Raw genomic sequence first — 57,671 nt, forward strand, 5'->3', positions numbered from 1 at the left:
GGGGGTGGTCATCCCGGAAAAATTGTGGTTATACAGAATCAGGAAAAAGTCAATGGCCCGCAGCTTTACCCGCGAAAAACTGCTGTTTTCCTACCGTTATATCGCGGAAAAACATTCAGCGTTTTATTCTATCTTTGCCGCCGAATTAACCGGGCTGCTGAATGCCAATGGACCGGGATATAAAATTGATAATCCGACGTTTGCAACGGATGAGCATATTCCTTTTAACAAAAACAGAATCATCAAAAAGGTTATTAATTATATCAAAAAGAAACCGGTATTGAGAAAAAAAGCCTTGTATATTCTATCCAAATTAAAAAAGTAGAGAATGATCTTTTCAGTTCTTGGTGATTGGTTTTCCAGATCTAATAAATTTGAACGACTTTGGTTGCTTGCTAAAATTGAATTTAAGCTTCGTTATTATGAAAATAAACTGGGGCTTTTTTGGGCATTGTTAAAACCATTGATGGACATTGTAATTTATTATACGGTGTTCAACGTCATTCTTAACCAGCAAATCCCGGGCTTTGCCTCTTATTTGTTTATTGGTTTAATTCTGTGGAACTTCTTTGTTGAATCTACCACCGGCACCATACAGATCCTCAATACTAAAAAATATTTGTACGAGTATAGCAATATGAATAAACTCGAAATTTATATTGCTACCCTGTTCAGTACCACCATAGGCTTCTTCTTCAACTTCCTAATGTTCCTGTTGTTCTATAATTTCATGGAACCTGCCTCAAAAGGAACCGACATATATAGTTTGTGGATTGTTCCCATTTTCTTCAACATGTTCATCCTGTCGCTTGGGTTTTCTTTGATACTTTCTAACATTTATATCATAGCCAAAGACATTAACCAGGTTTGGCAGGTACTTGTACAGTTCCTGTTTTTCTTATCACCCATATTTTACAAGTTGGAAATTTTTACAAAGGCATTACCTTCTATGACTTATGCCAATCCAGTAGCGGGCATTATCATCAATGCGCGTATGGTGATGATCGAGGGGAAAACACCTCATTTGAAATTACTGGCTTTTGACTTAGCATATGCGTTTGCATTTCTAATATTAGGCTTGTACCTGTTAAACAAACTCGGATCAAAAGCTGCTGAAAAATTATAAACACCATGGAAAAAGTGCCGGCCATTGAGGCAAAAAATATTAGTAAAACATTCCACATTTCAGAAGACAGCCACAATACTGTAAAGCACAGACTGTTTAACTTATTTAATCCGCCCCGAGCTAAAAAAGTAGAAGCAATAAAAAACATGGATTTTGCTGTTTATAAAGGTGAGTGTATTGGCTTGCTGGGAAGAAACGGATGCGGTAAATCGACCCTGGTAAGGTTACTGGCTGGTGTTTATCCCACAGATACCGGACAAATTAATATCCACGGCACTACGCTTTTAATGAACCTTGGCGTAGGTATGAGCCACCAGCTTACTGCCCGCGAAAACATATATGTTTCTGCATCGGTACTTGGATTAAAGATCAAAGAAATAGATAACATCTTCGATAAAATTGTAGACTTTGCAGAGCTGCGCGAATTCATTGATACCAAAATCAAATACTTCTCATCGGGTATGGTGGCCCGTCTTGGATTTTCTATTGCAGTAAATGCAGGCGCCGACATTATGTTCCTTGATGAAATATTTGCCGTGGGTGATATGAAATTCCAGGAAAAAGCGGTTAAAGTATTTGAATCAAGCTGGATTGAAGGCAAAACAGTAATCCTTGTTAGCCATAGTATGGATGTAATAAAAAAATATTGTTCCCGCACAGCATTCATGAAAAATGGAAGCCTGGTATTTTTTGGCGAAACAGAAGAAGCCATTGACATGTACGTGAAAGATAATCATGAGTAACTTCACAGGTGTTTAACTTATACCACAAAACATATCTTAAATAAAAAGCAGGTACTGAATTACCTGCTTTTTTATTTTTATAAATTGGGAATAAACGAATAGGCATTGTTTCCCAGGGATTTAGCTGAGCGACTTTTTATTTATAGGAGGCCGGAAACTTACAATCAATGCAATAAAGAAGGCGAACATCATATTGCCCATACTGCGGTCGAAATAGGTTTCGGGAATGAATGACAGCACGAATGCTGCAATTACAAACACTCCGAACATGTCTTTCGTACGAAAGCACTGGCGCAACGGTTCAAATAAAAATCCCCATAGGAATATCAGTAAGCCCACTACTCCAAAAGCAACCAGCACATCCAGGTAATTGTTGTGCAGGTTGCGGCGGCTGTCATACGCAAAATCAAAATGTTTAACCGCATATATTTCCATCATTCTGTCCACTTTATCACCTAAATGCACCCCCAGTACCGGATGTTGCTTCACGAGGTCCCATCCACAATTCCATACAGCCAGCCTGATGTTGGCGCCATTCCATTGATCGTCGGTAACCTCCATATTAAAATGACTTTCTGCCCCTTTATTGGAAAATTCATAACTGGTATAACCCAATTCGCGGAACCGGTTCACCGTTTTTGGGAAGAAATTGATCAGTATAAATCCGACCGCTGCAATACCAACCACAACGAAGCCCAACTGCATCAATTTCTTTTTTTGAATAGCCTGCCAGATAGCAACACAAATAATACTACTGTATAAAATGGTAATGGCAATACGGCTGGCCAGTAAAAAATTCGCCACCAGTAAAATAAAAAAACTGGCATACACAATGCCTTTGGAGATTACCGTTGACTTAATACTTAGCAGGTAGCCAAAGCTAAAAACCGCCAGGTTACCGAATAAAGCCACGTATACCGATTGCTTCTCGATAAGATAGGTAAAGTTATCGTTATACAGCAGAGAGGTATCGTTATAAGAAATACTTCGGAATATTGCCACGCAAATACAAAGCAACAGCGTAATGGTTGCAGTTACCGCATAGGCGTACAGGATCCGTTCTTTAAGCGCCTGCTTAATGTAAATCAATCCAATGGTAACCGGGAACACCAGGAGCGGCATCCGCACAACCACCCAGGAAAAGCCTTCCGCCTGATTTTTTGATAAAAATGCGCTGATGATATGCAATAAGTAAAAAAGCACCATGGCAACGATCTCCTTACGCCGGCGCAACAGATCATATTTTTCGGAGAAAGAATTGTAAAATAAGCTGTAAAGGGAAACAAGGACCACTGCCACATTGTTTGTGACCTCCATATGGTCCGGGAAAAAGGTGATAAAAAATATGGCCACCAGCACATATAATATTTTATCCTTTATAGTCAACAAGCCAGCCTGATCATCCAACAAGAACAAGGATCGCATATAGGGTATCTCCTTTACGGCAAAAATACATTTACGGGGTTACTTACAGGAATATAATACCCCCTTTTAACGAATTCATGATACCTATGTTGCCTGCAGCTTTCGCAAAATAAACGGAACGGCAGGCAACTTTTCCGCCATTTGCTACGAATAATATTATAAGAAAGGCCATCATGAAAATTGCGTTCATTACCAGGTCGACATTATATTCGGTTAAAGGCGGAGATACCTTTCAGATCATCAATACAGCCCGGCAATTAAAGCAACTGGGGGTTGAAGTGGATATTAAATTAACCAATCAACCGGTTAATTATCAGCAATACGACCTGTTGCACTTTTTCAATATTGTACGGCCAGCCGATATCGTATGCCATATTAACAGATCAGGAAAGCCTTTTGTGATATCGCCTAACCTGGTGAATTATTACGAATACGATCAATTGCACCGGAAAGGCATGGCAGGATCGCTGTTCCGTTTTCTACCCAAAAACAGCATAGAATACGTAAAAACAATTGCCCGCTGGCTGCAGGGCAAAGATGTTTTAATGACGAATTCGTATGTATGGAAAGGACACAAACAGAGCATAAAAAAAATATTACGGCAGGCAGCCCAGATATTGCCCAATTCAATCCTTGAATACGAACAGTTGGCTGAATTTGGCACTCCCCTGCCCGGCTATACCCTTGTTCCAAATGGTATTGACCCGGCTTTGTTCACCTGGAACAGCAGCCTGCCCAAAGAACCTACCCTGGTATTATGTGTGGCAAGAATTGAAGGCATAAAGAACCAGTTGAACCTGATAAAAGCGCTGAACAATACCAAATTCCGGTTAGTGATCATTGGCAACCCCGCTCCCAACCAATTGGCTTATTACCATGAATGCCGCAAACAGGCAGCAGCCAATATTTCCTTTATTGAGCAGTTACCACAGGAAACGCTAACGGCGTGGTACCAAAAAGCTGGCATACATATACTACCAAGTTGGTTCGAAACCTGCGGCCTGTCTACCCTGGAAGCAGCTGCAATGGGTTGCCGGGTGGTGATCACCGCAAAGGGATATACCCGCGAGTACTTTGAAAATGAAGCGGCTTATTGCGACCCAGCCTCGCCTGAAAGCATTTTAGCGGCCGTAGAAAAAGCAGCTTCAACAACCGGAACAAATACCCTCAGACAAAAAATATTAGATCAATACACCTGGCAACACGCAGCATCACAAACAGCGGCCGCTTATAAACACGTATTACAACAATGACATTACGCATAGGCATATTAGGGACCAGGGGCATACCCAATCATTATGGCGGATTTGAACAGTTTGCTGAATACCTGTCAACCGGACTGGTAGCAAAAGGGCACGAAGTTTTTGTATACAATTCTCACAACCATGCCTACCAGGGCAATACCTGGAACAATGTTCAGTTGATCCATTGTTACGATCCAGAGTACCAGTTGGGCAGCTTTGGGCAATTCATATATGACCTCAACTGTATCCTCGATGCCCGGCGAAGGAATTTTGATGTGATCCTGATGCTGGGTTTTACCAGTAGTTCGGCCTGGGGCTGGTTCTACCCCGATCAAAGCACTTTGATCTTTAACATGGACGGGCTGGAATGGAAGCGGACCAAATATTCTAAACCGGTGCAGAAGTTTTTGTTGCTGGCCGAGAAACTGGCTGTCAGGTTCAGTCACTATTATATTGCCGACTCGGTAGTTATTCAATCGTACCTGAAAAGCAAGTATGCCATTGCCAGTGAACACATACCCTATGGCGCCGAAATACATTATAACGAGGAAGAAAGCCTGTTACAGGAATTTGGGGTAAAAAAGCATGAGTACTTTATACTCATGGCGCGAATGGCTGCCGAGAACAATATTGAAATGATCCTGGATGGCTTTCATGCCAGCAATAGCAATAAAAAATTCCTGGTTGTTGGTTCCGTTGACAATAAACTGGGTCAGCACCTGGTACACAAATTCAGGAAGGATGAACGCATTGTGTTTACCGGTGGGATCTATAACCATCCGCAAAAAATACACTCGCTTAAAATTTACTCGAGCCTCTATTTTCATGGCCATAGTGTAGGCGGCACCAACCCTTCGTTATTGGAAGCGATGGCCAGCCGGTCGCTGATAGCAGCGCACGACAATCCGTTTAACCGCGCCGTATTGCAACAGGATTCATTTTATTTTTCATCTCCGAACGAGGTAAGGGAAATTATTGAAAATACTTATCGCAATGGCCGGGAGATGGCTATGGTGAATAATAACCTGAAGAAAATACAGGAGCAATTTAACTGGGATAACGTGATAAAAAAATACGAGGACTTTATACAGCGTTGTGTAAGGGAGAAAATGTATCCCGCTTCCCGCTTTCAAACTCCCGAAAAACAGGCGTAAACGCCATTATCCAGATAACATATTCCGCAATATTGGTAATAAAGCTGCCGGTGAACTGGTAAACAAAAATAAAGATGAATAAAAGCAGGCGGTAATAATTACGCCAAACCCTGGTATAAACAAAAAAGAAGCATTCAGTCAGTATCCGCACAATAAACCCTACCCAACCGAAAAGAGCCAGGGTTTCAGCAGCCGCATTGGGAATAGCCACGCGGGTAGTTTCATATCCATAACCATAAAAATCCCGTATCAGTTCAAACCCCAGTACTTTAATTTGTCCGGGACCAATGCCCCACCAGTAACTTTTCTTTTCCAGCAATTGCTCGGCCAGCCAAAACGCCTCAAATGTTCTACCCTTTCCCGATGGGTCCTTACCGGTTATTACGTTGGCGATGCGTACAAAAAGAATGTTATCAGGAAAGAACACAATGGCTATTCCTATGGCCGTTATAACAATTATTCCAACGAACCCCAACAGGTTAATGACCCGCTTGTTTACAATGAAGGTTTTAATGTAAACAATAAATGTTACCGCAAGCGCCACTACAATAGCACTGATAACTCCTAAAGAAAAAGAAAGGGTCAAAGGCAGCACCAACATTACCAGCAGCAACCAACCATTGATTGTGTTACGGTAAAATATCAACTGCAGCAGGAAGAAGAAAAACAATGGCGTAAACAACAACGCATAATAAGAAGGCTCGTATGTGAGTAAACTCAATCGCCTGAAATCCTCTACCCCTGTTGTTAAAAACTGCTTCATCCAAAGCAGATTATCATAGGGCGTGAAGAACAGCGGAATGGCAACCAGGCAAAAGATGAAATTAATGATCAGCAGTGGCTTGAAGATGTTTTCAGGATGCTCGCATTTTATTAAAAAGGTATATACTGCCTGGCAAAAAACATATACCATGGTAATGTTCAGAATCGAAATAAAATAGCTTTTGGTGTCGACCCCTATACTGATATGAATAAGCACAAAGGGTGTTAAAGCCAGTAAAAAAGGCCATAGGACCTCCTGCCGGCGGGTAACCACTACCCATATGTACAAGAGCGGACTTAACAATGCGGTATAGGTTAATCCAAATGGCAACCCTAGTGAATTAATAAAAAAGTAGATAAACGCAACCGGAAAGTATTTATTAATTCGCATGCCCGTCAGTTGTGTATTTAAGGTACCTGGCACTAAGGAAACCAGCCAGTTTATTTTTAAAAAGTTCCCGGTTAAAGCCAACCGTTATAAACAGTTCGGTGAATAAAACAGTTATGGTAGTGCCAACCGGTCCCCATATCTGCACCAGCAACAAATTACAGATCACATTGATAATGGTTCCCTGGGCCAACACCCGCAGGTAACTCTTCTTCTGGTTAAAGGCCATTAATAACTGGCTGGCCGGAATATGCAAACAAACTATAAGCGGTCCCAGGCAAAATAACCGAAGCAGTAACACCGCATTACCCTGCTCGCTACCTAAAAAGAACGAAATTATAAAAGGGGAAAAACCAAACAGCAATACACTGGCCAATAACACCAACAGCAAAAACGGTATATACACCGATCTGAAAAAACCTTGTGTTGATGCGGCCCCCTTTTGCGCCAACTGGCAAAGGGGCGGATATATTACCTGCGAAAACATAACCGGTATTTGCCGGCTAGCCAGGAAGATCTTCTCGGCAACGCTGTAATAGCCTGCTACCAGGTCGTTAGTAAAAATCCGCAATATGAAGACGTTGATGCTCAAAAAGGTATTTATTGAGATGTTGGAGAGCATTACGGGCCAGCCTTCTTTCAGCTCATGCACTACATCGCCCCACAACGGGCGAACCACCGGCAACTTAAAAAACCGTACAGCCCTTACTATGCTTCCGATACCCGCCACCATGCTTCCTATGCCCATGAACAAAATAAAGAACCGGTAATCTGACCGCTGCCTGATAAAAACAAAAACCAGGGCAACAAACAGCAGGCGCGACAGCAGGGTATAAATGGTTATGTATTTCATTTTTTCCATTCCCTGGAAGAACCAGCTTACCAGCAACGATTGCCCGATAACCCAGGTAAAGCCAAAAAGGTAGAGTTGAAAGTGGGGTTTGAAAAAAGGGATCAGGGTAATTAGCAATAACAACACCCCGAATAATACGGTACAGATAACCATTTTAGCCGCCAGAACGGTAAAAAACAGCCGGGCGTTTTTGCCAATTGCATCCCGGTGCAAGGCCAGCGCACGGGTTGCGGTTAAATTAAACCCGTAATCGGTAATAGTACAAAAAATAAGCATTACCACCTGTGCCACAGCCACTACCCCATAGCCATCGGCCCCTATTCTCTTAATAACGAAAGGCATTACCAGTACCGGCAACAAAAAATTGGCTCCCTGCAAAATACCCAACGCCATAAAATTCGAAAATATCCGGTTGCGTCTACTGGTGCTTTCCATATTGTTTGATTCAGAAAATAGTAAATGTCAAATTATAACAATTAACGCAACCCTCTCCTATAATTTTCCGTAATCGCTATTAATGAAACAGGTTAAACTGGCACACCACGCCACAGATGAACTGGACGTAGCGGCACTTTTTAAAAATGCCCTTCTTTTTTTCAGCCATTACGGTAAACTATTGCTTATAGTTGCTTTGGCAGGAATGTTAGCCGGGGCGCTTCGGTTTTGGAGTACCCCTAACCTGTACTCATCATCCCTGGTATTGAAACCAACTTTGCTGAGCGACCCCGAACAACTGGAATTGATCAATAGCTGGTCGACGCTGCTAAAGAAAAGAGAATTGCCGGTATTGGCGCGGCAGTTTCAAATGGATGAGCCCCTGCTAAAAAAGGTGAAGTCAATTACTACGGAAGAATTACAAAAATCTTTCTCGCCCAATAATTTTACCGCTTATACGCTTACCGTGCTGGTAACCGATACCGCCGTTTTACAACCTTTGCAAAAAGGCATCGTGTACGCGCTCGACAATAGCGAATATATAAAAGACAAACTGGCTGCCCGTAAAAACATCCTGCGATCAATGATACAAACTGTACAGCAGGAAATTTCGCGCTTATATAACCTGCAAGCTGCCGTTGACACCAATCTGCAACAAAATAGCAATACCGGCGGGCGGTTTATGGTGAACATATCCGACATCAGCGCCCAGATTGCCAACTTACAGGAGAAGAAGCTTAACTATGAAGAAAACCTTTCCTTTACATCGGGCGTGTATGTGCTACAAAAGTTTTATACCCCTTCCAAACCTGCCCACCCGCAATTAATAAAACAATTACTGCTGGGCCTTGCCGGTGGATTATTATTGGGCTGCGTTATAGCGTTTTGTTTGTACGTACGGCGCAAAGCGAACCAAACATAACAGAGCCCATATTTTAAACCTGTATCGTTCGAATGAATAACAATAAAAACAACCTGGCCAACCTCTTCCTTTACCTGTTTTACCTGGGTTTTCTGGTAAGCGTGGCGGGTGGGTTCAGGGCCATCAGCAGCATAGCGATCGGGTTAATACTGGTTACTTCTTTCATCAAAAACAAAACAGAAACGGGCTCCTGGTTTAATCCGGGTTTACGAAACAAATATGTAATTGCCTGCAGCCTGTTCTTTCTACTGCAAATAATTCCCTTAGCATATACCAATGATTTTTTAAGCGCATGGCAACATGTACAGGTTAAAAGCGCTTTACTTTTTATTCCTCTCTGTTTTTATGGTTGCAGCTATATCAATAAAACCAGGTTCAATTCTTTAATGACAGCGTATGTTTATATGCTGGCCATTATGCTTACCTGGTGTTTGGGGGTCAGCTTTATTAAATATCACTTTCAACAGGCAGACATAACTGTATTTTTTTATCACGACCTGGCGAGAGATCTAGGGTATCACGCTGTACATTTTTCGATATTCGTTTTTGCGGGATTGATCTACCTGCTGCAAATAGCTACCGGGGGCCGGCATTTGGTTAACAGGACCATTCATTTTTTATTGATCGCTTATTTCATTGGCGGCATCCTGTTATTGTCATCCAAATTGGTAATCATCTTTATGCTGGCCTGCCTGGTTTTTTATTTTTTTATCCTGCTGCAAAAAAACCTCCATACGAAATGGGCAATTGCAATAGTTGCTATTACCGGTATTCTATTTTGCAGTAGTATACTGTTTACCAAAAATCCCATCAACCGCCGCTTTGCAGATCTCATGCACGGAAATATTGGCGTTATTCAACAAACATCATTTAGTCCGGCCAATTATTTCAACGGTGTTCAGTTCCGTTTGCTGCAATGGCGTTTTGTAAAAGAGATCATGCAGGAGAACAAAGCCTGGTTATTTGGTGTAACGCCAGCTAAAGCGCAATCTTTGCTGAACCAGAAATATTTGTCTACGCATATGTATACCGGCGAGCCCGGCAGTGCCAGGCATGGATATTTAGGCTATAACACCCATAACCAGTTTTTAGAGGCATTATTACAAACAGGCATTATTGGACTAATTTGTTTTATGGCGATCTGTTTTGAAATGATCAAAATAACGGTACAGCAAAAAAGCAGGATGCTAACAGCCCTGGTAACGCTGTTATTGGCTTACGCTCTCTTTGAATCGGTTTTGGAAACCCAGTATGGACTGGTCTTTTTTATATTTCTGCCATTATTTTTTGCCCGGCCAAACAGCAGGGAACCTACGGGTAAAACCGCACCCTCAACCGAATAAGGGCACCTGAGGGCAACAAAGCACCCTAACATGTTATTAAACAATAAATTACAACCATATATATTACGGTTTTGCGTGTAGCTTTTATTTGGTGGCTGAAGCGTTCTTCCATTGCACTTTTCCCGGTTTTATCTGCACTCTTTACTGAAGGTCAGGCTGTTTTGGTAGTTTTCTATAAATTGTAGGCTATTTCCTTACCCTACAAACATTCAAGCTACTTAACTGTTAATTGCAATTATGAAGATTTTACTTACGTATCTCAAACCATATAAATGGCTGGTATTATTAACGCTTTTTCTGGCTGCTATAAACCAGGGATTCTCCCTGATGGACCCGATCATCTTCGGTAGTCTTATTCGCCTTGCCGGAAACTATGTTCATAATCCTGAAAATTATAAATCATTTTCTGAATTCTTTACTGCAACACAACCTTATTACGGCGTGCTGTGGCTGTTATTAGCTTCCATTGGTGTGGCCATGGTAAGCAGGATCGCTAAAAATTTCCAGGACTATTTTTTAAACGTGATCGTACAGAAGTTTGGCGCCAGGGTTTTTACCGATGGGTTGAAACACGCCATGAAGTTGCCCTACTGGGAGTTTGAAGACCAGCGCAGCGGTGAAACGCTGAGCGTGCTTACGAAAGTGAGAACGGATACAGAAAAGTTCATGAATTATTTCATCAACATCTTATATGGGGTTTTGGTAGGCGTATTGTTTGTAATGATATATGCGTCGGTGTGGATCAGTTGGTATATTGCCGTTGCCTATATAATTGGCATCTTATTGCTCACCTGGATCACCAACCTGTTGAGCAAAAAAATAAAAACCATTCAAAAGAACATTGTATCACAAACAACTGCCCTGGCTGGCGCTACCACCGAATCGTTGCGCAATATTGAACTGGTAAAAAGCCTTGGGCTTACCGACCAGGAAGTAACCCGCTTGAACAGGAACACCTATAAGATCCTGGGTCTGGAACTAACCAAAGTAAAACGCGTTCGCAGCATTGCATTTGTACAGGGAACTTTTGTAAATACCCTGCGCCAGGTGATCCTTTTCATACTCATGTACCTGATCTTCCATAAACAAATGGATGCGGGGCAACTGGTAACCATGCAGTTCTTTTCATTCTTTGTATTTGGACCACTTCAGGAAATCGGAAACATCATTATTTCCTATCGCGAAGCTGAGGCATCTTTGAATAATTTCCATAACCTGATGCAGAAAGCGCCTGAACGGCAACCGGAACATCCCAAACATCTCGGCGATATTCAAACGCTCGAGTTCCAAACCGTTGGATTTAAACACCAGACTGCTCAGCAACGCGCTATTGACGATATCAGCTTTTCGGTTAAAACCGGCGAAACCATTGCATTTGTTGGCCCCTCCGGCTCTGGTAAATCAACGCTGATGAAATTGTTGGTAGGATTGTACCGCCCGCAGGAAGGTAAAATTTTATATAACGGCATCGACGAAAACGACATCAACTTTGAAGACCTGCGTAACCAGATCGGGTTTGTAACCCAGGACACCCAGTTGTTCTCAGGCACAATCAAAGAAAACCTGTTGTTTGTTAATACATCGGCTACCGATGATGACCTGATGGATGCGTTGAAAAAAGCCTCCTGCACCAATTTATTGGCACGTGCCGAAAAAGGATTGGATACAATGATCGGTGAAGGTGGTCTAAAATTATCAGGCGGAGAAAAACAACGGTTATCTATTGCCCGCGCCCTGTTACGCAAACCACGCTTATTAATATTTGATGAAGCCACCTCATCGCTTGATTCACTGACCGAAGAAGAAATTACCAATACAATAAAAGAGATCTCTTCACAACGTAACCAGGTCACGATCCTGATCGCACACCGGTTATCGACCATTATGCATGCCGACCGCATATATGTGCTTGAGAAAGGCGATGTGGTAGAAACAGGCAGCCACGAAAGCCTGCTGGAAGAAAAAGGTTTGTACTATGCGATGTGGCGTCAGCAGATCGGTGAACGGAAGAAGATGGTTGCAACAGCTTCGTAACTAAGTTTCTGGTTTATAGTTTATTGTTTATGGTTTCCTGAAATGACGGCAGGCTTGGTTTTTATCGGGGATCCCGAATTGAGAATGCAACTTCAAACTATAAACCATAAACCATAAACTATAAACTTTAACTACCTTTGCGCCTCATCAATTTAAGTGCGTCATGCCCGCTTCTACAAAACCCAATTTCCTCTGGAGCATTTTAACCAGTAAATGTCCCCGTTGCCGCAGGGGACGGATGTTCAATAATAACAATCCCTGGAACCTGAAAAAAGTGTTCGACATGCCCACGCATTGCGAAGAATGCGGTCAGAAATATGAAATGGAAGTAGGCTTTTGGTACGGTACCGGCTACGTCAGCTATGCATTATCTGTGGCTTTGTCGGTGGCTAGTTTTGTTGCCTGGTATGTGCTGATAGGCATGTCAACCAACGACAACCGTTTCTTCTGGTGGCTGGGCATTAACATTGGTTTGCTGATTGTTTTACAACCCTGGCTCATGCGCCTTAGCCGGGTGATCTACCTGTATTTCTTCGTACGCTACGATCCCAATTATAAAAGCACCCAGGCAAAGAAATTCGATTACGAGACCGGCTCCTACTATGAAGGCAACGAAACGCCGCAATAGATCATTCATCTATTGAAAAAACATACCATCGCTATAGACTTTGTCTATAGCTTTTTCTTTTTATAGCTGCTAATATTTTTTAGCATGCTTCTCGCCTAACTATATCCGTAATTACAGTGAATATTAGCATTAGATTTGTAATCGTCCGTTGCATCCTATTATAAAAAGTAAAATACGCACATGATGAAAAAATGGTCCCTCCTGTTATGGGTATCGCCTCTCTATGTATTTGCTCAACAAAATAATGTAGTACATTATGTCAATCCATTAATCGGTACACAACGCATGGGACATACTTTTCCCGGCGCTACCGTTCCTTTTGGCATGGTGCAGTTAAGCCCAGACACCGATACCATTCCCTATGAAATGAATGGAAAATACAATCCGGATGTTTATAAATATTGTGCAGGTTATCAATACGACGATAGAACCATTGTAGGCTTCAGCCATACCCATTTCAGCGGTACCGGCCATAGCGACCTCGGCGATTTTCTCATCATGCCAACCACCGGTGTACTGCAGCTGAACCCGGGAACTGCAACCGATACCAGGAGCGGTTTTCGGTCAGCGTTTTCACATGCCAGCGAAAAAGCCGAAGCAGGTTATTATAAAGTAGCATTGGCCGATGATAATATTACGGCTGAACTAACGGCCACTACAAGAGTAGGCTTTCATCAATATACCTTTCCGCAAACCAGCGATGCACATATCATCCTCGACCTGATGCATGGCATTTATAATTACGATGATAAAGATATATGGACTTTTATTCGGGTTGAAAACGACACGCTGGTAACCGGTTACCGACAAACCAATGGCTGGGCGCGCACCCGTACCGTTTATTTTGCCATGACCTTTTCAAAACCATTTAAAGAATATGGCTGTAAAGACTTCAGCAAAAAACAGGTATACCGCGGTTTCTGGCGCAAGTTCGATCAGTCAAAAAACTTCCCCGACCTGGCCGGCAAGCAACTGCGTATGTACTTCAACTTTAATACGGAGGCTAATGAAAAGGTGAAGATCAAATTTGCCTTATCATCCGTTAGCACGGAAGGCGCTTTGTTGAACCTGAGAACGGAAATACCCAGTTGGGATTTTGAGCAAACAAAAACCGCAGCGCAAAACACCTGGAATACAGAATTAAGCAAGATAACCATTGAGGCGCCGGAAGCAGAAAAGCAAAATTTCTACACTGCTTTATATCATGCATTCTTAGGACCCACCGTATTTATGGATGTAGACCGTAAATACAAAGGGTTAGATCAGAATATTCATACAGCCACCAACTTTACAAACTATACTACATTTTCACTGTGGGACACATACAGAAGCCTGCATCCGTTCTTCAACATTATACAACCCACCCGTAATGGCGATATGATCAACAGCATGCTGGCACATTACGATCAAAGCGTTTTAAAGATGTTGCCCATCTGGAGCCATTACAGCAACGACAACTGGTGCATGAGCGGTTATCACAGCGTATCGGTGATTGCCGATGCCATTATGAAAGGCAATACCTCATTCGATGCAGCCCATGCCCTGGAAGCTTGTATAACCACGGCAACCCATAAAAATTATGAAGGCACAGGCAGCTATATGGAAAAGGGATTCATTCCTGATGAAAAGCTGGGCACTTCTGCTTCCACCACTTTAGAATATGCCTATGATGACTGGACCATTGCCCAAATTGCTCAAAAACTGGGCCGGCAGGATATTTATGAAGCATTTCTAAAACGCTCGGGTAATTATAAAAACCTGTATGATGCATCGGTAGGTTTTATGCGCGCACGTAAAGAAGATGGCAGCTTTAAGCATGAGTTTGATCCCCTGAGCACACACGGCCAGGGATTCATAGAAGGCAATACCTGGAACTACAGCTTCTTTGTTCCACAGGATCCCGAAGCTCTTATAGCCCTAATGGGTGGTAAAAAGAAGTTCAGCGCCAAACTCGACACATTATTCACCATGTACCTGCCCGATAAATACTTCGCCGAAACAGAGGATATAACGCGGGATGGCATTATTGGTACCTATGTGCATGGCAACGAACCGGCTCACCACGTAGCATACCTGTACAATTTCGCGGGTCAACCCTGGAAAACGCAACAGCGGGTACGAATGATCCTGAAAAATCAATATAAACCAGCGCCTGATGGATTGGGAGGTAATGACGATTGCGGCCAGATGAGCGCCTGGTACCTCTTTTCTACCCTTGGCTTTTATCCTGTAGCACCAGGATCTGCAGTATACCAGTTAGGAAGCCCGGCAGTAAATAAAGCCGTTATACAATTGGAGAACGGAAAAACATTCACTGTTGAAGCCAATGACCAAAGCGATAAAAATGTGTATGTTCAAAAGGTGTTGCTGAATGGTAAACAACTGGAACAACCGGTTATAAGCCATGACGACATTATGAAGGGCGGCACACTGGTATTTTATATGTCAGACAAACCCAGGAAGTATTAATCAGCCAATGTGCTGCTGTGGTAATATTAGCACAGCCTGTTCCGATATGTTGGGATTGGTTAATTAGAGCATATTAGCACATTATTACTTTAATTCTTCCATATCACTCAGGGCCACTTCGAGGGCCCGGGTGCTAAGGAAGATCTCCAACAAAGACAGGATCAGGGAAATAATAAAGGCAATGATACTCAAAGCGAAAATAATATAGGCGGCCGCATTCCAGTTTTTGAAGATGCAGAACATACACACTACACAAAAGATAAAACTCACTACCCCAAATGCCTGCATAGATCGAATGAGGCGAATGCGATCGCGCAGGTTACGGATCTGCTCTATAATATGTTTCTGGTTAGGATCAGTCTGGTATTTATCGTATAAAGAGCGTATCAGCGATGCCATAGCCAGGAACCGGTTGGTATAGGCCAGCATCAGCAGGGAGATAGCAGGGAACAATAAAGCCGGTGTAGTTATAGACAACTCCATAATTCAGATTTAGTGATTTGGAGATTTTGGGATTTAGATTGAAAGCCGTTAGGATTCCAAAACAAAAGCCGGAGTCTTATTCCGGCTTTTATTAGTTTATGTTCATGGGTTAGTAAGTAACATTATAAAACGATAAAATTAAGATATTATTATATTGAATCAGCTAATAGTAAGTGGTAAATAGCTAGCAGGGGGTATTAATAATTCGCTATACCCGGTTATCCTTACCATTTTTTGCATTTCTACTTGCAACTAGCTACTCGCCTATTTCTTCAATGTTACCGTAAACACCGACCCTTTCCCCAATTCGCTCTCACACGATATACGACCATTTATCTCTTCCACTATCCTTTTAACGATAGAAAGGCCCAGCCCGGTAGACGCTTCCCCATCTGTAGGCCGCGAAGAGATCTTACTGTACTTCGAGAACAAATAGGGCAACTCTTCTTTATCAATGCCTACCCCTTCATCGCGGATCTTTATAGTGACCGTATCCTGTTCATCGTGAATGCTCATCCATACATCCTTACCGTGCGGGGTATATTTAATGGCATTCGACAGCAGGTTCTCACATATACGGCTAACCAGGTATCGATCGCTTAAAATAAACAACTTCTTTCCCGAAAAGTCTGCATGCAACCGGATATTCTTTTTTGCGGCCATCGGTTTAAAGTTGTCAATCACTTCTTCTGCGAAAGCCTTCAGATCAAATTTCTCAAGGTGCAATTTATGACTCCCGATATCTTCCCGCTCCACATCCAGTATCTGCCTTATCAATCGCTCACCATAAAGGCCGGCCTGCAAAATACGGCTCATCGCTTTCTGTTGTTCTTCGGTCAACCTGTCTGAACCGTTTTGTAATACCTGCCCCCAGATCTGTATCGTAGCAAACGGCGTGTTCAAATCATGCGATACAATACTGATGAGCGAATTCTTCTCGTAATTTAATTCTGACAACTTTTCATTTTGTTGTACGATCAGGTCATTGGTTTCCTGCAACCTGCGGTGGGCATTTCGTTTAATGACAAACCCTATTGCAATTAAAACCCCGATGATAGCCAATGCCACTGCTACCAGGGTAAGTTCCCTGGAACGCAGGGTTTCCTTTTCAACCTTTTCCTGCAACAACTTGTTTTCTGCTTCCCGTTCACCGGCATGAAAGCGTTCCTGCAGGGCGGCAATGGTCTTATATGTATCACTGTGCAGGATAGCCGTATCTAACGAGTACCACTTTTTTATATACTGGTAGGCTTTGTTATAGTCACCCCGGTGCTCGGCCAGTTTGGCGAGCAAGGAATAGCTATCTGCCTGCTTGCTTTTTGATTCCAACCGTTGCGCCAGCTTCATGGCGCTTTCCGCATACAGCGTAGCTGAATCAAACTGGCGCATCTCTATGAACACATCTGCCAGGTTCAACCTGGCCACCCACAACCCATTCAAATCGCTGCCTGCGGTATGTTTAGCATGATTCTGCCTGAAATAAATAAGTGCTTCATCGTATTTCTTTTCCTTGAAGTATAAATTGCCCAGGTTGTTGTAGGTGCTCGACAAATTTATTCGCCCTTGCCGTTCCAATGGCTTGCCCAGTCGAACAGCCTTTTCCAATAAATAATGAGAGCTGTCGTATAGCTTTAATTGCGTGTAAATAACCGCCAGGTTGTTGTATGTGTTTATCAGGGAGGGGATCTTTCCATCCAGCTCCGACAAGCGGGCGCATTGCAAATAGAACTCTTTTGCCTTCTCCGGTTCCCTGATGGCAAAATAGGCAATGGCCAGATCGCTTAATGCCACCATTTCATACTCGGGGGCACGGATCAAACGGGCAGCCTGTAATGACTGCAGATAATATTCAATAGCCTTTTCGTAGTTATTGCTCAGATCTTCATAAATGCCTTTTAACCGGAGAGATAATACACTGCCTTTATTGTATTGCAGATGATCGGCTTCTTTGGAAATGTAATCGGCGTAATATTTAATGGAATCTATCTTGTCTTCAGAAAAATCGAGGCAACGGTCGTACAGGCGTTTCAATTGTGCTGTATCAACCTGTGCAAATGAACATACGCAAGTAATCAAAGCCCCTAAAAGCAGATAGTATTTCAACGGTATTGTCGAATTGTACTACCAAATTAAGTGTTTTTACCTATTAACTCAAGTAATTGCCGTAATTAATGTAGATATATGCAGGTCAGTATGTTTAATAAGTGTGTGAAAGACAGAAATGTATTATTCGATCAGCTTATTCTTCAGGGCAAATTTCACCAGCCCTACCGTATTGTTTACACCCAGTTTGGCGATCAGGTTCTTACGGTGGGTTTCCACCGTGCTTACACTCAGGAATAGTTTCTTGGCTATTTCTGAATTGCTGTACTCCTTGCAGATAAGGGTAAGGACCTCTATTTCACGCTTCGATAAAATTTCATCTACCTTCTTATCTTCAATAGTAACGGTATTTCTGAAGTCCTGGTTGGTATCCAGGATATTGATCTCCTTACTAAAGTACTTATTACCTTCTGCTACTGTTTCCAATGCCCTGGTGAGCTCGGTAATATTTGTATTTTTCAGAAGGTACCCCTGTATTTCATATTTCAGGAGCTTATGAATATAACGGGTGCCGCGCATGATAGTAAGATAAAGGATCTTGAGCGAGGGTTGAATTTCGCGGATCTTTAATAGCAGCTCTTCTTCGCCAATATCTGGTAAATGCACATCCAATAGCAGGATATCAATTTCCTTATTAGGAAGTTGGTTCAACAAGCTTTCGCCGGTAAATGCAGAACCTATTACCTCAATGCCGGGTTGTTTGTTCAATAATAACACCAGGCCCTCAAGGTACAATTCATGGTCATCTGTTATAAAAACCTTCAACATAATCTAATTTAAGCATCGGCAAGTTTTCAGGATTAATGGTTATTTACCGATCCACGGCAAATTAAAACTATTTACAGTAGGATAACAAAAACGGTTCCAATCCATTTACAAATTATCCTGCCCAACATCCACTCATCAGAAATTTTTAGCAAGTTTTAGCAAAACCGGGCCCAGCCCGCTTTACCGGTAAAAGGCTCCCTGCAGGAAATATAAAAAGCTCCCCGACAGAAGTCAGGGAGCCCCTTTATACGGATTAAAATTTTCTACGTCATCGCGTTTTCAGCATAGGCCTTACCTGCTGGGTGGCGCCGTTTTGGAAACGGGCATAATAAACACCCAAAGGAAGCCCATACCCATCGAAGCTTACAGTGTAGGTACCAGATGTATATACTTTGTCGGTAAGTGTCTTAATTACCCTTCCCATGGTATCCATTACCTGAACCAATGTATGTCCACCTTTTGTGTTGAAAGTAATGGATGTCCTTTCAACAAACGGATTGGGATAGTTAACGATCAATTGTTCCCCGTCGCCTCTGATCACATCGTCAACGCCGGTAGCACCGCAGGCTGCATTTACACAAAGTGGAATATTCTGGAAATTTTTAAGCATAATGGTTTGCAGGTCATTATCGTTTACGCAGAACCATTGCTTCAGGATAGAAGCATAAATGCTTCGGAAGTCATATTGGTAAGGAACGTTATCATTTCCGCCCGCGCCTGTTGGAATGGTGGGATTGGTTCCAAAAATACCGGAGCGTACATTCTTTCCAAACACAAATACCGGAGCAGCGGCGCCATGGTCGGTACCCAAACTTGAGTTGGATTTTATGCGGCGACCGAATTCGGAGAAGGTCATACCAATTACGCGATCGTCAACACCCAGCCCTTTCAGGTCGTCCATAAAACTTTTAATAGCATCCGATACCCGGGCCATCAGCCTGGCGTGCGTACCTACTGTAGTGTCGGCTGCTTCTACCTGGCTTGAATGCGTATCGAAACCACCGGTGCTAACCATATAAACCCTGGTCTTCAAACCACCCTTTACCAACCGGGCCACAATTTTTAATTGTTGGGCCAGGTCATTGCCACTGGGGTAAGAACCCTGCGAAGTAACTTTGGCGGCTGCCGCTCTAATCACATTTGAATACTTCTCTGTTTGCCCCATGATCATCCTGATATACGTCAGCTCCTTACCCCAGGGTGTGTTAGCTGTGGGAGGATCGCCAATTTCATCGAGGAATAGGTAGTTACCGTTAACGTTACTGATGGTCATACCCATAGGAAATGCAGGCCCCTGCATAGCCAGGTTGGCTACTGAACCGATCTGGATAGCCAGTGGATCGGGCATTTGCGCTGTTGGGTATCCGTTGGGAAAGTTAGGATATTCAATATTCAGGTACCGGCCTATCCAGCCGGTAGAAATTACCTGCTCTGAATCAGAAGCGCTCATCCAGATATCCGTGGCCCTGAAGTGAGAGAAGTTCGGATGTTCATATCCTACAGCCTGTATAATGGCCAATTTCTTTTCGTTATATAAGGTTTGCAAACCCGTCATGCTGGGATGCAACCCGGTTTTTGATGTGCCATTCAGTGCCAATATCTTATTTTGGGCGATCGCAATATTTGCACGGGCATTGTAATAGTTTGAATACGTTTCAATGGGTATTACCATGTTCAATCCATCGTTACCGCCATTGAGCTGGATCATCACCAATACCTTATCGGTATCGGTGGCAGTACCCATCAGGGCCTGTACCAAGGGTGATGCGCCGGTAAAGGCTTTTACGGAAAAACCGTTCAATAAGGCGGGCAGCGTAACAGATGCTGGTAGTGTTTGTTTAAAAAAGTCTCTGCGCTTCATAAGATCGGTTTGATTGTTAAGCTAATTGGTACTCGGCGAGGTTCATTAAATATTTGTAGAATGGTTGCAGGCGGTTAAATACTGCACTATATCCGGCCATATTGGTTTTATCACCTATATACGTAAACCAGGCATTGGTCCAGTAATGATCATCGTATTGTCCGAGGAGTAATATTTGTGTTTTGATATTTGTTTTCACCGTAGCGGAAAGCGGTACACGGTACAGGATATCCAACACGGCATCGATAAACGTATTCGGATCGAGGATCACTGCAGTGGGGAAACTATTTTCAGTAAACGCCACCGGATCAATAATAAGCTTTACGTTATTACGTGTATACCCGTTAACAATTAGCAGATCAATAAACATTTCGCGCTTGGGCATGGTATCGTGATTGATCCACATTTCATAGAACTGGGGTACCTGGTAATAAGCAGGCCATCCCGATACACTGGGCGGATCAAAAAGGTTTTGCTGCATCGTTGTCGCCTGGCTGCGCAAATAATCCCACATGTAATATTGATTTTCATAATCAGCAGGGAACGCCACATCAAATTCCCGCATCATCATTACGATCATTTCTATCGGGCTCTTGATCAAACAACCCTGGCTTAGTATGTCGAAGAAATGTTCGCTTTTTAACAGGGTGGCCAGCACTGGTTTTATTTCCCAGCCGCCATCGCGGAATTGTTGGGCCAGTGGTTTTATTACATTGGTGATGGTATCAGGCTCAATAGTGTAATAAACGAACCATGTGTACAGTTTTTTTACAATGAATTCAGAAACCTCTACCGATTTGGCGAAGATCATATTAATAAGGTCGTCCAGCTCGGCTTCCGCACCAGCAGCGTCGCTGCGGCCGGCAATAACGGTTCCATTAAAGAAAGAAGAGAAGGTTTTACTGTTCCTGTCGTGCTGGTTCGCGTTGAAGAAGATTGTTTCATCTTCCTTCTTTATACGCCAACCGGTCAATACACGGGCAGCCGCCTTCACATCGTCTTCGGTATAATTTGGATTGTTTTCTTTACCAAGTGTAAACAGCTCCTGCAACTCACGGGCATAGTTTTCATCGGGCGCAGTATTGGTATTCAGGTAGCCGTTGAGGTAACGCAACATCGCAATGTTTAGCGTCATGTCTTTCACCAGCTTTTTAAAATTACCAACAGCGCTTTCACGCAACAAGGTATTATAGCGATAGCCATAGGTACCTCTTTCATACTCGATGGTTTCAGTTGCAAAATGATTATGCCAGAACAAGGTCATTTTCTCGCGAATGCTTCTATCCTGGTTGATCATATTACCGATCCACCACGACTTTAGTGAATTCACCCGATTGCCGTTGGCAGTTCCGTCATCAGAGACGGTATTCACCCAGGTAGCGCCCTGGGCTACTGCAATATCCCCATCGGTGGCGTCAATGCCGGTATTGTCGTAATTTTTCAAGGGTGGCGCTGGCAAACCGGTGGGTACATTCAACAGTGCATCAACCGCCGCTGAAGGCGTCATGGCAAGAAAATAATCAATGTCTGCTTTTTTTGCCCCGAACATGGTTCGCTTAAGTAAGTGCGATACCTCTTTTACTGTCCAGGTACCTGTGTAAGGTGTTAAACCGGAGTAAATTTGACGCAAGCCTGCATAGGGCTTTGGAGAAGTAGCTTTGGCTCTTCTTTTCAGCGTGAAGAATTCTCTTCTATCCATAAGGTTGATTTTGGCAGATAGCTTCAACTAGCCGGCCTTTGACTACTTGAAGACAATCCAATTATGGCAGTGACTAAACAAAAATGCTGCCACTTGATCAAATGGGGATAATTGACGTACATTTTCATTATGCACTCGTACAACTACGAACATAAAAAAAGCCGCCTCTCAATGAGAAGCAGCTTTCTATATAATAACTATTTCTACTAATTAATATTTTCTATAATTCCTGCAATACCCTGCCCACCGCCCACACATGCAGTAACAATACCATACTTCTTGTTCAACCGCTTCATGTCATGCGTAATTTGTATCGTTAACTTACAACCGGTACAACCTAACGGATGTCCCAAAGCAATAGCGCCACCATTTACATTTACGATATCGGGGTTCATTCCCAGTGTACGAATTACTGCCAATGCCTGCGACGCAAATGCTTCGTTCAACTCTACCAGGTCAATCTGACCCAAACTCATCGAAGCTTGTTTCAATACTTTTGGCACAGCTTCCACCGGCCCAATACCCATGATGCGTGGGTTCACCCCTGCTGATGCACAGGCAACCAAACGGGCAATTGGTTTTAACCCCAGTTCATTCACCATTCTTTCACTCATTACAATAACAAAGGCGGCGCCATCACTGGTTTGCGATGAGTTACCTGCTGTTACTGTTCCGTTGGCGGCAAATACCGGTTTCAGTTTATTCAATACATCAATGCTGGTATCTTTCCTGGGCCCTTCATCGGTATCAACTACATAGCTCCTGGTTTTCTTTTTATTCTTTTCATCCAGGTATACCTCTTCAACCGTAATAGGTAAAATGCCATTTTTAAAGTAGCCATTGGTAATAGCATTAATGGCTTTCATGTGCGATTGATAGGAAAACATATCCTGGTCTTCGCGACTCACATTATATTCTTTGGCTACAGCTTCTGCTGTTAAACCCATGCTCAGGTAATAATCGGGTTCATCTTTCGCAATGGAATAAGCAGGTACGGTTTTCCAACCTGCAGTTGGTACCAGGCTCATGCTTTCGGTACCGCCGGCAATAATACATTCAGCCATACCGCTCCGAATTTTCGCAGTAGCGATGGCAATGGTCTCTAACCCTGACGCGCAATACCGGTTTACGGTAGCCCCTGGTGCTTCAAATCCCAAGGCCCTGGCGGCAATTATTCTTCCTACCTGTAAACCCTGCTCTGCTTCCGGCACGGCATTTCCGACAATTACGTCATCTACGCGTTTAGGATCCAGTTGCGGAACAGAAGCCATCAGTCCCCTGATCACATCAACGGCCAGGTCATCGGGCCGGTAAAACCGGAAACCACCCCGTTTTGCTTTTCCTACCGCAGTGCGGTAACCTGCTACTATATACGCTTCCATATATAATGTTTTTTATTACAACTTGGTTGTTTATGCAACTTTCTATGCCAAAGGTAAGGATTGACAGGGGGAAAACAAAATGGTCGTTTCAGGTTTCAGGATGCAGGTTACAGGGTTACAGGATTACAGGTAACTATCTTACGTTATATATGGTTCTGTTACCTTTTTCCTGTTCTATACATACTATGAAGTTAAAAAATCAATGAGTTATGTGTCTTGTACTTGAAAAATGAGCCTGGAAACCGGCAATCTGAAACCTGAAACTTGAAACCTGTAACCTGAAACTAAATTATCTTCGCACCGAATTATGTATAACCTACTTCGCCGTCTGTTGTTTTGCTTTCCGACCGAAACAGTCCATCATTTTTCCATGAATATGATGAAACTGGGCTGTTCTGTGGGTGCTATCCGCAAATCCATTGCTACCCAATTTGCGCCTTCCAATGGTGCATTATCCAGGGAACTGTTTGGCCTTCAATTTAAAAATCCGGTTGGGCTAGCTGCCGGTTTCGACAAAAACGCCTTGTACCTGACCGAACTGGAAGCCCTTGGTTTTGGTTTTGTTGAAATTGGAACCGTAACGCCCAAACCCCAGGCGGGCAATGAAAAACCGCGGTTATTCCGTTTGCCCAAAGACAAAGCCCTCATTAACCGGATGGGCTTTAACAACGACGGCGTAAATGTAGTAGCGCAACGATTAAAAGAATGGAGGGAGAAGCAATTAGCAACCGGCAATCGGCAATTGGCAAGCCGCAATGAGGGAATACCGAATAGCAATCGGCCAGCTCAAACTGAAGACACCCATTCACCATTGACCATTGACCATTCACGATTAATCATCGGCGGTAACATCGGTAAAAATAAAGTTACTCCCAATGAAGATGCCTGGAAGGATTATGAGATCTGCTTTCGTGCACTCTTTGATTGCGTAGATTACTTTGTTGTGAATGTAAGTTCACCCAACACCCCGGGGTTACGGGAATTACAGGAAAAAGATTCGCTTCGCAAGATATTATCCCATTTACAAACCATCAACCAACAGGAAAGCGGTACCGAAACTGACCGCAAACCCAAACCTATATTATTAAAGATCGCACCAGATCTCACGCCTCAACAAATAGATGATGTAATAGACCTGGCCCTGGAAATAAAATTAGATGGCCTGGTTGCCACCAACACCACCATCAGCCGCGAACAATTGCATACTACCGATGCGGAACTACAAGCTATTGGTGCAGGCGGATTAAGCGGTGCCCCTGTACGCCTGCGTTCTACCGAAATTGTAAAATACATTCATCAAAAAACCAACGGTCAAATACCGGTTATTGCATCGGGTGGTATTTTTACGGCTGAAGATGCCAAAGAAAAACTCGCCGCCGGCGCTTCGCTGGTGCAGGTTTGGACCGGCTTCGTATACGAAGGCCCTGCGATCGTAAAGAACATTTGCAGCGGGCTTTCAACCAATAGGCCATAGACAAGTCGCCGGTTACCAGTTACCTGTTTCGGGGATTGGGAACCGGAACGCACTAACAAAATACCAGTCTGAACTATTTTAAATTCCATCTGAAACATTCAGGCCTTGCCTTCTACTAATGATGTACAGGTAAAAATCAGGTACAGGCTCGCCAATTGCTGATCGCTTATTGCCTATTGTCCATTGGCCTTACACCCTTATTTTTGCCCTTCATTTTTATTACCGACCACCATGGAACATTTGTTTACTGTAGATTCTATTATCAGCTTATTAACCCTCACCATACTGGAAATTGTGCTGGGTATCGATAACGTGATCTTCGTCTCCATTTTAATGGGCCGTTTAGATAAGACACAACAATTAAAGGCCCGCCGTGTGTGGATGGTAGCCGGTATTGCCGTTCGTATCTGTTTATTGATGTTAATTGGCTGGCTGGTTAGCAATGACAAAAAAGAATTATTTGGTTTCAACTGGGGGGCTACTCACTACACCTTTAACCTGCGGAATGTGATCATGCTGGCCGGAGGTTTATTCCTGTTATATAAAACCGTAAAAGAAATACATCATAAACTGGAAGGGGATGAAGAAATGTATGAAGGTAATCCCCGGAAAGCTTCCTTTGGAGCTGTAATAGCCCAGATCATTATTATAGATATGGTGTTCTCGTTCGATAGTATCATTACGGCCGTGGGATTGGCCAATCATGTTCCCATCATGATCGTTGCCGTGATCATTGCTATGATCATCATGTTCTTTTTCTCTGATAAAATTGCCGACTTCATACACAAGCACCCTACCCTCAAAATGCTGGCGCTGTCGTTTTTACTAATGGTAGGCTTCAGTTTGTTCTTTGAGGGAGTGAAACCTTTCCACGGTACCGAAATTCATAAAGGCTATATTTATTTTGCCATGGCCTTCTCTTTTGGTGTAGAACTGCTGAACATGAAAATGCGCAAAAAAGCCAAACCAGTTGAATTACACGAACCTATTGTGAAGAAAGAAGAACAAAACACTGTTTAAATACCGGTTTTGGTTTATGGTTTGTTGTTTGTGGTTGTTCCTCTTCAACAGCTTTTTTAATTATTGGCATCCTGCATTGCAGGCTGTATAAATGCGCTAAGCGCTGCTGCAATAAAAGAACCACAAACCATAAACCAAAAACTATAAACTTAAAATTACCGCTGCTACCATGCCGGCCGTTTCAGTGCGCAGGCGGGTATCGCCCAGCGTAACAGGAATGAAATAATGCTCGGTGGCAAAGGCTACTTCTTCGCTGGTAAAATCGCCTTCAGGGCCTATTAAAATAATTTGCGAAGGCAGGGATGTATTCACCTGTGCGGCGAGGGATTGCTTTGAACCGGGTATGCAATGCGCAATAAATTTCTGCGTAATATCAATAACGTCTTCCTGTTTTAGTAGCTGTCCAAACCCTATCGGTTGATGTAATACGGGCAGCCATGCCTGTTGCGACTGCAGCATGGCGCTCACCAGGATGTTTTGCATGCGGTCGAAGCGAAAATGTTGCTTTTCGGTCCTGTCGCAGATCATGGGAATGACCTCGGTAATGCCCAGTTCGGTGGCTTTTTCGAGGAACCACTCAAAGCGGTTGGTATTCTTCAGCAGTGAAATAGCAATACTGGTCTTGCGTGCGGTTTGCGGAATGAATTGTTCATTCAGTACTGTTACGCGGCATCGCTTTTTATGGTCGTCGGTAATGGATGTTAACAACAGAGAACCTTTTCCATCGGTCAAATGCAATTCCTCGCCCTTTTTCATGCGCAATACATTCACCACGTGCTTTGAGGTATCTTCATCAAGCGTTATCTCCGACTGTCCGGCAGCAACATCCGAAATATAAAAAAGCGGCAGATTCATTATTGGTTCTTTGCTGCAAAGTAATGCATATTATGTACCACCCTCCAACAAAAAAGCCCCCGGTGCATCGGGGAGCCTTTTGTAAAGAATTATTACGGTAAGGTATTTCCTTTTTAATTTTTAATTTCTCTGTTCCTCATTTTTCATTTACTAAAACGGGGCCTCGTCATCGTCACCATATGGCATATCGTTCATTTTGCTGCCAGCCTGAATATACAGCTTGGCGCCGCCATCATCACCACCACCCGCGCCGTCAGTAGGCACCGGCTTCCAGCTTCCGCCACCCATACCTAAACCACTGAAATCATCTCCTTCAAATTCGGTGAACTTCTGAATATGCAACAGGGCTTTCAGCTTGATCGTTTCCAAGGAACCATTACGGTGTTTGGCTATACGCACGTGGGTTTCCCCTTTATTGCTTTCTCCCATTTCATTGGAAGTAATATCATAATACTCGGGGCGGTAAATGAACATTACCATGTCGGCATCCTGCTCAATGGCACCCGATTCACGAAGGTCGCTCAACTGCGGCATTTTGTTACCGTCTTTACGGGTTTCAACCGCACGGCTTAACTGCGACAGGGCAATGATGGGTACATGTAATTCCTTCGCCAGCATTTTTAAGTTACGTGAAATAGTACTGATCTCCTGCTCCCGGTTGGTATTCTTACCGTTACCCGCGCCACTCATCAGTTGTAAGTAGTCGATGATGATGAGGCCGATGTTGTGTTTGGCTTTCAAACGCCGGCATTTAGCACGCAACTCAAATACGTTCAGGGCCGCCGTATCGTCAATAAAGATGGGCGCCTGGGCCAGTCTTTGAATACCCTTGGCATACAACTGCTTCATTTCATAATCTTCCATCTTACCGCGCGAGATCTTTTCGAGCCAGACCTCACTTTCGGCGCTCAGAATACGTGTTACCAACTGTGCCGAGCTCATCTCAAGGCTGAAGAATACGATCGGGGTTGGACGAACATTATTCAATGCGGCATTACGCGCCAGGTTTAGGGCGAACGCCGTTTTACCAACAGCAGGGCGGGCAGCCAAAATGATCAGATCAGAACCCTGCCATCCATAGGTCACTTTATCAAGCGAAGGGAAACCGCTTGGAACCCCCGTAATATCTTCGGTTTTGTGGCGCATGTCCTCGATACGTTGTACGGTTTGCACCAGTACGGTATCGATACTGTCGTAGTTCTTCTTCATGTGGTTATTGGTGATCTCGAACAGCTTTGCTTCGGCTTCATCGAGCAGGTCGAACACATCGGCGCTGTCTTCATACGCGTCACCAATAATTTCACCACTGATACGGATCAGCTCGCGTTGAATAAATTTCTGCAGAATGATTTTTGAGTGCGCTTCAATATTGGCAGAAGAAACAACGGAATTCGTTAAACGGGTTACGTAATAGGGTCCTCCCACCATCTCCAGCTCTTCTTTACTGCGCAGTTCTTCCACCACCGTTAAAATATCGATGGGCTGGCTTTTTTGCTGCAGACTTATCATGGAACGGAAAATACGCTGGTGAGCATCTACATAAAAGCACTCGGGTTTCAGTATCTCCACAGCTACGTCAAAGGCGTTTTTCTCGAGCATAATAGCGCCCAAAACCGCTTCTTCCAGGTCTTTAGCCTGGGGCGGAACTTTCCCGTACACCATGGTACTCAGATCAATAGAGCTACGGCGACGTGTTTTTCGGTCTTTGTTGTTCAGATTTGTTAAATCCATCGTTAACGGTCTACAAAAATTTAACCATTGGTTTGATAAAGTTTACAAACAGGATCTCTCAAGGTGCTGAAGTGCTCTGATGCGCGGGGGCCACTTCTAAATTAGTACTGCCAACCAATGACACTCAGGGTTAATAGTAAAGGCTAAGGTTTGTTATGTGAATATTACTGCACTGTTAACGCAATGTTACCTCATTAGGTCAGGACGGCGAATATATACCCCTCCCCCGCCCGGAAAAAAAATTTGCAGTTGTATATTTAATAACAGCAATCCACACATTAATCCACGAAAATACCACACTTATCCACAAGACCAACACAGTATATACACAATTTACAAAAGTTTGCCACCCTTTTGAAAACGAAATTCACACATCCTGTGCGTAAGAATTATGCCCTGAATATTTGGTGAAGAGAACGGGAAAATAAGATGCAAGCTGGATGGGATTTTCCGAAGTTCGCTTAGTGAAAACGCTTATCCATACAGCATTTTCCAGTTAAGGGATAGCTGTAACTGCCTATCGTCGGTTATTTCAGCCACCCGGTAACCCGCAAGTGCGCTCCCTGCCCGCTTTCCAGCATATTTATGAACCAATGGCATAAAATTGGCGTATACATTTACAAGGAAAAGAAATATAAATCGTCAAACAAAAAGATGTTAATCGAATATTAAAATTACCCAGAGTACCGTAAATTAGATTCTTTAATTCAATTCCGACCATGCGCGTATACCAGTTGCGGCATTATGAAGTCATGATGCCTGAAGAAAATAGCAAAGAAGCACAGCACCTGCTGTACTACGAACGGCTTTGTTATGACCTGCTCACTGCCCATGCTATTAGTTTTTCGCACGCTGTGGAAGTGGTTAAACTGAAAGCTGGTCGCGTTGAACAACGCCCCGGTAAGATCCATCGCATCTTAAGCGCCGCCGAAATACCACCATTCTGCTTTATTGTTTGTAAAAACTGAACTTATTGTTCATTGCAGATTGAATATTGTTGCGCAAATGTCAACTTTTCTCCAAAAGTGTCATCCTGCCCTTATTGCCAATTGCCCTCTCCAGAACCAGCAACTTCCACTACTTCAGTTTCATTCCTCTTTTGGTTTTACCTTTTCTCCCACCCTGCAACCTGAAACCTGTAACCTGGATCTCCCCGGCAGGGCCGGAAACTGGCAACCGGTAACCGCTCAATACCTATCTTTGCACCCATCATTGAACTATTTAAAATCATATACTGATTCATGACTATTTCCTATAACTGGCTTCACGATTATTTGCCGGTAACCATTGAACCCGAGCGGCTTAGTAAATTATTGACCTCTGTTGGACTGGAAGTGGAAAGCCTTGAGAAATATGAGAGCCTGAAAGGTGGGTTAAAAGGGCTGGTGATCGGTGAAGTGCTGGCTGCTGAAAAACATCCGAATGCTGATAAATTAACCGTTACCAAAGTAAATATTGGTTCAGGCGAACCGCTGCAAATTGTTTGCGGTGCGCCAAACGTGGCTGCCGGTCAAAAAGTAGTGGTGGCTACCGTTGGCACCACCATCTATCCCCAAAAGGGCGATCCGCTTACAATGAAAATTGCCAAGATCCGCAGCGTTGAGAGCTATGGAATGATCTGCGCCGAAGATGAGATCGGCCTTAGCGACGACCATGCCGGCATACTGGTATTACCTGCCGATGTAAAAGTGGGCACGCCCGCTGCAGAATATTTCAAACCATATACCGACTGGATCTATGAAATTGGGCTTACCCCCAACCGCATGGATGCTATGAGTCACCGTGGTGTGGCCCGGGATGTGTGTGCTTATTTATCTTACCACGATAACAAGGACCTCACCGTAGTAGCGCCGCCGATCGGTAATTTTAAAGTTGACAATAATTCACTCCCCATTTCAGTTACCATCGAAAATACCAATGCCTGCCAGCGCTATGCCGGCGTAAGCATTGCCAATGTTACGGTAAAAGAAAGTCCGCAATGGCTGCAGGATAAACTGCGGGCTATTGGTCAGCGGCCTATCAATAATATAGTAGACATCACCAATTTTATACTGCACGAAACCGGTCAACCGTTGCATGCATTTGACGCCAATGCCATTTCCGGTAAAAAAGTGCTGGTGAAAAATCTGTCCGAAGGCACGCCCTTCGTTACCCTCGACGAAAAAGAAAGAAAGCTCAGCGCCGAAGACCTGATGATCTGTAACGGCAACAGTGAAGGCATGTGTATTGCCGGTGTTTTTGGCGGCCGGCACAGCGGGGTAACCAATAACACTAAAAACATCTTTCTTGAAAGCGCCTGGTTCAACCCGGTGGATATCCGAAAAACGTCTTTCCGCCATGGCCTGCGTACCGATGCAGCTACCCGTTTCGAAAAAAATATCGACATCAGCAATACCGTAAACGTATTGAAGCGGGCCGCCCTCCTTATTAAAGAGCTGGCCGGTGGTGAAATTGCTTCGGAAGTAGTAGATGTATATCCTACACCAGCTCAAAAATCGCAGGTGCAATTGAAATATCCCTTCCTGCGCAAGCTGAGCGGAAAGAATTATCCGGCCGATTCGGTGAAAAAGATCCTGATCGCCCTGGGCTTCGATATTGTAAAAGAAAGTGCAGACGACATTCTGGTTGCAGCGCCTTTAAGCAAACCCGATATTTACCTGCCGGCCGACCTGGTAGAAGAGATCATGCGTATAGACGGGCTCGATAATGTTGAGATCCCTCAGGCAATCACCATTTCTCCTTCTGTTGAAACAGATCGCAACAAACATATTTACCTCGAAAAAACAGCCAACTACCTGGTAGGTGTAGGTTTCAATGAGATTTTTACCAATTCCATTACCAATGCGGCTTATTTCGACGACAATGAGTTGAGCACTGCTGTAAAACTGTTGAACAACCTCAGCGCTGATCATAATATTATGCGTCCTTCCATGCTGCAAACCGGACTGGAAGCCATAGCGCATAACCTCAACCGCAAAAACAACGACCTGCGCTTTTTTGAATTTGGTAAAACCTACAGTACATCAGGATCAGGCAAATACAACGAACACGAACACGTATGCCTGTATATTACCGGCCAGGTACAGGAAGATGCCTGGAAAGGGAAAGGAACGGCCGCAGATATCTTTTATCTGAAAGGCATCGTGGCAAGAATATTGCAATTAACTGGCATCTCTAAAGCCACCTTCGCCCCGTTAACAGAAGGAGGTAATATGGTAAATGCCTTACAGATAACTATTAATAAAGATGTGATTGCCCGGCTGGGCCAGGTGAAGCCACAGGAATTGAAGCGTTTTGATATAAAGCAACCGGTATTTTATGCCGATCTGGACTTTGAGTTAATGCTGAAATACATTTCCGCCACCTCTATAAAAGCAAAAGAACTACCGCGCCAATTGCCTGTACGTCGCGACCTGGCTATGGTAGTGCCTAAATCCCTTCCCTTTGCTGACGTTGAAAGCACAGTGAAAAAGGTAAAACTCGACAAGTTACAGTCAATACAACTGTTCGATATTTTTGAAAGTGAAAAGCTGGGCGCCGATAAAAAATCGCTCGCTGTAAGCTTTACTTTCCTCGATGAGGAAAAAACCCCCACCGATAAAGATATTGACGGTATGATGAATAAAATTATGAATGCCCTGGAAACAACATTACAGGCAGAGATCAGGAAATGATCCAAGTTTGTTATGTCACCCGGTAGCTATCGGGAATAAAACCAGGCAAAAATTTGTTCAATGGAGGGATTACAGGAACAACTGAAACGCATCACAGACAAATTGCAGCAGGTGGTACAACGCTATCATTTGCTGCAAAAAGAACATGAGCAATTGAGCAGGGAAGTGGTGGCGTTACGTGATAAGGAAAAAACCCGGTTGATACGTATTGACGAGCTGGAAATGAAAATGACGGCATTACAAACCGTTACCGGTCAATTGAATGAAACGGAAAAGAAAGATGTGGAAAAAAGAATTAACCGTTACATCCGGGAAATCGACCGGTGTATTGCCTTATTAAGCGAGTAAGTTCGTTCAAACCCGTTTTACGAGACGCATTTTCATTTCATCTTCGCCCTGGGAAAGCTCAAGGGTGTAAACGCCGTAAGGCAGATCATTCAAGCCTTTCCAGGTAACTGTTTTATCGCCTTGTGGAATGTTTGTTTCGAGCCGGCTGCATTCGTAGCCCCGTTCATCACGTAAAATGGCTTTGAGACTGGATTGAATGGGCGCGATCAACTCCAGTGTCAGCGCGTCAATGAAGACGTTCGACCTAAGTTTAGCGAACATGTTAATCGTTTGGTTTTGGTGAGTAATCATAGAATACGAAAATTTGAATTTTGAACCATCCAAAACGATCCCTTGTAGCCCAGAAGTAAATGTATCCCTGTGTGTAATGTGTGTGGATAAAAATAGAACAAGCTTTTCAAACTTGCAAGCTCATGGAAGAATTAATTCCCATAAATGTTTTGATCGGCGATAGAACCTACCGTATTCGGATCGCCCCTTCCGACGAAGAAGTAGTACGGAAGACACTTAAGCTGATAAATGATAAAATTCTGGAATTTAAAACCAACTTCGCCGGCAAGGATATGCAGGACTATGTGGCCATGGTAGTATTATGGTATGCCACCCAGCAAAAAGCCGCAGACAGCCAGCCTCTCATCGATAACCAGACGGGAGAGCAGTTGACGGGAATTGAGAAGTTGTTAGATAGAATTCTACTGGATTGAGGGCTTGAATTTGTTACCGGTTACCAGTTTCCGGTTACCGGGGGTACAGGTTTCAGGAAAGGGCTTGAATTTGTTACCAGTTACCAGTTTCTGGTTACCGGGCATTAAATCCGGGAACTTCATTATTTTCTGGCAACCCGAACTGAGAACAAGGACCGGGAACCTAACCGGTTTTTCCTCGTAACCGGCAACCGGCAACTGACTCCCTTGCAACCTGAAACTGAACCTACCCCCCCAAACAAACATAACCTTAAAAAAGACGCACTAACAAATTCCCTGTTTTCCCCATCTACAAATAACTGACTTCAAAATGCTTGCGGTGCCGCTACCTCTTTTTTTGTATTTTCGCACATTCACATCTCACTATGGTAAAATTGCGACACATAGAGAGGGAAAGATAATGTAGATTTTTCTAAACATGTAAAACACAATGGATCAGAGTATGTTAACCGCTATAATAGGATTAGTGGCGCTACTGGCAGGTATAGTAGCGGGCAAATTCATATTTGCCAAAAACACTAAGCAAAAAGTAGACGAGGCCGAAACCCAGGCCCGTAAAATCGTTGCCGATGCACAAACGAATGCCGAAACCATTAAACAACAAAAACAGCTCGAAGCAAAAGAGAAGTTCCTGGCCCTGAGAGCCGAGCACGACAAGGAAGTATTGGAGCGTAACCGCAAGTTGAGTGAAACTGAAAACCGGGCCCGTCAAAAAGAACAGTCCATTAACCAGAAGGCCGACCAACTGGATAAACAGATCAAGGAAAACGAAGCAATAAAAGATAACCTGAACCGGCAGATCGAAGTAGTGAACCTGAAGCGTACCGAGCTCGAAAAACACCAGGAAGAACACATTCGCCGCCTTGAAAAAATTGCAGGTTTAACTGCAGATGAAGCCAAGAAACAACTGATCGAAAGCCTTAAGCAGGAAGCCCACACCCAGGCACTGGCCTTACAGCAGGAAATTGTAGACGACGCCCGCCAGAAAGCCAACAAGGAAGCCCGCAAGATCATCATTCAAACCATTCAGCGTACCGCCGCTGAACAGGCCATTGAAAACTCCATCACTGTATTCAACCTCGAAAGCGATGAAATAAAAGGCCAGATCATTGGTCGTGAAGGCCGTAACATCAGGGCTATTGAAGCCGCTACCGGTGTTGACCTCATCGTTGACGATACCCCGGAAGCCATCATCCTTTCTTCTTTCGATCCCCTGCGTCGCGAAATTGCCCGGTTAAGCTTACAACGACTGGTAGCCGATGGCCGTATACACCCGGCCCGTATCGAAGAAGTTGTAGAGAAAACCCGCCGCCAGATCGAAGAACAGGTAATAGAAATAGGCGAACGTACCGTAATAGAATTAGGGATCCATGGCTTACATAAAGAACTGGTTCGTATCGTAGGTAAAATGCGTTTCCGTTCTTCTTATGGCCAAAACCTGTTGATGCACAGCCGTGAGGTGGCCAACCTGTGCGGTATTATGGCTGCCGAGCTGGGCCTTAATCCCAAACTGGCCAAACGCGCCGGCTTGTTACACGATATTGGTAAGGTGCCCGATGAAGAATCTGAACTGAGCCACGCCCTGCTGGGAGCCAAGCTGGCTGAAAAATATGGTGAGAACCCGGCCGTAGTAAATGCGATCGGCGCCCACCACGATGAAATGGAAATGCAATACGTGATCTCTCCCATTGTTCAGGCTTGCGACGCCATCAGCGGCGCCCGTCCTGGCGCCCGCAGGGAGATCATGCAACAATACTTACAGCGTATCAAGGAGTTGGAAAACCTGGCATTGTCGTACCAGGGTGTTGAGAAAGCCTACGCCATCCAGGCTGGACGCGAGTTACGGGTAATTGTAGAAGCAGAGAAAGTAACAGACAATGATTCTGATAAACTTTCGTTTGATATTGCGCAGAAGATCCAGACCGAAATGACCTACCCCGGCCAGATCAAAGTAACCGTGATCAGAGAAAAACGGGCGGTAAACGTGGCGAAATAGAAAAAAATACAGTAAAATCGGGTGGTTTAGGAAATTAAAAATCAGAAATTGGAATTTTTCATTACCTTTGCCTCCCCAAAATTTGAATGTCATGAATGCAGCAGTTCAATTTGTACATGAGCAGTTGACAGGAAAAAAAGAGTTCCCGAAGTTTAAAGCGGGTGACAATATAACTGTAAACTATAAAATTATCGAAGGTGGTAAAGAGCGTATCCAAAGTTTCCGTGGCGATGTTATCAAACGCCAGGGACAAGGCGGTACAGCAACCTTTACTGTACGTAAAATCTCCGATAGTGTAGGTGTTGAAAGAACGTTCCCTATATATTCACCCAATATTGAATCTATTGAGTTGAATAAAACAGGTCGTGTTCGTCGTGCAAAACTTTACTTCCTGCGTCAACGCAGTGGTAAAAGTGCAAGGATCAAAGAAAAACGCGTCAACACAGCAGCAACTGCTGCAGTGGCTCAATAACCACTTGTACATAAAACTATTTAAAGCGGGATCAATAGGTTCCGCTTTTTTATTACCCGCATATGTTAAGTACCGGCAAAAAGGCCTTTTTAACCGATGGGTTCATGTAATTTGCGCCACATTTATGCGTTTTACATTCGTAAAAGAGCGTACTTTTGTATTTCTAACTATTAAAAAGCTTTATCATGTTACTTAGTATTAATAACCTGTTGTTCATCTCAATGCCTGGCGGTAGCGAGTGGTTGCTGATTGTATTGGCAGTGTTGGTATTGTTTGGTGGACGTAAAATACCTGAGTTCATGCGTGGTATTGGCCGTGGTATCCGTGAGTTTAACGATGCCAAGAACAATGTAAAGAAAGAAATTGAAGACGGCATTAGTGAGAAGGATACTAAACAGGCTTCTTCTACTACTTCAGCTCGCTAATTAGACATTACATACTAATTTTCTGTAACCGTTTTGTATTTCAAAGCCGGTAACAACCTTTGTATAAGTATCACTCAATAAAACAATACCACCAGGACCTGCTTACCGGCACAATATCATGTGTTGATGCGGTTCAGCACTACCTGCAGCAGATCGATGCGCGCAAGCACCTGAATGCGTATGTACAAACGTATGCAGAAGAAGCGCTGCAACGGGCCGCTGACCTCGATGCCAACCGCAAAGCCGGGAAACCTACAGGCAAACTCCACGGTGTTGTAATAGCCATTAAGGATGTAATTGCCTATAAAGACCACCCGCTTACCGCCGCCTCTAAGATCCTGGAAGGGTTCAAACCCGTTTTTAATGCAACCGCTGTTGAAAGATTACTGGCTGAAGAAGCCATTATCATAGGACATACCAACTGCGATGAATTTGCCATGGGCTCTACCAATGAAAATTCATCGTATGGCAAAGTGCTGAACGCGCTGGACGAGACCCGGGTGCCCGGTGGTTCTTCCGGAGGTTCGGCTGTTGCCGTTCAGGCCGACCTGTGTATGGTAAGCCTCGGTAGCGATACCGGCGGTTCCGTACGACAGCCGGCCGATTTCTGTGGCGTAGTGGGCCTTAAACCCACTTATGGCCGTATTTCGCGGCACGGGCTTATTGCCTATGCTTCTTCCTTCGATCAAATAGGCATTTTTGCCAACAATGTGCCCGACGTAGCCCTGGTGCTGGAAGTAATTGCCGGCCCCGATGACTTCGATAGCACAGGCGCACAGCAAAAGGTAGATGCGTACAGCAATCTTACCCCATTGCCTTCCAAACCACTCCGGATCGCGTATTTCAAAGAAGCCCTGGAAAGCCCGGCGCTCGATAAAGAGATTGGCGAATCGATCCTGGAGTTCACGAAAAAATTGCAGGCCGAAGGCCATACCGTAGAACCTGTAGATTTTGAATACCTCGATTTCATTGTTCCCGCCTACTATATTTTAACCACCGCAGAAGCCTCCTCTAACCTCTCCCGGTACGATGGGGTGAAATATGGACACCGGAATGTTGGTAAAAACATTTCTTTAACAGATTTTTATTGTGCCAGCCGGTCAGAAGGTTTTGGCTGGGAGGTAAAAAGACGCATCATGCTGGGAACCTTCGTTTTAAGCGCGGGATACTACGATGCGTATTTTACCAAAGCCCAACAGGTGCGCAAGTTGTTGGTTGACAAGATTAACCTGATCTTCAACCAGTTCGACGCCATCCTGCTGCCTACCGCCCCCTCTACCGCATTTACTATTGGCGAAAAGACCGAAGACCCTATTTCCATGTACCTGGCTGACATTTTTACAGTTTTTTCGAACCTAACCGGTATTCCCACCATCTCCATCCCGCTTTTTTGGCATAGTAATGGTATGCCCTATGGGGTGCAGATTATGACAAACCAATTTTCCGAGTTATATTTGCTCCAGCTATCCCAACAGTGGATGCAACAGTTCAGACATGCCGGCTAATGAAAAGCCTAAACCCCTTCGACCCCCGGCAATACAATAAGGAACTGTTTCTCCAATCCTAGAGAAAACTTCAATCCGTTTCATCCTGTGTAAACATTCACTCAATCCATACCGCCGGGTCGATCATTATTGGCTTTAAACGACGATGATGAAACGAAAACTTTTTATTTCGGGTATTTTAGGCCTGGGCGTGTTATGCATGGCATACAGTACTGACCACGGAATAGCAATCAACCCTAATGGGAAAAAGCTTAACAAAATTGTTCTTTCGCAACAATTCGAATTCCCTGGAAAAGTAGTAAATGACTCCGCAGACCCCCAGGAAGAAGATTTAACCCATGCGTTCGAATTGGGTTACAATGCCTCCAATGGCATCCGTTTAAATCCCCGCGCTATTCAATTTGTGCAGGATTATATGGAAAAAAATGGCGAAGACCTTCGTAAAATGAAGGGCTGGGCCAAACCATACTTCAATATGATGGATGGTGTATTGAAGAAATACGGACTTCCTTCAGAATTAAAATATCTGGCAGTTATTGAATCTGAATTAAAGTCAACCGCTACCTCCTGGGCTGGCGCCGTTGGTCCATGGCAATTAATGCCGCAAACCGCACGCGATCTGGGCTTGAAGGTTAACCGCAGCGTTGACGAACGTAAGAATTATACTAAGAGTACGCATGCGGCCGCCTTATACCTCCGCGACCTGTACCGGGAGTTCAACGACTGGTTACTGGTGATCGCGGCCTACAATGGCGGGCCCGCCAACGTATACAGCGCTATTAAAAAGAGCCAGGGCAGCCGTAATTTCTGGAAGCTGCAATATTATTTACCGGCCGAAACCCGCATGCACGTAAAGAAGTTCATTGGCACCCATTATATCTTTGAAGGGCAGGGCAGCGTAACCACCTTAACCAAGGCTGAGGTTACCGAGCAATTGGGCGTTACTGCCACCTACCTCATCAATCGCCGGTTAACCACCGCCGAACTGAGTGGTGCTAAAAGCATGGAAGTATCGGGCAAGTATTATTCAGCCGCCATTGTAAAGAATATTATGATGGATGCAACTGAGTTCAACCGGTACAATCCCGATTTTGATGCCATCATGGCCAGCAATAACAACGCCTACGAAATGAAATTGCCAGCCGATAAAATGGATCTTTTCGTAGCCAATAAATATATTATTCTCAACGAGAGCGTACAGATGTTGTTAAACGGCGCTACTGTGATCAAGTAATCCTTCGAATCCGCTCAGGACGTTATTCAGAAAGCCATCCGCCAGCCGGATGGCTTTTGTTTTTTATTTGGAGCTCCCGCTTTATCCCATTGTGTTTTTTTATTACGCGTCTTTCACACACTTATCAGCTAAATCAACACGTCTATTGGCAAAACTGCACGTTTACCAAATAGGTGCTATAAATAATTTAGTTAATAAATTATGTTATTAACTTCAATAGTTAACCAGAATAACACCCTTAAACGCTTCCAATGAGAATACAAACAATCAATGACCCATATTGGGTTGTGGCTACTTCATTTCACATAAACTTCTGCAACACTTTCTTACTGTTAAAACAAAGGAAGTAAGCAACTCCATTTTACCACTTTAGTATTTACTGGCTTATCAAACATAAACCGAAAGCAACAGCTCTCAGGTAAAGGGCTATGCTTTGTAAAATTCAAATTCAAACTGTATGAAAGTAAAAATGGCCTGTTACTTACTGTTGAATGTATTGCTGCATTTAACAACTTATGGCCGGCAGCAACAGCAAAAACAACAACAGCAGCAGGACGTAACGCCTGTTTCACCGGAAGCAGCCGCATTAGCAAAGATGGTTAACTACCCGGTAAACCTGAATACAGGTGTTCCGGATATTTCCATCCCGCTTTACACTATTGAAACCGGCGGCATGGCCCTCCCTGTTACACTTCAATACCATGCAGGCGGGTTTAACATCAACGAACATTCTACCAGGGCCGGATTAGGCTGGTCGTTAAGCTGTGACCTGCAGATCACGAGGACCGTAAACGGACTGGATGATTTTGATTACCGCGGCTATCTTCAAAACAGTGACATTAAAAGTCATAACCCAGCCAACAATGCCACTTATTATCCCCTGGGGCCCGCCAACTGGCAACATGCTTACCGGTTTTCGGCAGGTGAACTGGATGGCATGCCCGATAAATATTATTACAAACTGTTAAACAAATCGGGTTCATTTTACTTCAGAAAAAATGATGCAGGTACCGGATATACGATCGCACCGGTTCCCTATGATAATATCCAGATCACCTTTGCTAACCACGTTTTTACCATTATAGATACCGATGGCACCACGTATATTTTCGGCGCTTCGGGCAATACTCCCGATGGAAGCCTAGCTCCGGTATACAGGGAATCATCAGGTACGGCGTTCACAACCTGGAAATGCAGGTATGTAACGAATCCAACCAACACGGAAACCATTTCTTTTACATACCAGGATAAGCCAACGGAAACGTTTGGTTCATGGAATGAATCTATTGAATATTACACTAAACCCAGCGCCCCCTCATGCCTCGATGCGTATGTTACGCAACCCCAGGTAGAGGCCGCTCATCCGGGATCATATTCTTACGAACAATTGCTTATTTTTTATCCTTTTCATCGGCTGTCGTCGCCCAAATACATAGAAAACTTTCCCGACAAACAACCCGTTTTTCATCTTCCGTATGTTCAGCATGATGGAAATGGCAACAGAGTTATTCAGGATAAAACCTTTCCCATAACAAGCGGCTCTAACAATAGTTCCGGTGCTGCCGTGCACGGTATTGCTTTATCAAAAATTGAGTTTAACGGAGGCAGTGTTGAATTTACAGGAACCGACAGACTAACCAGTATTCAGGTAAAAAGCATTGATCAATCCGTATTACGTTCATTTGCTTTTTATCATTCTGTTACTGGCAACCTCATTCCCGGCAACCGTCCTACTTTATACCTTGATTCTCTGCATGCGATAAACAATAGTGGAGAAGCAATTGAGCGCTATTATTTATTATATAAAAACAAACTCCCTTTCGGAAGCATACTGGTTGGAAAAGATGCGTGGGGGTTTGCCAATGCTTTTACCAACTACTGGGGGAATGAATATGACTTTACAGCACCCGGATCATCTATCCCTAATCAGCAGATCACCCATCCCTTTTACTTCAATTGCCAGACTTCAGACCCCAACGTGACATTTTCTATAGGTAATACAATAAATACCGAGCTGGTTGATCAGGAAGGTTCTCAGCGCGGCATATTGAAACGTATCGTTTACCCGACAGGCGGGTATGCAGATTTCGATTTTGAATCTAACAAATATAAAGAACCATCCACCGTCAATACAATGTGCATACAAATGAGCGGTGGCCTGCGCATACGCGCAATTACATACTATGATGGAAAATCATTACTGCCGGCGAGCCAAAAACATTACAGGTATGGAGAGTTTGAAGATGGCCTGGGGCTGGTAGTAGACGCCCCTCCAAAGACCTTCGATGGCACCGCCTTCAAATACAACGCCTATTCATATCAACAGGATGTAGCTTATGTACAATCCCGTGCCGGCATCAACCCAGCCTGCGCATCAGGGAACGACGCAACACCAAGCTGCCTGAGTTTGGAGTTCAAGGAAGTAAAGACGACCTATCTTCCTGCATCAGCGGGCAACTATACTTATCCGCATGGCGCACCGATCTATTATACAAAAGTAACCGAGTACAACAGCGACCTGGGAAAGGAAACAGGGAAAACAGTGCATACTTTTTATCCCCCGTTTCACTTTACAAATAATTTCCCCTCAAAAATATACGGAACCAATATCGATTATATGCGTCCCGACGGGTTGATGGGCAAGCAAAAGCTGCTTGAGGAGTACAAATTTGTTAATGGCCGCTATGCCCTGGTACACAGCAAGGAGTTTATGTATACAAAATACAGCCAGCCTGCTCAGGTAAAAGTGATATACTCGTATAACAATACCGACGTACGAATTGTGAGCGGTAGTTATTCAGGAATGCAGGAAGGACTCTATAATCCCGACCTTGGTTTTGCGGGAAATTTTACTACAGGACAATACGGAATTGAAGTAGGTACACTGTTGCTGTCAAATGAAACAGAAAAGTGGGTCAGTGAAGCGGGTACGCTTACACAAACTGTAGGCTACTCGTATAATTCACCCTATTTGCAGCTTTCAGCAATCGAAACAACCAAGAGCGATGGCACCACTATCCTACGAAACTTAAAACATTGTAACGACTTTTCCAGCCAACCTGTTTATGCACAAATGTTGAGCAGGAACATGATCAGCCAGGTAATAGAAGAACAGGAAATAGGGAACACCGGATCATTAACTACCAGCAGAACAAACTATGATGTATTTCACAATAGTTTTATTGCCCCCAAATCGGTTGAAAAATCTTTTGGCAATGGGCCATTTAAAACAACCGTGCAGTATGATTTGTACGACAATAAAGCAAACCTGCTGCAGAGTACAGCCCAAAATGGCATTGTAACCTCGTACATATGGGGCTATAATTACAAGTACGTGCTGGCTAAAATAGCCGGCTTGGGATACGCTCAGGCAACTGCAACTATCGATGTAGCTACTCTGAATACTGTAACCAACGAAGCCCAGCTAAGAACCACATTCAATAATTTACGAACCAGTCACCCGTCTGCCTTCATTACCTCGTTTACGTACAAGCCACTAACAGGTATAAGCAGCACCAGTGATCCTTTGGGTTTAACCAGCTACTTTCAATATGATGGAGCGGGTCGCCTTTCTGTTGTTAAAGACAATAACAACCAGATAGTAAAAACATACCGGTATAACATGATGAACAGGTTATCGCCTGCTGCGGGGTATTTACAACCTACCCTCATCAACGATATGGAATCGTACAACAAGACAAGGCCTGATAATACTAAATTCATTTATAATTTTACAATACCCCGCGGAAGTGCCCCCTACGATCAGGAAGGCCAGAATTATGTGCCGGACGAAAAGGATGGAATCAGTGAAGCAAACGTTCTGATACAGCTATTAGGGAGGTTTGATCCGGCAAAAGTTTCCGGTCTTCATCTCGACTTATTAAAAAATGGTTCACTAGTATATACCAAGAGGTTTAAAGCAAGCAACGATTATACACCAATTGAGTTCTATATTCCACACGGTGAATACCAGGTGAATTTACGGCTCGACGACAACTTCCAGAACGTTATACTAAACAATCACTTTTATTCACCAGCGGGTGCTAATCAGCCTGAAAACCAATTTATGATAAACGGCCCCGTTACTATCAATTTCGTTCCGGGTATAACCTACAGCATAACGTCATTCGATTATTAGCGCATTGTGTTTTCCCGCACACCATATCATTAAACAAGTGATTAACGGCTGTAATAAGCAGTCAATTAAAAAAATTATATGTTTTATCAATTGTTCATTCAAATAAAGACCTGGCGATGTTCAGTGTTTTTCATATTATGTATCGGCCTGCTGATAAGCAATGCTAATGGTCAAACCAAAGGCAAACTTCTTACGCCAAGTAATATAGTTCAAAAAATTGCTTTTGTAGACCATTCGCGCCTGCGTTCTGAATACACCGAGCTGCAAACGGCAAAAGACACTGTACAACGGGAATGGAAGACGCTGCAGCAACAGAACAGACTTACGGAAGAAGATAAGAAAGCGTGGCATACAAAAAAAGCCGTTGCCCTTCAGCAATATGAGCTGAAAATTATTGCTGCCATAAGATACGTTGCTTCCAGGGGCGGCTTTACAGATGTTAAACCGATACCTAAAGACAGTACTGCCCAAACAGGGATTGATATTACTAATCTCATCCTTCAAAAGTTGAATTCAAAAAACTAACTGTATGCGTTACTTTAAAAGCCCAATGCTTTGGCGTAGCTATATGCCCGCCTTTTTGCTAGCGTTCTTACTCTGTAGCGCAAATGCGGTAAAAGCGCAGTGCGACTATCCATATGTTACTGTTTACCAGATGGACCCTTATGGACCATTGTGTTCACCACAAAATGTAACAATTCATGCACAATACTATGTTTCAAATTATATAACCGGAGAATTTCAATGGTACGTTAATGATAGTCCCTGGCCGGTACAAACTAATACTGTAAATGGCAGTAATTTATTGCATTCCGACTACACCTTTTATGCAACTGAATACACGAAAGTGTCGGTTAAATTTTACAATTACACCAACATGTGTGAACCTAATATGGGCACACATTATGTATCATTCAGCAGCGGCGTCACTTTTTACCAGGAATATGCAAGGGAATGCAACAATTTCGGCCGTGTTCAATTAACCAGCGATTTGAGCGATGTAACATTCCGGCTTTACAAATATGCACAGGGAGGTTTTCAGTATATAAGTGAAAATAACAGCGGCTATTTTGAAATGTATGAGGCCGACCGTTATCAACTCAATAATTATTATGTGGAGGCTTCTTCGCCATCTGCCTGTTACAGTTCCTCTTACAATCAGATTTACTTTGAATACTCCGACCACACCCCGCCCACTATAACCGGTAATACCACTGTATGCCAGGGACAAACCATAACCTTATCGGCCAGCACCAATACACCTGCCTGCCGCTGGTACAATAGTAATGAAAGCAGCATTTTAGGAGAAGGACTGCAATACAGTCCGCCTTCCAATCTTGCAGCCGGCACATATCAATACCGCGTACGTGGGATGAGCAGTTCCGGATGTTTAACTGATGCCGCCAATGTAACTACAACAGTTAAACAACAAGCGGTTAATGGCAATATCCAGGCGAATGCCACTACTATTTATTTAGGTCAATCGGTTAACATTATCAGCCCCGGTGGGGTGGGCGTACCTCATTATTGGTGCAGCACTAATGGCGGATCAAGCTGGAATATATTTGCAGATGCATACATCGGGCAATATAACTTTCAGCATACCCCCTCTGCTACCGGCACCTATCGTTACCAGGTGCGCAACCAAAATGACTGCGGTTTGTCAACAGGTTTTGCCAATGTCGACGTTAACGTAATACCCTATCCCGCATTACAGGTTGGTGCTATAACACCTGCTTCCCAGATCATTGCTTATAATGGAAGCGCCGCACCAATATCAGTAAGCGGCATAACGGGTGGTAATGGCGTTTATACCTATCAATGGCAAAAGTCGGCCACCAGTGATTTTGCCAATGGAGTGAATATCGAAGGAGCCACCGGTTCAGCCACATACGCGCCTTTTGGGATCACTACCAAAACATATTACCGGCTGGCTGTAACCAGCAACGGTGTTACGGTATACAGCGCCGCAGCCGAAGTAAACCTGTATCCTCAGCTCGATGGAGGAACCATTACACCTGCAATCGCCACCATTCCTGCAGGTACAAATCCGGGCAAAATAACAGCCGGGGCTGCTACGGGGGGAAGTTGTAACAATAACTATAGCTATCAATGGCAACATTCAATTGACGGCATAACCTTCACAGATATTTTTGGAGCTCAGGGAGTTGCCATTGAACCTGGCCAACTATCCAACTCTATATCCACCATATACTACCGGCGCAAAGTGAATTGTGGATCTCAGTTGGCTTATACGAATGTTTGCCGAATTAATATCAGTATACAGGATGTGGATAGTTATAATTATATCCGCTCCAGAACATTTATGCATGCCGGCGTTGCCGACGAACAATCGGCGGCTGCCATTACAGCAGCAAAGGAAGTAAAAGAATCAACACAATATTTTGATGGATTGGGCAGATTAACGCAATCAGTATTGAAGCAGTCAGCAGGCAGCGATGCTTCAGGTTACACAGACCTTGTTACGCCGGTTACCTATGATGGATACGGCAGGCAAAGCGTAGGTTTTCTGCCTTATGTGTCTGCTTCCGGTAACGGAAACTTCAAGCCAACTGCACTAAGCGAATTAAACGACTTTCATAAAGTGCAAAATGCCGGCGAATCATTTTATTACAGTGAAAACCGCTTTGAAGCCTCACCGTTAAGCCGCACAGAAAAAACAATGGCTGCAGGCGATAGCTGGGCAGGCAGCAGCAAAGGTGTTACAATTAAACATCTCGTAAATACCGCTATAGACGATGTAAAGATCTGGACGGTACAAACCGCACAAGATGGCTGGGGATTCTATTATCGTAGCGGAGAGTATCAACCCGGACAACTGTTTAAATATATTACAACAGATGAAAAAGGCAACCAGGTAATTGAATTCAAAACTAAACAGGGACTGGCCATACTTAGAAAAGTACAATTAACTGCTGCCGCAGATGATGGAACAGGAAGTGATTATACCGGATGGTTGAGCACGTACTACATTTATGACAATTTCAATGCACTGCGGGCTGTGATTCAACCAAAGGGTGTGGAAATTGTAATTGCGCAGGGATGGTCTATTCAACCGTGGCATGATAATGTATTAGAAGAACAATGCTTCCGATACGAGTACGATGAGCAATTACGCATGATCCGCAAAAAAGTACCTGGCGCCGGAGAAGTGTATATGATATATGATGTGCGCGACCGGCTGGTATTTACCCAGGACGTAAATATGCGGTCGCAGAATCAGTGGGCCACCACCTTATATGACAATTTTAACAGGCCGGTAATAACGGGGCTTACCACATGGGTGGGCACACCTTCAGCTTTGCAGCAGTTAGTTAATGGAGTAAGTAATTCGCAAACATCCGTAGAAGGCATGTTGGTATCCAATAATCCAATTCCTACCCAGAACGCGAGCTTTACGTTGCTTACGAAAACAGGTTACGATAGTTACACGACCATTCCTGCCACAAGCGGACTTACCGGAACTATTGACAACACCTATACCGGAAGTAATTACCTGAATACTTCTTACAACAGCTTTCCCTTTGCGGAACCGGTTGTACAAAACCAGCAAACACGTGGTTTAGTTACCTGGACCGAAACAAGAGTGCTTGGAACTAACCAATTCCTTTATGCGGTAAACATATATGATGAAAAGGGACGGTTGATACAGGTTAAGAATAAAAACAGCACGGGCGGAACAGATCTTATTACCAACCAGTATACTTTTAGTGGCCAGTTGCTGGTAAATGTGATGAAGCAGGAAAAAGCCGGCAGCAGTAATCCGCAAACACATATCGTTGTTACAAAATTTGATTATTACGAATTGGGACAAGTGAAATCTGTAACTAAAAAGATCAGTAGTGTAATTAACGGAGTGGCTGTTAACAAACCTGAAGTAGAGATAGTCAAAAATCAATATGATGATTTGGGTCGCTTATATGAAAAAGGTATTGGAAAGAAAAAGGATGCCAGTGGTTCAGGCTATACAACTGATGCTATTCAGTTGCTCAGGTACGATTATAATATTCGCGGCTGGCTGCTGGGCGTTAACCGCGATTACCTGGCAAACGAAGGACAAACCACTGATGGTATTTTGTTCGGATTTGAGTTGGGCTATGATAAAAAGACGAACAAAGCAGGCCAGAACTTCAATAGCAGCGAATTAAATGGCAACATAAGCGGTATGCTTTGGAAAAGCGATGGAGATGATATCAGGCGCAAATATGATTTTACATATGACGCAGCCAACCGGTTACTGCGGAGTGATTTTATACAACAAAATGATGATGATCATATGTGGAATAATTTGAAAGTAAATTTCAATATGAAAGTGGGCGATGGTGTTAACCCCTTGCTGGCGTATGATGCCAATGGAAATATTATGCGCATGCAGCAATGGGGATTGAAGATAAACGGCAACACACAGATGGATGATATGTTGTACACTTATTATAACAATAGTAATAAGCTGAGTGCGATAACCGAGCAGGGAACAGGCGCCGCCGATCATAAACTGGGCGATTTTACTGATAACAATACCAGTGGTAACGATTATGGTTATGACAAAAATGGCAACCTGGTTACCGACAAGAACAAACGCATGAATGGAACAACAGGGACAGAAGTAACCAATGGCGGCGCTATAAGTTACAATTTCCTGAACCTGCCGCAACAAATCAATGTACAGGATGCCAATAATCAGGAAAAAGGAAGCATCAGCTATGTGTATGATGCAACAGGTGTAAAACTGAAGAAAATTGTTACAGAGAAGAATATGTCCATCTTATACAACAACAGTACTTTCACCAGTGACATTACTACCACAACGACTTATCTCGGTAGTTTTGTTTACGAAAGCAAAGCATACAACAACGCCAGTTTGTCGGCGCTTGGATATACTGATAAACTGCAAATGTTAAACCATGAAGAAGGCAGGGTACGTTACCTGGAAGCGATTGACCAACAGCCTGCTCATTATGAATACGATTACTTTGTAAAAGATCACCTTGGCAATGTGCGCATGGTATTAACTGAAGAACAACAGCAGGATATTTACCCTGCAGCTACATTGGAAGGAAACCTTAACAATGCCGGAGATGCTGTGTACAAAGAAAATCAGTATTATAATATCGACGCCAATAAAATAGCACTGAAGGGAGAAGCCACCGGAATAACAGACTATATAAACAAAAACGGGGGTAGTAATGCCACCGACCAGCCCGTGAACAATAATCCGAATAGCAATGTTACCGCCAACAGCACCAAATTATATAAGTTAATTGCCAGCGGCAATGCCGGTGCAACAGGATTAGGTATTACGCTTAAAGTAATGGGCGGCGACAGAATAGATATTTTTGGCAAGTCGTATTATTTCGAAAACAATTCAGGCGGTACCAATTTCGATGTACCGGTACTGGATATCTTAGGCGGCTTGTTGGGAGCGCCAACAGGTGCAACTGTCTCCAAAGCAGTTACTGCGCAGGGATTGAACAGTATACCAGGCGTATATGACGGGTTAAATAATTTTCTTAAAAACACTGACAGAGGAACCGGAGGAACAAAACCTAAAGCATATATTAATTGGATACTGCTTGATGACAATTTCAAATATGTAACCGGTAACTTTGAAAGAGTTGATCAGCCTAATGTAGTTGAAGATCACTACCTGTCGAATATTCCCGTTAAAAAGAATGGCTATCTTTATGTGTATGCAAGTAATGAAAGCCCGGTACGGGTGTTCTTTGATAATTTGCAGGTAATACATAGCCATGGGCCGCTACTGGAAGAAACACATTATTATCCCTTTGGATTGACAATGGCTGGAATAAGTTCAAAAGCAGCGGGAAAGCCGGATAATAAATATGAATACAATGGCAAGGAAAAACAGGAAAAGGAATTTAGTGATGGAAGCGGATTGAACCTATACGATTTCGGGGCAAGAATGTATGACCCGCAGATAGGAAGATGGCATGTAATTGATCCCCTAGCTGAACAGTCGAGAAGATGGAGCCCTTATGTATATGCGCTCAACAATCCAATACGGTTTATTGATCCGGATGGCATGGCAGCAGAGGCAGCGGGTGGTGACACTACTAAGGTTCCTACGAACAAAACAGAGGTAACCATAAATGAACCGAATGATCAAAACAGCTTTTTCTTTAAATTGTATGATGAATTGAATAAGCATCTGAAAGCCATAGGCGGACAAGATTTAAGCAGTTTTGATGGACAAGAGGGAGATAAGGATGGTGTAATTGCATGGCTTTTTGACCAAATGGAAGCTATAGGTAAAAATGCAGGCCACCCATCTGATAAATTAAGAACCTCCGGTACTGCGGAGCTGGATGGTGGTACGTTCGCTTTAGACGATCAATTTAATTTTACAGTTAGTTTTAGCACAGTTGATTCTCCTGTAGAGCAGTTCGGCAAATCGTTAACCAAGAAAGACGAGACTTCCACAAAAAATGGTGTTAAAGTAAGCGGAGGAGCAAAAAATGATAAGAATGGCCTAAATGGTTCAATAGATTATGTTAATGAAGTTACTCGCCTTGGAGGCACTGCAGATCAATATTCACTATATGGTTATAAATCAAATTTAGTTGTAAATGTTACTTTAAATTATACCACTAATGAGATAAAGTATGTGCCTACAAGCCGGGGATCGGTACCTGTTCCAAACTCCACTACCAAAAGTGTTAGTTTCGCAATTGGAGCAACGGGTGTTGTTTATCAAGCAATAAAAAGATAAAATGATAACAAAAAAAGGATTGACTTACCTGTTATGTTTTATGGGATATTTATTAATTGTACTCAAGGGAGTTCCGGTATTATACAACGGAAAAATGTTCCATATCAATTTATTTCCATCCGGAAATAGCAGCGATATTTATTATGAGTTCGTCGATTACAGGCGATTTGCACTTTACCTGATCATCTGGCCGGTGTTTTGTTTTATTGGATACAAAATTGTTGACGAGATCAAAATCAACAGAGACAATAAAAACAAAGAGACTAGTTAGTTGGTTTTACGGGCCTGTTAATTAAACATAATCAGATTCACGAAGGCTTTACAACGTCGATAAGACTTGTAAAGCCTTTTCTCTTTTATATATTTTTTTCCGATTTAACCAGGTATAGAAGACTCAATCAACCAATTCCTCCCAACACCTTCTTAATAGCCACAGCCTTCAACAGGCATTCTTCATATTCTTTCTCTGGATCGCTGTAAAATGTAATGGCAGAACCTGCCTGAAAGGAGAGGTATTTATTTGCAGCGTTATACATGATGCTCCGGATCACCACATTAAAATCAAAATCACCTTCTGGGGTAATATAGCCTACGGCCCCGGAGAAAATACCCCGTCGGGTTTGTTCGTATTGCTCTATCAGTTCCATCACCCTTTTCTTGGGCGCGCCGGTCATGGAACCCATGGGGAAAGTAGCTTTAACAGCCTCAATGAAATGAATATCCTTACGCAACCGCCCACTAATGGTGGAGATCATCTGATGCACCTGCGGAAAACTATATATGCCAAACAACTCTTCTACCTGTACAGACGCTTCCTCACAGATCTTCGACAGATCATTACGCACCAGGTCAACGATCATTACATTTTCCGACCGGTCCTTGGCGCTGTGATACAAATGTTCTTTGTTCTTTACATCTTCACCGGCGTCCTGCAGGTTGCGTTGGGAGGTGCCTTTTATGGGTTGAGAAAAAATGCGATCGCCCTCCTTCTTTAAATAGCGCTCAGGGCTGGCGCATAACAAATAGCGCTCACCGGTTTTATAATACGCGGCAAAGGGATTGGGTGAAGTATTGCTTAATGAACAGTATACCTGCAAAGGATCGATAGTTATCTGTTCAGCAAAAAATTCCTGGCAAAAATTTATTTCATAACAATCGCCCCGCAGTATATGCTGTTGCAATTGTTGAATAATGTGAATATATTCTTCTTTGCTTATGCGGCTATTGATGGGTGTGGGCAACTGTTGATCGAATTCCGTGGGTGGTTCAATAGCGCATATTTCATGAAATATGGTTTCATGACGGCCATCAAACGTACCGATCACGAGCTCGCGCTCGCTTAACTGCAGAATCACTTCGGGAATAAAAAAACAAAGGTCAGGAAAACCTATATGGTCTGTATTGTTACTGGCCAGGCCTTCTGTTTCATTTTTCAGATCATAACTTAAATGTCCAAAAAGCCAGTCCCTGTTTTGTTCATACAGTTGCTGCAATTGCTCAAATGCGCTGCCAGCCGCGGTTACAAGCGATTGCACCGATCCGGCCGCAGCCATACATTCATAACTGTGATGCGGTAAATGATACTGTTGATTGTCGAGAAAACAACAAATGTTGAACTGGTTGGCCCAGCTCAACATTTGTAATTTGGTTCGCTGAAAATCAGCGACGGGAAATGATATGAATTGTCTGCGCACTGTGGAAACAGGGTGAGCAGTAATAGAAGTAACCACTAAAAGTCCTCCTCGTCGTCATCGAAGCCGCGGTCGTTGAAGAGATCAAGGTCTTTGAACTCATCATCGATGCCAAGGTCGTCGTCGTCGCCGCCTTTGCCTTTTTTACCGCCTCCGCTGCTGCCGCCGCTAACTTTTTTTCCTTTTGATTTGGGCAAATCAAATTCTTCAAAGTCAGGGTCCCAGTCTTCGTCTTCTTCCGGTTTGTCCCAATCGTCTACTTCATCATCTAAGTCTTCATCGTCATCATCATCGTCACCTTCTTCATCTTTCTTAGAAGAGGCTTTACCTGCTTTTTTAGCGGTCTTCGGCGTTTCTAACTCATCATCTTCCATGTCTTCATCGTCCTCATCTTCTTCTTTCTTAGGTTTTGATGAGGCTTTTTTCGGAGTTTCCTTAGAAGACTTTGGTGCAGAGGTTCCGCCGGTCTTTTTTTCCTTGTCAGATTTTGCTGCCATTGTCTGGTAAGATTGAGGTGTAAAATTTCAGCGAAGTTTTTAATTCGCCAAATTTTTTAGAATAATTTTTCATTCAAAAAATCCGAAGTGAAAACTACTGAATTTCTATCAATTGTTCACGCCCCGGGCCATTGGAAATATAATTAATATTCACACCTAAATATGAATTTATAAACGATACATATTCTGTCATGGCAGCAGGTAGCTGGCTGGCAGACCTAAAGGTATCAATACCCGTTTTCCAACCCTTAAAACTTTTCAGTTCCGGAGTTATTGACAGTTTGTTCATCTGGAAAGGTATAGCATCTGTCTTTTTATCATTAACCATGTATGAGGTACATACTTTTAGCTCTTCAAAAGCATCCAGTACGTCTGCTTTTGTCATAACCAGTTTCGTTACCCCATTCACCATACAGGCAAAACGTAAAGCTACCAGGTCAATCCAGCCACAACGTCTTGGGCGACCCGTAGTAGCGCCAAACTCATTACCAATGCGACGCAGTTCTTCACCGGTTTCATCGTGCAACTCGGTTGGGAACGGTCCGCTACCCACGCGGGTGCAATAGGCTTTGGTAACACCGATCACATCGCGGATCTTTTGTGGCGCCACACCTAAACCGGTACAAACACCGGCAGAAATAGTATTTGATGAAGTTACAAACGGGAAAGTACCAAAGTCAACATCCAGCATACTTCCCTGTGCCCCTTCAGCTAAAACTTTTTTGCCCTGGCTGATCTTTTCATTGATGAAATATTCGCCGCTTACGATCTTGAATTCTTTCATAAACTCAAGCGCTTCAAAGAACTCTTCTTCCCATGCAGAAATATCTTCATGAAAGTTCAGGCTGTCGAGCAGCTTCTGGTGCTTAAGACGTAAACGGATATATTGATTAACAAAACCCTTATCCAGCAAATCGCCTACACGAAGACCATTACGTCCTGTTTTATCCATATAAGCCGGTCCAATACCTTTTAAGGTAGAACCGATCTTATCATTTCCTTTTGATAATTCCGAAGCTTTGTCCAACGCACGGTGCGTTGGCAAAATCAGGTGCGTTCTTTCTGAAATAAATAAATTTTTCCGGTAGTCGATGCCAAATGCTTTAACCGTGTCGCATTCTCTTTTTAACGTAACCGGGTCAAGTACCACACCATTACCTATAAGGTTAATTGTATTCTCGTGAAAAATACCGGAAGGAATTTGATGCAGAACAACCTTTTTATCGTTTACATATAACGTATGGCCTGCATTGGGACCGCCCTGAAAGCGGGCAATAACATCATAACCGGGAGCAAAATAATCAACGATCTTACCTTTGCCTTCATCGCCCCATTGAAGACCTAATAAAACATCAACCATTATTAAATATTTGAATAATTTGTAGCAAGCGGGGGCAAAAATAGGTGAAATTAACTAAGAGATTCCAGTATTTTTTTGCTTCTGTGAACTAATGAATGATAGTTAAATTAATGGTGAATGGCTGAATGGTTAGAGGGTTAATTTACCATCATTTGAACCTCGAAACTTGATTTGAAGCCACTGGTACCGGCGGCTGTTTCCATCTAACCATCTAACAATCAAACCATCTATTGCTGCTCCGTATCATATCTATCCACCGTTTCAATGCCAGGCAACTTTTTCAGCCGGTTTACCAGTTCATCCAGCTCTTCTTTATCATGTACATACACCCTGATATTTCCGTGGAACAATCCCTCCCTGGCCTCAATGGTCATGGCATTGATGTTGATCTTCATTTCACCCGAAATAAGATTGGTGATCTTGTGAATAACGCCCACATCATCCAGCCCAACGATCTTTAAACCGGTAAGGAAGGAGATCTCTTTATTTTTTGCCCATTTTGTTTTCACCACCCTATGCCCGTAATTGGCCAGCAAACGGGCCGCATTGGGACAATTAGTGCGGTGTATGGTCAAGCCCTTGCCGGTGCTCACAAATCCAAACACGTCATCACCGGGAATAGGTTTACAGCAATTCGCCAGTTGATAAACGATCTTGTCGCTGCTTTCGCCAAAAATGATCAGCTCCGCATCCTTTTTAGGCAATGCATGAACGGGATCGTGCTTTATTTCGGGCCGAATTGGTTTGGGAGGCTCCAGTTTGTCGCCCAACACGTGAAACTCGCTCAGCTCTTTGAGGTCAATGGCCTTTACAGAGATCTGGTAATACAGATCGAGCGGCGAGGCCAGTTTATAAAACGAGGCTAATATATCTACGTTATGCTGGTTGAAAGCAGCGCCCATGTTTTCTACCTTTCTCTGCAACACGTACTTTCCTTCATCAGCTACCTTTCTTTTTTCTTCCTTTAAAGCGTCTTTGATCTTACTCTTTGCCTTGGCCGTTACCACAATATTCAACCAGTCTTCATTGGGCTTTTGTTTGGCCGAAGTAATGATCTCGATCTGGTCGCCACTTCGTAGTTTATGGCTTATGGGCACCAGCTTATGGTTTATTTTGGCGCCAATACATTTTGATCCCACTGCACTGTGAATGGCAAAAGCAAAATCAAGCGCGGTACTGTCAACCGGCAACATTTTTACGTCGCCCTTGGGCGTATACACATATATTTCTTCAGCCAGGAAACTGGTCTTGAAGTCGTGCAAGAAGTCAATGGAATCGCTGTCCTGCGTATTGAGCACTTCGCGGATCTGTTGAAACCATTTATCGAAACGGCTTTCATCGGCCGTGCCTTCTTTATATTTCCAGTGTGCGGCCAACCCTTTTTCAGCGATCTCGTTCATCCGGCGGGTACGCACCTGTACTTCCACCCATTTACCCTGGGGGCCCATCACGGTGGTATGCAGAGCTTCGTAACCGTTCGATTTGGGATTGCTCAACCAGTCGCGCAAGCGCTCGGGAGAAGGCGTGTATTCATCGGTAATGACCGAATAGATCTTCCAGCAACCTTCTTTTTCCTGCTCCAGGGCAATGTTTAAAATAACCCGGATGGCGAACAGGTCATATACTTCTTCAAAAGCCACTCCTTTCTTTTTCATCTTGTTCCAGATGGAGTGAATGCTTTTGGGCCGGCCGTATATTTCAAACTCGTAACCGGTCTTATCAAGCTTTTCCTTGATTGGTTTTATAAATTCATTGATATAGCGCGACCGTTCGCGTTTGGTTTCGGCCAGCTTACGGGCAATTTCTTTGTAGGCTTCCGGCTCCAGGTATTTCATCGCCAGGTCTTCCAACTCCGTCTTGATCGTATATAAACCCATACGGTGCGACAGCGGAGCGTATACATATACCGTTTCGGAAGAAATTTTCAACTGTTTTTCCCGCTTCATACTGTCGAGCGTTCGCATGTTATGCAACCGGTCGGCCAGTTTTATTAAAATAACCCGGGGGTCATCGGTGAGGGTAAGTAAGATCTTTTTAAAATTCTCTGCCTGCGCCGATGCATTAACGTCGATGATATTAGAAATTTTCGTCAACCCGTCAACGATGCGGGCAATTTCGGTCCCGAATTCCCTTTCAATATCTTCCAGGGTAACATCGGTATCTTCAACAGTATCGTGTAAGAGGGAGCAAATGGTAGACCGTACGCCCAGGCCGATCTCTTCTGTGCAAATGCGGGCCACGGCCAGGGGGTGAAGAATATAGGGTTCGCCGCTTTTCCGACGCATGGTCTTATGGGCATCGGCAGCCATTTCAAAGGCCCGGCGGAGCAATTCTTTATCACCCGGTTTTAATTTGGGTTTCAAAACTCGTAACAGGGCCCGGTATTCACGGAGTATTAGCTTTTTTTCCTGCTCCTCATTCAAATTATATTTCGGTATCGCGGCTACAGAATCCATAGTTAACGAATTTACGTAAAAATGCCCTATGTTTGCAACCCCAAAGACAGTTCGTAAGTTCTTAGTTCTAAGTTTTTAGTTGGTCCTAACTCAATGATTTCCGAACATTTCGGGAATTCCGAAGTTCGGGAGCCTAACCCAGGAACTAAAAACTTAAAACTTACCAACTAAAAAGAGCGCATGTGGTGAAATTGGTAGACACGTCAGACTTAGGATCTGATGCCGCGAGGTGTGGGGGTTCGAGTCCCTCCATGCGCACCCGCGAAGGTGGGTCGCCTTTTCGAAGGCGGCTCACCTTTTTTCTTTCCATCTACCCTTCAGTAAAATAATTGATTTTTAATTAATTGCAAATCGGAGGCCTCTCTTTTTCAATTATTTTCACCCCATTTTTACGCAGAATTGATGCTTCCCCAATTATTTTCACTATGTTTTTACGTAGAAATGGTATCAAAATAATTAAAAACATCCCGTTTTTACGCAGAAATGGTGCTTCCCCAATTATTTTCACTATGTTTTTACGTAGAAACGATACATAAATAATTATTTTCACCCCATTTTTAATTATAAATTATCCTCCACCAGCCACGCTACGGCTTATCTCTCCCAACAAACCGCTCCTTCCCCAGTAAAAAATCAATTGCTTTGGCAACATTTTTATCTATACTGGCTTCCGTTTTTAAATTGGCTATATACCGAACAATTTCATGCTGCAAAGAGGGACGCAGTTGATCAAAAACGGCTTTCGCTGCTTTATTTTTTGCAAGGGCTTTTACCAGTTTGGGATGAGGCTTTATTGTTCTGCTCGAGGGATCAAATTCAACTGTCACCTTTACCCTGATGCCTATTTTCTTTGGCGACTGCTTAAGCATCTTCGTATTGATATAAAGTCGCCAATCGCCGCTATATCTTACTAACGTTTGCGTATAGGACAGCCCATTAACAGTACCGCGGATCGGAATTTTTCCTTTATCCTTACCAGCCTGTTTAAAAATGCCAGCCAGTATTTTTTCCGGCACTGATACATATGGGTTTATTCCAATAATCTTTAATTCAGCCTGAAAAGTATACATTGCTTTTGTGCGTGCCTGTTGTTAATCAGGCAAATATAAGGTGGGATGGTGACCCAAACTTGTTACCTTTATAGAGCTTAATTTTTATTGTATGAATACCATCCTAGTGCCGGTTGATTTTTCGCCTGCTTCCCGCAATGCAGCCGTTTACGCTGCCGAACTGGCGAAGTTATTACATACCAGGTTGCTGCTTTTTCATGCTTATATGCTGCCTACCCCCATCAGCGAAGTGCCCTATGCCATGATCACGGTAGACAACCTGCAAAAAGAAAACGAAGACAACCTTAAAAGAGAGGCAGATTGGCTACATAACCAATACGGACTGGAAGTGGAGCGGTTGGTTCGCATAGGCATTGCTTCTGATGAAATAAAGACCATAACCAAAGAAAGAGAGATCGGCCTGATCGTCCTGGGCATGAAAGGCGCTGGCGGGTTCGATAAGATCATC

General features: G+C 43.5%; 43 protein-coding genes and 1 tRNA gene (2 of these 44 only partly in view). 27 read left to right on the top strand and 17 right to left on the bottom strand.

Translation table 11 applies throughout. From position 1 onward, the window contains the following. The 3 genes in view from FAM09_RS25620 to FAM09_RS25630 are tightly spaced (at most 5 nt apart) and all read left to right on the top strand, a layout consistent with a single transcriptional unit that may run on beyond the window. A protein-coding gene (locus FAM09_RS25620; RefSeq protein ID WP_136580020.1) for a glycosyltransferase crosses the window boundary here: on the top strand, positions 1-325 show its 3' end. The gene continues 1,850 nt to the left of window position 1, outside the view; 325 of the gene's 2,175 nt are visible here — the last part of the coding sequence; its start codon lies beyond the left edge, outside the window; its stop codon occupies positions 323-325. A 3-nt stretch (positions 326-328) separates the two neighbouring features. After that, complete coding sequence (locus FAM09_RS25625; protein ID WP_136580021.1) at positions 329-1,126, top strand: ABC transporter permease; 798 nt, start codon at positions 329-331, stop codon at positions 1,124-1,126. Between the two features lie 5 nt (positions 1,127-1,131). After that, positions 1,132-1,869 (top strand): ABC transporter ATP-binding protein, encoded by a 738-nt coding sequence (locus FAM09_RS25630; protein ID WP_136580022.1) that lies wholly within the window; start codon positions 1,132-1,134, stop codon positions 1,867-1,869. 120 nt (positions 1,870-1,989) lie between these two features. Here FAM09_RS25630 and FAM09_RS25635 read toward each other — a convergent pair whose 3' ends face one another. Beyond that, on the bottom strand, positions 1,990-3,294 hold the full coding sequence (locus tag FAM09_RS25635; protein ID WP_136580023.1) for an O-antigen ligase family protein: 1,305 nt from the start codon (positions 3,292-3,294) through the stop codon (positions 1,990-1,992). A gap of 173 nt (positions 3,295-3,467) precedes the next feature. On the opposite strand from FAM09_RS25635, the gene FAM09_RS25640 reads away from it, so the two are divergent. Both FAM09_RS25640 and FAM09_RS25645 read left to right on the top strand, forming a co-directional pair. Next, positions 3,468-4,547, top strand: a complete 1,080-nt coding sequence (locus tag FAM09_RS25640; protein ID WP_136580024.1) for a glycosyltransferase family 4 protein — start codon at positions 3,468-3,470, stop codon at positions 4,545-4,547. Further along, positions 4,544-5,692, top strand: a complete 1,149-nt coding sequence (locus tag FAM09_RS25645; RefSeq protein ID WP_136580025.1) for a DUF1972 domain-containing protein — start codon at positions 4,544-4,546, stop codon at positions 5,690-5,692. The genes FAM09_RS25640 and FAM09_RS25645 overlap by 4 nt, the downstream gene beginning before the upstream one ends. On the opposite strand, the gene FAM09_RS25650 is transcribed toward FAM09_RS25645, so the two are convergent. Together FAM09_RS25650 and FAM09_RS25655 are read right to left on the bottom strand one after the other, a co-directional pair. Further along, a complete protein-coding gene (locus tag FAM09_RS25650) occupies positions 5,622-6,845 on the bottom strand; it encodes a hypothetical protein (RefSeq protein ID WP_136580026.1) in 1,224 nt (407 codons plus the stop codon). The two genes, FAM09_RS25645 and FAM09_RS25650, sit on opposite strands and share 71 nt — an antisense overlap. Beyond that, positions 6,835-8,130 carry an oligosaccharide flippase family protein gene (locus FAM09_RS25655; protein WP_136580027.1) on the bottom strand — a complete coding sequence of 432 codons (1,296 nt, stop codon included), beginning with the start codon at positions 8,128-8,130 and terminating at the stop codon, positions 6,835-6,837. Before FAM09_RS25655 ends, FAM09_RS25650 begins: the two co-directional genes overlap by 11 nt. A gap of 82 nt (positions 8,131-8,212) precedes the next feature. On the opposite strand from FAM09_RS25655, the gene FAM09_RS25660 reads away from it, so the two are divergent. The 5 genes from FAM09_RS25660 (at position 8,213) to FAM09_RS25680 (ending at position 15,526) form a co-directional block, all read left to right on the top strand. Then, on the top strand, positions 8,213-9,052 hold the full coding sequence (locus tag FAM09_RS25660) for a hypothetical protein (protein ID WP_136580028.1): 840 nt from the start codon (positions 8,213-8,215) through the stop codon (positions 9,050-9,052). A gap of 32 nt (positions 9,053-9,084) precedes the next feature. Then, a complete protein-coding gene (locus tag FAM09_RS25665; RefSeq protein ID WP_136580029.1) occupies positions 9,085-10,395 on the top strand; it encodes an O-antigen ligase family protein in 1,311 nt (436 codons plus the stop codon). Positions 10,396-10,632: 237 nt separating this feature from the next. Further along, entirely contained in the window at positions 10,633-12,429 is a 1,797-nt protein-coding gene (locus FAM09_RS25670; RefSeq protein ID WP_136580030.1) for an ABC transporter ATP-binding protein, read from the top strand. 163 nt (positions 12,430-12,592) lie between these two features. Next, entirely contained in the window at positions 12,593-13,057 is a 465-nt protein-coding gene (locus tag FAM09_RS25675) for a DUF983 domain-containing protein (RefSeq protein ID WP_136580031.1), read from the top strand. Between the two features lie 180 nt (positions 13,058-13,237). Further along, positions 13,238-15,526: a GH92 family glycosyl hydrolase gene (locus tag FAM09_RS25680; protein ID WP_243751781.1), complete on the top strand. Its 2,289-nt coding sequence runs from the start codon at positions 13,238-13,240 to the stop codon at positions 15,524-15,526. Positions 15,527-15,610: 84 nt separating this feature from the next. On the opposite strand, the gene FAM09_RS25685 is transcribed toward FAM09_RS25680, so the two are convergent. From FAM09_RS25685 to FAM09_RS25710, 6 genes are all read right to left on the bottom strand, one after another. Beyond that, complete coding sequence (locus FAM09_RS25685; protein WP_136580032.1) at positions 15,611-16,009, bottom strand: DUF2721 domain-containing protein; 399 nt, start codon at positions 16,007-16,009, stop codon at positions 15,611-15,613. A gap of 264 nt (positions 16,010-16,273) precedes the next feature. Further along, a complete protein-coding gene (locus tag FAM09_RS25690; protein ID WP_136580033.1) occupies positions 16,274-18,085 on the bottom strand; it encodes a tetratricopeptide repeat-containing sensor histidine kinase in 1,812 nt (603 codons plus the stop codon). A gap of 150 nt (positions 18,086-18,235) precedes the next feature. Next, positions 18,236-18,880 carry a response regulator gene (locus tag FAM09_RS25695; protein WP_136580034.1) on the bottom strand — a complete coding sequence of 215 codons (645 nt, stop codon included), beginning with the start codon at positions 18,878-18,880 and terminating at the stop codon, positions 18,236-18,238. Positions 18,881-19,148: 268 nt separating this feature from the next. Continuing rightward, entirely contained in the window at positions 19,149-20,741 is a 1,593-nt protein-coding gene (locus tag FAM09_RS25700) for a DUF1501 domain-containing protein (protein ID WP_136580035.1), read from the bottom strand. Positions 20,742-20,757: 16 nt separating this feature from the next. Continuing rightward, positions 20,758-22,440, bottom strand: coding sequence for a DUF1800 domain-containing protein (locus tag FAM09_RS25705; protein WP_136580036.1), 1,683 nt, complete (start codon positions 22,438-22,440; stop codon positions 20,758-20,760). 206 nt (positions 22,441-22,646) lie between these two features. Then, positions 22,647-23,822: an acetyl-CoA C-acyltransferase gene (locus FAM09_RS25710; RefSeq protein WP_136580037.1), complete on the bottom strand. Its 1,176-nt coding sequence runs from the start codon at positions 23,820-23,822 to the stop codon at positions 22,647-22,649. Positions 23,823-24,192: 370 nt separating this feature from the next. Here FAM09_RS25710 and FAM09_RS25715 point away from each other — a divergent pair, with 370 nt between their 5' ends. Both FAM09_RS25715 and FAM09_RS25720 read left to right on the top strand, forming a co-directional pair. Then, entirely contained in the window at positions 24,193-25,296 is a 1,104-nt protein-coding gene (locus FAM09_RS25715; protein ID WP_394347833.1) for a quinone-dependent dihydroorotate dehydrogenase, read from the top strand. A 231-nt stretch (positions 25,297-25,527) separates the two neighbouring features. Then, on the top strand, positions 25,528-26,316 hold the full coding sequence (locus tag FAM09_RS25720; protein ID WP_136580039.1) for a TerC family protein: 789 nt from the start codon (positions 25,528-25,530) through the stop codon (positions 26,314-26,316). A gap of 141 nt (positions 26,317-26,457) precedes the next feature. Here the strand turns inward: FAM09_RS25720 and FAM09_RS25725 are convergent, their stop codons facing one another. Together FAM09_RS25725 and dnaB are read right to left on the bottom strand one after the other, a co-directional pair. Then, positions 26,458-27,171 carry an RsmE family RNA methyltransferase gene (locus tag FAM09_RS25725; RefSeq protein WP_136580040.1) on the bottom strand — a complete coding sequence of 238 codons (714 nt, stop codon included), beginning with the start codon at positions 27,169-27,171 and terminating at the stop codon, positions 26,458-26,460. A gap of 150 nt (positions 27,172-27,321) precedes the next feature. Then, entirely contained in the window at positions 27,322-28,902 is a 1,581-nt protein-coding gene (dnaB, locus tag FAM09_RS25730; protein ID WP_136580041.1) for a replicative DNA helicase, read from the bottom strand. A gap of 719 nt (positions 28,903-29,621) precedes the next feature. Between dnaB and FAM09_RS25735 the strand changes: the two genes are divergently transcribed. The 3 genes from FAM09_RS25735 to FAM09_RS25745 all read left to right on the top strand — a co-directional run bounded on the left by FAM09_RS25735 (position 29,622) and on the right by FAM09_RS25745 (position 32,924). Then, positions 29,622-29,870, top strand: coding sequence for a hypothetical protein (locus FAM09_RS25735; protein ID WP_136580042.1), 249 nt, complete (start codon positions 29,622-29,624; stop codon positions 29,868-29,870). Positions 29,871-30,143: 273 nt separating this feature from the next. Then, entirely contained in the window at positions 30,144-32,576 is a 2,433-nt protein-coding gene (pheT, locus tag FAM09_RS25740) for a phenylalanine--tRNA ligase subunit beta (RefSeq protein WP_136580043.1), read from the top strand. Positions 32,577-32,636: 60 nt separating this feature from the next. Continuing rightward, complete coding sequence (locus tag FAM09_RS25745) at positions 32,637-32,924, top strand: hypothetical protein (RefSeq protein ID WP_136580044.1); 288 nt, start codon at positions 32,637-32,639, stop codon at positions 32,922-32,924. A 6-nt stretch (positions 32,925-32,930) separates the two neighbouring features. Here the strand turns inward: FAM09_RS25745 and FAM09_RS25750 are convergent, their stop codons facing one another. Beyond that, on the bottom strand, positions 32,931-33,185 hold the full coding sequence (locus tag FAM09_RS25750; RefSeq protein ID WP_136580045.1) for a hypothetical protein: 255 nt from the start codon (positions 33,183-33,185) through the stop codon (positions 32,931-32,933). A 152-nt stretch (positions 33,186-33,337) separates the two neighbouring features. Between FAM09_RS25750 and FAM09_RS25755 the strand changes: the two genes are divergently transcribed. The 10 genes from FAM09_RS25755 to FAM09_RS25800 all read left to right on the top strand — a co-directional run bounded on the left by FAM09_RS25755 (position 33,338) and on the right by FAM09_RS25800 (position 50,420). Next, positions 33,338-33,628, top strand: coding sequence for a cell division protein ZapA (locus tag FAM09_RS25755; RefSeq protein ID WP_136580046.1), 291 nt, complete (start codon positions 33,338-33,340; stop codon positions 33,626-33,628). A 430-nt stretch (positions 33,629-34,058) separates the two neighbouring features. Beyond that, positions 34,059-35,624 carry a ribonuclease Y gene (gene rny, locus FAM09_RS25760; protein WP_136580047.1) on the top strand — a complete coding sequence of 522 codons (1,566 nt, stop codon included), beginning with the start codon at positions 34,059-34,061 and terminating at the stop codon, positions 35,622-35,624. Between the two features lie 91 nt (positions 35,625-35,715). After that, on the top strand, positions 35,716-36,096 hold the full coding sequence (gene rplS / locus FAM09_RS25765) for a 50S ribosomal protein L19 (protein WP_136580048.1): 381 nt from the start codon (positions 35,716-35,718) through the stop codon (positions 36,094-36,096). A gap of 185 nt (positions 36,097-36,281) precedes the next feature. Beyond that, on the top strand, positions 36,282-36,521 hold the full coding sequence (locus FAM09_RS25770; protein ID WP_243751782.1) for a Sec-independent protein translocase subunit TatA/TatB: 240 nt from the start codon (positions 36,282-36,284) through the stop codon (positions 36,519-36,521). 59 nt (positions 36,522-36,580) lie between these two features. Next, positions 36,581-38,026: an Asp-tRNA(Asn)/Glu-tRNA(Gln) amidotransferase subunit GatA gene (gene gatA, locus FAM09_RS25775; RefSeq protein ID WP_136580049.1), complete on the top strand. Its 1,446-nt coding sequence runs from the start codon at positions 36,581-36,583 to the stop codon at positions 38,024-38,026. Between the two features lie 148 nt (positions 38,027-38,174). Further along, complete coding sequence (locus tag FAM09_RS25780; RefSeq protein WP_166437269.1) at positions 38,175-39,260, top strand: lytic transglycosylase domain-containing protein; 1,086 nt, start codon at positions 38,175-38,177, stop codon at positions 39,258-39,260. A gap of 457 nt (positions 39,261-39,717) precedes the next feature. Beyond that, positions 39,718-43,398, top strand: coding sequence for a hypothetical protein (locus FAM09_RS25785; RefSeq protein WP_136580051.1), 3,681 nt, complete (start codon positions 39,718-39,720; stop codon positions 43,396-43,398). Positions 43,399-43,476: 78 nt separating this feature from the next. Continuing rightward, positions 43,477-43,923 carry a hypothetical protein gene (locus FAM09_RS25790; RefSeq protein WP_136580052.1) on the top strand — a complete coding sequence of 149 codons (447 nt, stop codon included), beginning with the start codon at positions 43,477-43,479 and terminating at the stop codon, positions 43,921-43,923. A 4-nt stretch (positions 43,924-43,927) separates the two neighbouring features. Then, on the top strand, positions 43,928-50,149 hold the full coding sequence (locus tag FAM09_RS31150) for a DUF6443 domain-containing protein (RefSeq protein WP_208025657.1): 6,222 nt from the start codon (positions 43,928-43,930) through the stop codon (positions 50,147-50,149). 1 nt (position 50,150) lies between these two features. Further along, the gene (locus FAM09_RS25800; protein WP_136580053.1) at positions 50,151-50,420 is read left to right on the top strand and encodes a hypothetical protein; all 270 of its coding nucleotides are present in this window, start codon (positions 50,151-50,153) and stop codon (positions 50,418-50,420) included. A gap of 127 nt (positions 50,421-50,547) precedes the next feature. Here the strand turns inward: FAM09_RS25800 and FAM09_RS25805 are convergent, their stop codons facing one another. From FAM09_RS25805 to FAM09_RS25820, 4 genes are all read right to left on the bottom strand, one after another. Next, the gene (locus tag FAM09_RS25805; protein ID WP_136580054.1) at positions 50,548-51,843 is read right to left on the bottom strand and encodes an anthranilate synthase component I family protein; all 1,296 of its coding nucleotides are present in this window, start codon (positions 51,841-51,843) and stop codon (positions 50,548-50,550) included. A 35-nt stretch (positions 51,844-51,878) separates the two neighbouring features. After that, positions 51,879-52,337, bottom strand: coding sequence for a hypothetical protein (locus FAM09_RS31155; protein ID WP_153825475.1), 459 nt, complete (start codon positions 52,335-52,337; stop codon positions 51,879-51,881). 94 nt (positions 52,338-52,431) lie between these two features. Continuing rightward, positions 52,432-53,697, bottom strand: a complete 1,266-nt coding sequence (locus tag FAM09_RS25815; RefSeq protein WP_136580055.1) for an adenylosuccinate synthase — start codon at positions 53,695-53,697, stop codon at positions 52,432-52,434. Between the two features lie 227 nt (positions 53,698-53,924). Continuing rightward, positions 53,925-56,153: a RelA/SpoT family protein gene (locus FAM09_RS25820; protein WP_136580056.1), complete on the bottom strand. Its 2,229-nt coding sequence runs from the start codon at positions 56,151-56,153 to the stop codon at positions 53,925-53,927. A 176-nt stretch (positions 56,154-56,329) separates the two neighbouring features. On the opposite strand from FAM09_RS25820, the gene FAM09_RS25825 reads away from it, so the two are divergent. Next, positions 56,330-56,411: transfer RNA gene (locus FAM09_RS25825), tRNA-Leu, on the top strand. Between the two features lie 329 nt (positions 56,412-56,740). Here FAM09_RS25825 and FAM09_RS25830 read toward each other — a convergent pair. After that, on the bottom strand, positions 56,741-57,223 hold the full coding sequence (locus FAM09_RS25830; RefSeq protein ID WP_136580057.1) for a YdeI/OmpD-associated family protein: 483 nt from the start codon (positions 57,221-57,223) through the stop codon (positions 56,741-56,743). A gap of 91 nt (positions 57,224-57,314) precedes the next feature. Here FAM09_RS25830 and FAM09_RS25835 point away from each other — a divergent pair, with 91 nt between their 5' ends. Beyond that, positions 57,315-57,671, top strand: partial view of a universal stress protein gene (locus FAM09_RS25835; protein ID WP_136580058.1) — the beginning only. Its footprint extends 465 nt past the window's final position; 357 of the gene's 822 nt are visible here — the first part of the coding sequence; its start codon is at positions 57,315-57,317; the stop codon falls past the right edge of the window.

Source organism: Niastella caeni (genome assembly GCF_004834005.1).
GTDB classification, from domain to species: domain Bacteria; phylum Bacteroidota; class Bacteroidia; order Chitinophagales; family Chitinophagaceae; genus Niastella; species Niastella caeni.

What these genes read in the sequence shown, in the direction of transcription:
- FAM09_RS25755 (WP_136580046.1), top strand. Translation starts at nt 33,338, where the DNA reads ATGGAAGAATTAATTCCCATAAATGTTTTGATCGGCGATAGAACCTAC.
- FAM09_RS25630 (WP_136580022.1), top strand. Translation starts at nt 1,132, where the DNA reads ATGGAAAAAGTGCCGGCCATTGAGGCAAAAAATATTAGTAAAACATTC.
- FAM09_RS25650 (WP_136580026.1), bottom strand. Translation starts at nt 6,845, where the DNA reads ATGCGAATTAATAAATACTTTCCGGTTGCGTTTATCTACTTTTTTATT.
- FAM09_RS25710 (WP_136580037.1), bottom strand. Translation starts at nt 23,822, where the DNA reads ATGGAAGCGTATATAGTAGCAGGTTACCGCACTGCGGTAGGAAAAGCA.
- FAM09_RS25725 (WP_136580040.1), bottom strand. Translation starts at nt 27,171, where the DNA reads ATGAATCTGCCGCTTTTTTATATTTCGGATGTTGCTGCCGGACAGTCG.
- FAM09_RS25675 (WP_136580031.1), top strand. Translation starts at nt 12,593, where the DNA reads ATGCCCGCTTCTACAAAACCCAATTTCCTCTGGAGCATTTTAACCAGT.
- dnaB (WP_136580041.1), bottom strand. Translation starts at nt 28,902, where the DNA reads ATGGATTTAACAAATCTGAACAACAAAGACCGAAAAACACGTCGCCGT.
- FAM09_RS25800 (WP_136580053.1), top strand. Translation starts at nt 50,151, where the DNA reads ATGATAACAAAAAAAGGATTGACTTACCTGTTATGTTTTATGGGATAT.
- FAM09_RS25670 (WP_136580030.1), top strand. Translation starts at nt 10,633, where the DNA reads ATGAAGATTTTACTTACGTATCTCAAACCATATAAATGGCTGGTATTA.
- FAM09_RS25745 (WP_136580044.1), top strand. Translation starts at nt 32,637, where the DNA reads ATGGAGGGATTACAGGAACAACTGAAACGCATCACAGACAAATTGCAG.
- FAM09_RS25715 (WP_394347833.1), top strand. Translation starts at nt 24,193, where the DNA reads ATGAATATGATGAAACTGGGCTGTTCTGTGGGTGCTATCCGCAAATCC.
- FAM09_RS25820 (WP_136580056.1), bottom strand. Translation starts at nt 56,153, where the DNA reads ATGGATTCTGTAGCCGCGATACCGAAATATAATTTGAATGAGGAGCAG.
- FAM09_RS25790 (WP_136580052.1), top strand. Translation starts at nt 43,477, where the DNA reads ATGTTTTATCAATTGTTCATTCAAATAAAGACCTGGCGATGTTCAGTG.
- FAM09_RS25665 (WP_136580029.1), top strand. Translation starts at nt 9,085, where the DNA reads ATGAATAACAATAAAAACAACCTGGCCAACCTCTTCCTTTACCTGTTT.
- pheT (WP_136580043.1), top strand. Translation starts at nt 30,144, where the DNA reads ATGACTATTTCCTATAACTGGCTTCACGATTATTTGCCGGTAACCATT.
- FAM09_RS25720 (WP_136580039.1), top strand. Translation starts at nt 25,528, where the DNA reads ATGGAACATTTGTTTACTGTAGATTCTATTATCAGCTTATTAACCCTC.
- FAM09_RS25695 (WP_136580034.1), bottom strand. Translation starts at nt 18,880, where the DNA reads ATGTTGAAGGTTTTTATAACAGATGACCATGAATTGTACCTTGAGGGC.
- FAM09_RS25680 (WP_243751781.1), top strand. Translation starts at nt 13,238, where the DNA reads ATGATGAAAAAATGGTCCCTCCTGTTATGGGTATCGCCTCTCTATGTA.
- rplS (WP_136580048.1), top strand. Translation starts at nt 35,716, where the DNA reads ATGAATGCAGCAGTTCAATTTGTACATGAGCAGTTGACAGGAAAAAAA.
- FAM09_RS25640 (WP_136580024.1), top strand. Translation starts at nt 3,468, where the DNA reads ATGAAAATTGCGTTCATTACCAGGTCGACATTATATTCGGTTAAAGGC.
- FAM09_RS25655 (WP_136580027.1), bottom strand. Translation starts at nt 8,130, where the DNA reads ATGGAAAGCACCAGTAGACGCAACCGGATATTTTCGAATTTTATGGCG.
- FAM09_RS25735 (WP_136580042.1), top strand. Translation starts at nt 29,622, where the DNA reads ATGCGCGTATACCAGTTGCGGCATTATGAAGTCATGATGCCTGAAGAA.
- FAM09_RS25750 (WP_136580045.1), bottom strand. Translation starts at nt 33,185, where the DNA reads ATGTTCGCTAAACTTAGGTCGAACGTCTTCATTGACGCGCTGACACTG.
- FAM09_RS25780 (WP_166437269.1), top strand. Translation starts at nt 38,175, where the DNA reads ATGAAACGAAAACTTTTTATTTCGGGTATTTTAGGCCTGGGCGTGTTA.
- FAM09_RS25815 (WP_136580055.1), bottom strand. Translation starts at nt 53,697, where the DNA reads ATGGTTGATGTTTTATTAGGTCTTCAATGGGGCGATGAAGGCAAAGGT.
- FAM09_RS25830 (WP_136580057.1), bottom strand. Translation starts at nt 57,223, where the DNA reads ATGTATACTTTTCAGGCTGAATTAAAGATTATTGGAATAAACCCATAT.
- FAM09_RS25700 (WP_136580035.1), bottom strand. Translation starts at nt 20,741, where the DNA reads ATGAAGCGCAGAGACTTTTTTAAACAAACACTACCAGCATCTGTTACG.
- rny (WP_136580047.1), top strand. Translation starts at nt 34,059, where the DNA reads ATGGATCAGAGTATGTTAACCGCTATAATAGGATTAGTGGCGCTACTG.
- FAM09_RS31155 (WP_153825475.1), bottom strand. Translation starts at nt 52,337, where the DNA reads ATGGCAGCAAAATCTGACAAGGAAAAAAAGACCGGCGGAACCTCTGCA.
- FAM09_RS25625 (WP_136580021.1), top strand. Translation starts at nt 329, where the DNA reads ATGATCTTTTCAGTTCTTGGTGATTGGTTTTCCAGATCTAATAAATTT.
- FAM09_RS25705 (WP_136580036.1), bottom strand. Translation starts at nt 22,440, where the DNA reads ATGGATAGAAGAGAATTCTTCACGCTGAAAAGAAGAGCCAAAGCTACT.
- FAM09_RS31150 (WP_208025657.1), top strand. Translation starts at nt 43,928, where the DNA reads ATGCGTTACTTTAAAAGCCCAATGCTTTGGCGTAGCTATATGCCCGCC.
- FAM09_RS25785 (WP_136580051.1), top strand. Translation starts at nt 39,718, where the DNA reads ATGAAAGTAAAAATGGCCTGTTACTTACTGTTGAATGTATTGCTGCAT.
- FAM09_RS25770 (WP_243751782.1), top strand. Translation starts at nt 36,282, where the DNA reads ATGTTACTTAGTATTAATAACCTGTTGTTCATCTCAATGCCTGGCGGT.
- FAM09_RS25645 (WP_136580025.1), top strand. Translation starts at nt 4,544, where the DNA reads ATGACATTACGCATAGGCATATTAGGGACCAGGGGCATACCCAATCAT.
- FAM09_RS25635 (WP_136580023.1), bottom strand. Translation starts at nt 3,294, where the DNA reads ATGCGATCCTTGTTCTTGTTGGATGATCAGGCTGGCTTGTTGACTATA.
- FAM09_RS25685 (WP_136580032.1), bottom strand. Translation starts at nt 16,009, where the DNA reads ATGGAGTTGTCTATAACTACACCGGCTTTATTGTTCCCTGCTATCTCC.
- FAM09_RS25660 (WP_136580028.1), top strand. Translation starts at nt 8,213, where the DNA reads ATGAAACAGGTTAAACTGGCACACCACGCCACAGATGAACTGGACGTA.